This window comes from Rhizobium sp. RSm-3 (assembly GCF_001854685.1).
GTDB lineage: Bacteria > Pseudomonadota > Alphaproteobacteria > Rhizobiales > Rhizobiaceae > Rhizobium > Rhizobium ecuadorense.
Genome location: NZ_MAWZ01000017.1, coordinates 1 through 56,123 on the forward strand (window position 1 = coordinate 1; position 56,123 = coordinate 56,123).

Sequence of the window (56,123 nt, forward strand, 5' to 3'; positions counted from 1 at the left end):
CAACGACCACCCAAACAGCCAGATCGATGATCTGCTGCCGTGGGCCTATGCCGCAAAGCCCGATCTCAAAGCCGTGGCCTGAAAACACCGCTTACTGTTGAGAAGAGTGCCGATGCAGATTTGTTGCGTGAGATGATTGGCTTTGCCGCCGAGCGGCTGATGGAGTTGGAGGTCGGCTCGGCTACGGGTGCTGACTTCGGTGTGAAGAACCCCATGCGGCTCACTCAACGCAATGGCTACCGTGACCGCGATTGGGAGACGCGGGCTGGCACCGTCGAGCTTCGCATTCCGAAGCTGCGCAAAGGCAGCTACTTTCCGAGCTTCCTTGAACCGCGCCGCATGGCAGAGAAAGCTCTGACGGCCGTTATCCAGGAAGCGTATATCCAGGGAATCTCGACTCGTTCTGTCGACGACCTGTGGTGGATGCGACCTATCTCAAGGTCCGGCGTGGCGGCCGCATCGTCTCAGTCGCCGTCATTATCGCGGTCGGCGTCAATAACGACGGTCGGCGCGAGGTCCTGGGTATGGAAGTTGGCACCTCGGAGGCCGAACCGATCTGGACGGAATTCCTGCGCAGGCTAACGCGCCGCGGTCTACGCGGGGTGAAGTTGGTTGTCTCTGATGCACATGAGGGCATCAAGGCTGCCGTTTCCAAGGTTCTCAATGCCACTTGGCAAAGGTGCCGGGTTCACTTCATGAGGAACGTGCTCGCGCATGCTGGAAAGAGCGGCAGGCGGGTCGTATCCGCCTTCATCGCGACGGCCTTTGCCCAGGAGACCCCGGAGGCAGCAAGCCGCACAATGGCGCAGTGTCGCCGATCAAATCAGGCCGAAAGTGCCGAAGCTTGCCACCATCATGGACGACGCTGAAGAGGACGTGCTCGCCTACATGACCTTCCCCAAAGAGCACCGGGCAAAGCTGCACTCGACGAATCCAATTGAGCGTCTCAACGGCGAAATCAAGCGACGCACCGAGGTCGTCGGCATCTTTCCGAACGACGAAGCCATCGTCCGTCTCGTCGGCGCACTGCTGCTCGAACAGAATGACGAATGGGCCGTTCAACGCGCCAAGTATATGACGCTTGAGACCATGGCCCAAATGAGATGAGCCCCAAATCAGCCTGCCCCGCTGTGGCACGCTGATATCCCCTTCCGACCCATGTCGGGAAAGCACGGCCATCAGCCGCGACCTACACCACCTCCCGGGACACGATCGTATCACCTTGTATTCCGGACTAAACTTATGCCGACAGCGTTGCGATAGAGGGCATTCGGAACCAGCATGCGGCTATTCCGGAAGGTCGGCACTCGCATGACGTCATCTGACCGACATCGTGGGGTTATTCGACAAAAATTGCGAAATGTCCTTGATCCAGTTTCCGCTGTTAGATCTAGTTGTCGCCGGCAGTCCTTCTCCTTCTCTATCATATTTGCTGGAGCGTGCCGCAAGTCCGACAAGAGCTGCGCCTAGGCCAACAGCTCTGTGCTGTCATTGACGGGTTAGGAACACGTCAATGATCAACGAGGCTGGAGCCTTATACCCGGTGTTCCTGCCTCAAATGTAAGGGCATGACGAGTGCCGCCCTTTCCTTCACTTGACCAGGTGGTTTCCGATCGAGGAGCCGCCATCGACCGTCAGAATGCTACCGGTCGCGAACCTCGAACGATCGGACGCAAGAAAAAGCATTGCTTCAGCAATCTCTTCAGCTGTCCCCATCCGATCCATGACGGCACGGGCGTTGAAATCGCTGCGAAGCTTCGCGGGGTCCTTCGCTTCGGCGAAGATTTTCGTGAAGTAAGGAGAGTCGATTGTCCCTGGAGCGACCGCGTTGACACGAATTCCCTCTTTCGCATGATCCATGGCCATCGCGCGCGTCAGCGAAGATATTGCTCCTTTCGATGCTACGTAGGCAGTCCTGTCCGCGATTGCTGAGGTTGCGGTGTAGGAAGTCGTATTGATGATCGAACCTCCGCCGTTCCGTCGCATAACAGGAATGACGTACTTTGAGCAAAGGAAGATCCCTTTGACGTTTACGGACATAATCCGGTCCCAAGTTTCTTCAGGAATGGTCACCACATTCCCCGTCGTTCCGAACCCGGCATTATTGACGAGCACGTCGACCCGGCCCCACTTTGCGGTCGTCTTCTCAACCATGCTTTCCGCGTCCTTGGCGGACGAGACGTCGACGCGAACACCGAAAGCCTTCGAGCCGATCTCGTTCGCCACACGAACCGCGGCGTCTTCATTGACATCAGCAACAACCACATAGGCGCCGTTCTTTGCGAAAAGCTCGGCTGTCGCACGACCAATGCCGCTGCCGCCCCCTGTGACGATACAAACTCTTTGATTCAAATCCATCGACCATCTCCTCATTTTTGGGTGCCTTAGAAGACATTTTAGCAGACAATCTGTCAATTGTGAAAATCCAGTTGACAGATTGTCTGCTGATCTGTTTATCTAGGCTCGATCGAATTTGGCCGTGGGAGGACAATATGGCCGATACCAGCACTGAGGCGCAGTTGGCTTTTAAGGCAGCTATGCGTCGGTTCACATCAACCATCTGCTTGATCACGACCGAACTCAACGGGGTCCGTCATGGCATGGCCGCCACCGCGGTCCAGTCGGTTACCGCGGACCCACCAACTGTTCTTGTCTGCATCAACCAATCGGCTTCGGTGAATCAGCCTTTGAAGATCTCCGGGAAGTTCGCCGTGAACATGCTGCATCTTTCACATGCCGATCTTGTGCCGCTGTTCAGTGGGCAATTGAAGGGTGAAGAGCGCTTTCATTACGGCGAGTGGCTGTCTCTCGACGGCATGCCGGTCCTGTCCGATGCGCAGGCGGCGTTTGTCTGCAAGCTAAAAGATGTCGTTCACGTTGGAACGCATGATGTTGTGCTCGGAGAAGTGCTCGAAGCACGGTTCATCGAGTCAATCGCGCCGCTTCTCTACGAAAACGGTCAACTCGTCAGGTCGTCGTCCATCAGTGGATCGGCCGCATAGTAGGTGGCTTTAACCACCAATCACATCACTCATCGAAAGCCCAAGGGCGGCAAGGAGAAAAGCGTGAGCAATATGGCACCCGCAAGAGAAATTCATGGACGTGAAGTCACAGAGCGCTTTGAGCGCGGACTAAAGACCCGGCGCGAAGTCTTGGGGGGGGGCTATGTTGATGCGTCGGTCAGCAAAGCCACCGACTTCAATTGGCCGATGCAAACCCTCGTCACAGAATACTGCTGGGACGCGATTTGGAATCGGCCGGGCCTGGAGCGCAAGCAGCGCAGCATCCTCAATCTCGGGATGATTTCGGCCCTCAATCGTCCGCATGAGCTGAAACTGCATGTTCGCGGAGCAATCAACAACGGTCTTACCAAAGAGGAAATTCGGGAGGTTTTCCTCCAGGTTTCGATTTACTGCGGTGTTCCTGCGGCCATCGACAGCTTCCGCGTGGCAGCGGAAGTTTTCGACGAGATGGGCATCTAGTTATTCAACGCATTTGAGTGGGCTGAGCATCATCCGTTGCCAGCCCGAGGAGGGACTACAGTGACCGCACAAGACGATTTCCGCGCTGCCGGAAACCCAATGTTCAATGATAACAAGCTCAAGCTCGGCGTATTTGGCACGAATTGCTCGAATGCATGCGCGATTACGCTCGCTGAGACAACGTTCGAACCTACCTTCGACCACAACGTCGAGATTGCAAAGAAGCTTGAGGCAGCCGGTTGGGAATGCATGGTGCCGATTGCACGCTGGCGTGGTTTTGGCGGTCCTTCAAACTTCAATGGCGTGAACATGGATACGTTCACCTGGGCGGCCGCTCTCGCGGCGGTCACCACGAAGCTCCAGTTCTTCTCAACGACTCACATTCCGACGCTAAACCCGATTGTTGCAACCAAGATGGCGACAACAATCGATCACATCTCGAAGGGTCGATACGGCCTCAATCTCGTTACCGGCTGGTTCACTCCCGAAATGGAAATGTTCGGAGTTCCTATGATGGAGCACGACACCCGCTATGAATACGCCACTGAATGGATGGATATCGTCGAGACGCTCTGGAAACGCAATGGCGTTACCTTCGAAGGCGAGTTCCTCAAAGTCAAAGACGCCTTCAGTGAACCCAAACCCTACAACAAGGCGGGTCGCCCGCTCCTGATCTGCGCCGGCGCCTCGGGCAAGGGACTGCATTTCACCGCCAAGTTCTGCGACTTCAACTTCGGCTTCATGCAAGACATGGAATCCGGCGCTGCCTGGGTCAAAAAGGTGAAGGACCTGGCGCGTACTGAATATAACCGTGATCTTGGCACATTCACAGCTTGCCCCGTTATCGTTCGCGAAACGGAGAAGGAAGCAAAGGAATACTACGACTACTACGTCAACCAGAAGGGTGACTGGGAGGCATGCGAGAACATCTGTGAAGTTCTGCAGGTGCAATCTCAAAACCATTCTGCCGAAATGTATCAAAAATTCAAGGAACGCTTCGTCGCTGGCTGGGGTGGATACCCGATCGTCGGCAATCCAGAACAAGTCGCCGACAAGCTCGTGGATCTCAGCAATACAGGCGTCAACGGCGCCTTGCTGACAATGGTCGATTACAACGAGGAACTTCCCTTCTTTAACGACCGTGTCATGCCGCTGCTCAAGCAAGCCGGTCTGCGCAACTGAACCAGTCCTCGGGACGGCGATTGCCGTCCCGACACGAACTCTGCCAGATTCTGGCAGGATTTTCGCGGCTGGCGGCCAAAGGGGCCGGCGGTTGAGCGGAACCACAAGGGGAGGAGGCCCTGAATGCTGAAGAAAATCGTTGCAGCGCTTTTTACGCTGTCGAGCCTTTATCACATGAACGGCGTGGCGAAGGCTGACGGCCTCGATTCGTTGCCGCCGGACCAAAAGGCGCTTTACGAGAATATCGATCCCGCCATTCCGCTCGGGGGGACGGTGTACAAAGATTTTGTTCCAAAACGTCCACCGCCGTGGAAAATTGGTTATGCATCCACATATGCCGGTAATACCTGGCGCGCGAACATCCTGGACGAATTCACCAACGTATTGCTTCCGAGATATAAGGAAGCAGGCCTAGTCTCCGATCTAATCGTCACGCAGTCTGACCTCAAAGACGCTGTCCAAATCCAGCAGATGCGGCAGATGGTTGACGACGGTGTTGATGCGATCGTCATTTGCTGCTCGAACATTACCGCACTTAACAAGACCATAGAGTATGCTCATTCGAAAGGCGTGCCAGTCTTCTCAGTCTCGGGCTATGTCACATCACCCTACGCAATCAATGCCACAGAGAATAACACCGACGGTGGCTACAAGGCTGCTGAATGGCTTGCCAAGGAAATCGGTGAAAAAGGCAACGTCCTGATGGTATCGGGCATCCCCGGTTTCGCATCATCGGACAGCTTCGACATCGGCGCGAAGAACGCGTTCGATAAATTCCCCGGTATCAAAATTGTAGGCACGATAGCTGGCAAATGGACCGACCAGGTCGCCCAGGTTGAGGTTCAGAAGTTTCTTGCCACCAATCTTGCTGAGGTTAATGGCATTCTCGTTCAGTCCGCTTCAGAAAACGGTGTCGTGAACGCAGTACAGCAATCCGGCCGCGACATGATGCCTATCGTGCTCGGGGGTGAGGCTTCGGCAGCCTGCTACTGGCGTAAGAACCCTGATTTCATAAGCAAGAGCTTCCATTTCTGGCCGCCGCGGTCTGATGCCCGCCTTGTGTGGGACGTCATGATGCGAACGCTCGAAGGCCAGGGACCAAAGATCCAGTCGATTCTTCGTCCTGCGCTTCCTTACACCATTGATGACGTGAAGGAAGTGCTGAAGGAAGATTGCGATCCCAATTCCACGGATTGGATCGAGCCGAAGAACAACGGCTGGTGGCCTGCAGACGTCGCTGCAAACTACTTCGAACGTCCTGAAGATCCGTTAGCTTGGCGGCCGAAGAAGTAATGAATGTTCTCCGGAAGGAGACCTCCCAGCCTCCCGCGTCGGTTTCTATAATCGGCGCGGGAGGTATCTGCGATTTGATTGGAAATAGTGTGCTGGACTTTCACAGAATTCAACGTTTGCCGCCTTATGTTTTCGAACAGGTCAACCGTTTGAAAGCAAGCGCGCGAGCGGGCGGCGCCGATATCATTGATCTCGGCATGGGAAACCCCGACCTTCCCACTCCTCAGTCGATCGTCGACAAGCTGTGCGAGGTCGTGCAGGATCCGCGCACCCACCGCTATTCCTCCTCCAAGGGCATTCCGGGGCTGCGCCGTGCCCAGGCCGCCTATTATGCCCGCCGTTTCGGTGTCAAGCTCAACCCGGATACCCAGGTGGTCGCCACCTTGGGCTCCAAGGAAGGCTTCGCCAACATGGCGCAGGCGATCACCGCGCCCGGCGACGTGATCCTCTGCCCGAACCCGACCTATCCGATCCACGCCTTCGGTTTCCTGATGGCGGGCGGCGTGATCCGCTCGATGTCGGTTGAGCCGGATGAGAGCTTTTTCCCGCCGCTGGAGCGGGCGGTCCGGCATTCGATCCCGAAGCCGTTGGCGCTGATCCTCAACTATCCGTCGAACCCGACGGCCCTCGTCGCGACGCTCGATTTCTATAAGGACGTCGTCGCCTTCGCCAAGAAGCATGACATCATCGTGCTTTCCGACCTTGCCTATTCCGAGATCTACTTCGACGGCGCTCCGCCGCCATCGGTTCTCGAAGTGCCGGGTGCAATGGATGTGACCGTCGAATTCACCTCGATGTCGAAGACCTTTTCCATGCCCGGCTGGCGCATGGGCTTTGCCGTCGGCAACGAGCGGCTGATCGCGGCGCTCACCCGCGTCAAGTCCTATCTCGACTACGGCGCCTTCACGCCGATCCAGGTGGCCGCGACCCATGCGCTGAACGGCGACGGTTCCGACATTGCGGAGGTTCGCAACGTCTACAAGCGTCGCCGCGACGTCATGGTCGAAAGCTTCGGGAAGGCCGGCTTCGACGTGCCGCCGCCGGCTGCCACCATGTTCGCCTGGGCAAAGATCCCGGAAAAGTTCCGTCATCTCGGTTCGCTGGAGTTTTCCAAGCTGCTGGTCGAGAAGGCCGACGTCGCCGTTGCACCGGGTATCGGCTTCGGCGAAATGGGCGACGACTACGTCCGTCTGGCGCTCGTCGAGAACGAACACCGCATCCGCCAGGCTGCGCGCAACATCAAACGCTGGCTTAGCGGCGACGAGAAATTTGAAATCAACGTAATGAATCAGTGAAAGGATACCCGATGCCAATCTTCGGATCATGCCAATGCAAAGCGGTAACGTACCAGGTTCAGGAAATTGATGGACCCATGTGGAATTGCTTCTGTCAAACATGCCGGAAGTCACACGCCGCTGATCACAATACCGCTGCGAAGGTGAAAAGCGAGCACTTCAAGATCCTTACAGGCCAAGATACGCTTCATAGCTTCGAATCGACGCCTGGAAAGCTGCGGTGGTTTTGTTCGGTATGTGGCTCGCACGTTTATGCGGAGCGGCCGGCCAGCCCGGAGCTCAAAGTCGTTAGAGCCGGCACGTTCGATACCGATCCTGGAAGTGTGCCGATGTCAAACGTATGGGTATCGCATGCGGAACCTTGGCTCGCCCATGATCCATCGAAGGCAAGCTCACCAGAGTTCCCGTAAGTGACCGGGATACTACCTGTCGTAACTGAGGTGGAGCCACGGCGACCGTATATCAAGCGGCAACGCCTCATTCCGTGTCCAGGAGGTTCTAACGCAAACGTGCTGGGTCGGTAAAAGCGGCAGGGATTGCAGACAGTAGGTGCGCTTGCACGGCGAGCCCACCCATTGAGAGAATAAAGTCGTACGAGACAGAAGACTTCTGCGAAGCAATCCAGCCTTCGAGGTTGGGAAATTACGGGTTGTGAGGGCTCAGGACACCGCAGGACTATTTTTGCCCCCACGGGTCCTCAACGACCTCCATTGCGGTGTGAGTGAAAATTGTAAGATTGTCTTATGCGAGAATGTTGGGAGTCCTGTGACATGAAAGTTGTTGTAATAACGGGGAATTTATCGCGCCCCTCGAAAACCCGGGCCGTAGCAGACTTCATGGTGGGTCGGGTGCGCGCGTCCGGCAACGAAGCAAGCTGCTGGGACCTTGTCGACCTTCATCCGCACCTTGGGGCAACAGTGTTGCCCTCCAGCGCCGCTGAGATTGTTAAAGCGGCACTCAACGATATTTTGGCTAGTGACGTGCTAGTTGTTGGTAGTCCGGTCTACAAAGCATCTTACACTGGGTTGCTGAAGCATTTATTCGACCTTGTCGACATGAAAGCGCTTAAGGGCCGCTATGTGATCCCTTTTGCAACCGGTAAAGCATCGAGTCACAAGCCGCTCGTCGAAGCCTCGATGGAAGCCTTATTCGACTTTTTCGAAGCGCAAATACATAGCCGTTTCATTTTCGCTCTCGATGAAGATTTTCAGAACGATGCTCTTTCTGAGAACCTGCGCGCGCTTGTCGACAGAGAGCTCGATGCCGCGCGTCGCGCCGTCAGCCCATAATAAGGAGGAGGATTCCATGTCTTTTTCGAGCATAGATGAGGCGATCGAGGCGATCGAAGCGGGCGAGATGGTTATCGTGGTCGACGACGAAAACCGGGAGAATGAAGGCGACCTAGTCGTTGCTGCCGAAAAAATAACAGCTGAGCACATCGCTTTCATGATGAAATATGCGAGAGGCCTTATCTGCGTGCCACTTCCAGCCGAACGTCTCGACAAACTCGAGATCCCCCTGATGGTCACACGTAATTCGGACTCACTGCAGACGGCATTTACCGTTTCCGTCGATTGCAAACACGGCACAACGACAGGGATTTCAGCCGAAGATCGAGCAGCAACCGTCAAGTCGCTCATCGATCCGCAGACGCGGCCGGAAGACCTATCGCGACCGGGTCACATTTTTCCTTTGCGTGCAAATCGTCTCGGTGTCCTGGGCCGTCCTGGCCACACCGAAGCTGCCGTGGATCTTGCACGACTTGCCGGCCTGGCGCCGGCTGGCGTAATCTGCGAGATCGCCAATGACGACGGAACCATGTCTCGACTGCCAGATCTCGAGAAGTTCGCAATCGAACATGGCCTGCACATAGTAACGATCGACGCTTTGATTGAGTACTGCAGGAGTCGTGATACGAGGGTAAAGCGTTACGCGCAGTCCTTTATGCCAACGCGGTTTGGGGATTTCAAGGCAATTGCTTATCGCGATAGTTTGACGGGAACTGAACACTTAGCTTTGACACTTGGCGAGTTGTGCGAGAAGGAAGACGTTCTGGTACGGGTGCATTCTGAATGTCTGACAGGTGAGGCGTTCCGGTCCATGCGATGCGACTGCGGTCAACAGCTCGAAATGGCTCTTCGGGCGGTCCAGTTAGCGGGCGCTGGTTGCGTGATCTACATGCGTGGGCAAGAGGGGCGTGGCATTGGCTTAGGAAACAAAATTGCGGCTTACAGCCTGCAGGATCATGGTCGTGATACTCTTGAGGCAAATCGGGAACTCGGCTTCGCATCTGATTCCCGCGAATATAACGCAGCGGCGGATATCATCCGCGACCTCGGTATCGGCAGCGTTCGGCTTCTGACCAACAATCCTACAAAAATAGAGGCGCTGCGAACGTCAGGCGTCATCGTGTCGTCTCGCCAGAGTCTGATCGCCGCATCTAGCGCGTCCAACATCACTTATTTTAAGACAAAGCGCGATCGGTTTGGCCACCTGTTGGACCAGGACACGTCAGCTGAACACGTCGGCCGGAGCAACGTCTTTTCAGTGTTTGGCGCGCAGGTGTTCTCTGGACCCCTTGGATAACGGAGCCGCCCTCGCCACTTACCTGCCGGTGATTGTAGGGGGCCGCCTTTGACCGGCAGAGTCCTAGAGCTTTTGCGTGGGCCCTGCCAGCACATCATTCGTGCAGGCCTATCGGAGTGATGTGGCCCGCGATTGCATCGAAAGCAGCGTTCGACCATATCTCGTCTTGAGCACGGCTGTTCCGACGGATCGCATTTAATCGCGGTCCGTCTTGTCTTTCGAAAAGTCTCGCAAAACTAATGCTTCATGCGAAGGATCGGCTTAATGACTTTGCCGCTCTCGGAATCAGCCATCGCCTCGTTGATCTGGTCGAGGTCATAGAACTGAACCAGTTTGTCGAACGGGAAAAGTCCCTGCTGCCAATACTCGATCAACTGCGGGACGAACTCGGACGGAACGCTTTGTCCTTCGACAACGCCGATCAATGTGCGGCCGAAAAGGAAGTTCCCGATATCGATCGTGCCTTCAGTGCCGAGAGCGGACGAGCCAACGAGACCGCATGTTCCCGGCGTACCAAGGCAGTCGACTGCCTGACGGAAAACTCGCGGCGAACTCGTGCATTCCAAGCTGAAATCAACGCCTGCGGGGACGATCTTCCTGATCGCGGCAACGCTGTCCAATTTGCGGGCATTTATCGTGTGCGTCGCCCCGAGTTCGCGCGAAAGTTCCAGCCGTTCATCGTTCAAGTCGATCACGATGATGGTCGCGCATCCGGCGATTTTCGCGGCCATCGTAGCCGCCATGCCAACCGCACCAGCACCGAACACTGCTATTGACGAGCCGGGCTTCGGCTTGAGGCAATTCAGTACCGCGCCAGCACCGGTCTGAAGCCCGCACCCGAGCGGTCCGATCAACTCGAGTGGAACATCCTTTGCAACCTTCACGGCGTTTCGTTCGCTGGCGATGGCGTAGGTTGCAAATGACGACTGCTCGAAGAAGCAGCCACTAATCTGTTTCCCGTGAGAATCATGGATCGGGCAGGTGCCATCCGGACGAGTGCCGCGGAAATTGCGACCGAAGAAGTCCTCGCAGTAGAAAGGTGTACCGGAAAGGCACTTTTCGCACTTGCCGCAATAGGCGTAGCTCAAAGCAACGTGATCACCGGGCACAAGATCTTTAACTGCGCTCCCGACGGCCTCGACGACGCCAGAGCCTTCGTGTCCCAACACAACAGGTTGAGGTACGTCATATCCCTGGTCCCTGACCACCAGGTCGGTATGACATACCCCCGATGCGACGATGCGGACCAAAATCTCGTCTGCACGAGGTTCCTCAATCCCTATGCACTCCAAGATCAAGGGCTTCGCCTTTTCGCGCGAGACCGCCGCATATGCCTGCTTCATGTAACTGTTCCTCCAAGGCTCACAACGCAATTCGCGCGAACGTACTCATCGTCAGACAATCAGTCAATAATTACTCTATTAAATTAGATCAGTTCAACCGGAGCAGGGCTGCATTTTTGCAAAGTCACGAGTGAACGCTGATTTGAAGTGATCAAAGGGTTCCGATGCATGTTCGAAAGGGAGCATGCGTCTTGTCCCGCTTTGGGCTGAAAGATCGGCAGACGAAAATTTAGTAGCAACGTGTGAGGCGAGCCGGATGGCGTCGCTTGCCGACGTCGAGCCGGTTCTGAAGGCTATCGACAGCTTCGAGACACCGGTATTGCCAAGTTCAACCGACTACAAACGATGCTACTGCCAGCCAGGCTTAACAGACAGTACCAACCAGGACGTTAGTCTTCTCGATGATCGAGAGGTCCGACGCAATCCGGTATACAGTTGGCGCGGCGGTCGGTGACTCAATAGCGAGCGTATCCTGGATCGTGAGGCGTTCGATGCCCTGCTTTAGTGACCTGATCGTATTCCCGTGGGCCACCACAAGAACCGATTTCCCTCTCAACAAGGGGGGGAACACTTCGCTTATCAAAAAGGGCAGAACCCTCGCGCTTATGTCCCGTATGCTTTCTCCCCCAGGTGGTGGAGTGCTGTACGAGCGGCGCCAAACCTGGACAACATCCTGGCCCCACCGCTCACGTGCCACGTTCTTGTTGATGCCGGTGAGCTGTCCGTAGTCGCGTTCGTTCAACTCGGTTCTCCTGATTGGCTCCAGCAGATCGCCGTTGGTTTCGTTCAAAATCGCTCTGCAAGTGTCGACTGTGCGCAAGAGGGCAGAGCTAAACGCAATATCGAACGAGATGCCGAGGTTCGCGAGCAGTGAGCCGGCTCGCCTGCTCTCAGACCAGCCCTCCTGTGTGAGCGGCACGTCGCTCGTACCCGTGAACTCCCCGCGCGCGTTCCCTTCGCTTTGGCCATGCCGGACAATCACCAGAGTGGACATTCATAACCCTCCCATCGATTTAGCGAACACGAATATTGTCGCACTATCGGACAATCCGTCAAGTGCGACTATGTGCAAGTGAAAACAAAACGATGTCGAAAAAACAAACGTCGAAGTTTATATTTATTGACAGATTGTCTGATAGCTCATACCAATGCACTCCGCCGTATTGAGGAGAGTCCGGCACGGCTTGGGAAGGCAAGGCTCTCGCCTTAACAGACAATGCCGCCCAGAGCGGCCGGAGGAGGAATTTTCATGAAGAGACGTACATTTCTACAAGCGAGCGGGGCAATTGCTGTAGCCGGCACGTTCGGAATGCCGGGGATTCTTCGCGCCGACGACGCGATCAGTCTCCTACCTGACACTTGGCCCTCCGAAGGCGCCAACCCAATTGTCGACGCGGGTAAGTTCAAGAAGTCAGGCCCGTGGAAGATCGGACACAGCCACTACGGCCTCGCTGGTTCAACGCATACCTACCAGACGGCGTTTGAAGCCGAATATGAAATAAAAAAGAACAAGGATCGGATCGCTGATTACCAGTTCCGGAGCGCTGATCTCAATGCCTCCAAACAAGTTGCCGATATCGAGGATCTGATCGCCCAGAAGGTCGATGCGATCATCATCGCACCGCTAACCACCGGTTCCGCCGTCGAGGGCATCAAGAAGGCAAAGGCTGCTGGCATTCCAACCGTAGTCTATCTCGGACGCGTCGACACCGAGGAGTTTACGGTTCAGGTCCAGGGCGACGACTTCTATTTCGGGCGCGTGATGGCTCAGTTCCTCGTCGACAAGCTTGGCAACAAGGGCAAGGTATGGGTTCTGCGTGGCGTCGCCGGGCATCCCATCGATGCAGATCGTTATGCAGGCGCCATGGAAGTCTTCAGCAAGTCTGGACTTCAGATCACGTCGACCCAGCACGGAAGCTGGTCTTATGAGGACTCAAAGAAGATTGCCGAAAGCTTGTATCTCTCCGACCCCGATGTCGCGGGCATCTGGACCGATGGAGCCAACATGTCTCTTGGCGTTTTGGATGCCTTGCAGGAGGCTGGCGCCTCAACGATCCCGCCAATCACGGGCGAAGCACTTAACGGCTGGATGCGTCGTTGGAATGACGAAAAACTTTCCTCGATCGGTCCGATTTGCCCACCCGCTCTGTCTACTGCCGCGCTACGGGCCGCCTTCGCCTTGCTGGATGGGAAGCCGATTCAGCGTAACTGGACGAACCGCCCCAAGCCGATCACCGACGAGACGCTCTCCCAGTTCTATCGCGCAGATCTCACTGATGCGTACTGGGCGCCGACCGAAATGCCGAACGAAAAGCTCCTTGATTATTTCAAGGCTTGATGAACTACGGGCACGATCACTCGTGCCCGTATCCCTGTCGAAGATGGAAATTCCCATGAGCACGCTTGTCGAGATGGTCGGCATCAACAAATCGTTTGGTTTCACGAAAGTCCTTTCGGACGTTCGCTTTTCCCTGGAACGTGGCTCCGTGCACGCTCTGATGGGGGAAAACGGCGCGGGGAAGTCCACCCTGATGCGTATTCTGGCGGGGGTATATCAGCCGGGCGCAGGAAGTGTTCGGCTCCGCGGGGAGGAAGTCAATTTCCGTTCCCCTAAGGAGGCACGGTTGGCGGGAGTGTCGACGGTGTTTCAGGAGTTTACCCTGATCCCCAATCTCACCGTTGCTGAGAACATGTTCCTGGGCCACGAACCTCGTCGCATTGACGGTTCGATCGATAGCGTCGAGGTAGTGAAACGCGCTCGCGCTTTGCTGGCTGACGTATTTCCACAGCTCGACGCAACCGCGATCGTCGAGACACTGACTGTCGCGCAGCAGCAGGCAGTTGAGATCGCGAAGGGACTTACGTCGAACGCGGACGTATTCATCTTCGACGAGCCAACGGCGGCGTTGAACTCGACCGATGTCGCGCATCTTTTCAAGGTTATCCGCGACCTTAAGGCTCAACATAAGGCTGTCGTCTACATCTCTCATCGCATGAATGAAGTCTTCGAACTATGCGACACCATCACCGTCATGAAAGATGGCGCTTGGGTAAGGACTGCAAGAGCGCAGGACTTCAACTTGCAAACGCTGGTAGCGACAATGGTTGGTCGCGAACTTCAGAACTTCTTTCCGCCGCGCTCGCAGGCCACCGGAGCGGCAATGCTGGAGGTTTCGGACTTGCGCCTCGACGACAGCAGCTCGACAGTCACTTTCGTTGTCAGAAAAGGTGAAATCATCGGGCTGGCAGGGCTCGAAGGACAGGGCCAGCGAGAGATAATGCGTGCCATTGTGGGCGTTGAATCGCCAAAGGCCATCGCCGTGTGGCGTGCCGGCCCCGACAACAGCATGCACGTGGTGAATGTAGGGTCAGGGTTCGCTCGCGCGGTCGCATCAGGAATCGGTTTTATCCCTGAGGACAGGAAGCAGGAAGGGCTGTTCCTGCGCCTGCCTATCTACGACAACATCGCGCTGGGAAAACAGCTCAATCGGAATATGGCAAGCGTTGCGTGGCGATCGGTGTCGAAGGTCCGCGAGGTGATCAAGTCGTTACGAGTTGCGGCCGCCGATCCCAATGCGCCCGTAGGTAAACTCTCGGGCGGGAATCAGCAGAAGGTGCTGCTGGGCCGCTGGTTGCTCTCCGGAGTGGACATCCTCGTTATTGAGGAGCCCACGCGCGGCGTCGACGTCGGTGCAAAGGCAGAGATTTACAGATTGCTGCGGGACTTCAGTGATCGTGGCGGTGCGGTCGTGGTTTCGTCGCGCGAGCACGCTGAGCTTATAGGGCTCTGCGACAGCATTTTGGTCGTTCATGACAGGAAGATCGTCGGGCAGATGTCCGCAGAGGGGGCGACCGAGGAAAGAATCCTCGAGACTGCGCTGGGGGCGAGTGCGTCACCGGATCCCCGTGCTGCGGTGCATTGAGGAGGATAACTTATGAATTCATTTGCCAGTCGCCTGAAGCTCCCTTATCGCGCGGGAGCGATCGGGCTTTCCATTGGAACGCTCCTGGTGATGGTTGTCGCCTCGGTAATATTATTGCCGGACTTCATGGATCCGGAGAATTTGTCTAATCTCCTGGCGCAATCGACGGTGCTCGTCATCTCGGCTCTCGGTCAGACGTTCGTCATTCTCACTGGCGGCCTCGACGTGTCGGTTGGGTCCGTCATCAGTCTAACGACGACGATCATGACGCTTGATCTTCCTGAGATAACCCGCGTGCTTATCTGCATCGCGGTGGCGATGGGGTTCGGAGTAGCGAACGGTTACGGTGTCGCGCGCCTCAATGTACATCCAATCATCATGACGCTGACAACAATGGGCATCGGCCAAGGTATCGCGTTGATCATTTTGCCAATCCCAGGTGGGCGCGTTCCGGAGTGGCTTTCCGGCTCGGTAGCCGGATCCATCGGCCCCGTACCTAACTCATTGTTTTGGTTGATCACGGCATCGCTCTTCGCATCCTGGATTCTCTATCGTCGTCCCTTCGGCCTCTACCTCTTCGCTTCCGGCGGCAATGACTTCAACGCACGGATGAACGGTGTTCCCGTCGAGCGCACCATCATCAAAGCGTATGTTCTTTCCGCTCTATTCGCATGCGCTGCGGGGATGTTTCTTGCAGGTCGCCTTGCATCGGGTGATCCTAAGGGCGGCGCTTCATTCGGGATTGAGTCTGTAACGGCTGCAGCATTGGGTGGGGTCCACCTCGCCGGGGGCATCGGAAGCATTGTGGGAACCGTCGTTGGCGCGGCGATCCTCGGGACAGTGAATAATGTGATGAATCTGGCCAACGTCTCTGCATTTCTTCAGTCGGTCGTCAAGGGTGTGTTGCTTCTCGTACTCGTCGTTTCGCAGCGACGCAAAACAATCGGACTTTGAAAGAGATGGACTTCTCGATGACCACATCAGACTCGAAAACTGAAGCACCATCTCGCTCATTGAGGGGTAAGAGCGCCATTTCGTGGATACTCGGGCTACCGCCCGCATACTATGTGCTCGCAATCCTGGTTGCGGTTGCTCCAGCAGTGAGCGCCACGCTCATAAATCCCAACTACTGGTTTGTAATCCTCAAGCAGTCAGCGCCGCTCGGGATCGCGGTGCTCGCCCAGTCGCTTGTCATGCGGGTGCGATCCATCGATCTCTCTGTCAGCGGTATTTTCGCGTTCGCGATTTATTTGGCCAGCTCGGGCCAGCTCAACAACTATCCACCGCTAATGACCGTCCTCATGCCTGTTGTGATTGGGCTAGCTGTGGGGGGTGTAAACGGAATACTCGTAGCATACGTGCGCGCTTCTGCCGTTATCTCCACACTAAGTGTTTCGGCCATTCTGATTGGGATCGTCCAATACATGAGCGCCGGCCGCGCGCCCGGTTCAACGCCAAGCTGGCTTCGAATACTTACGAGCGGCAATATCCACGGCCTTTCCTATTCCGTGGTCCTGTGGATCGTCATCGCCGCCCTGATTTCTATCGCATTTCGCTTTCTCATCGTCGGGCGTTACTTCAGGGCCGTCGGCGACAATCCAAGGGCGGCGGAAACTACAGGAATTCCGTTGGCACGTACGATTTTTGTCTCGCACACGCTCGCGGGCGCCCTGACAGGCATCGCGGCCCTGGTCCAGGTATCCGCGTTGGCGGTCGGCACCATCAAGCCAGGCTTCGACACCTTCATGAATGCGCTCGCCGCCACGATCCTCGGCGGTGTGACGTTCGGCGTCGACCGGGGCGGCGTCGCCGGGCCGTTCGTTGCCGTCGTTGCCTTCAGCTTCCTGTTCGCGATGCTGACCGTCTTCGGCATCCAGGAGCCGGGCAAGCTTATCGTCCAGGGCGTGATCATTGCATTTGCCGCAATCATCTACGGTGCGCGCGCGGGTCGCGTCTAGTCCGTCGGGCCGATCAAGTCATTCCCGTAGCAATTGCGGGAGAACGCAGGAGAATATAATGGTGAAAATCACTGCGGCTGTCGCCGTGAAGCCAAAGAGCCCGCTGGAATTCCGTGAACTCGAACTGGCTGACCCCGAAGGCAACGAGATCCTGGTTCGCACGGTTGCGAGCGGGATCTGCCACACGGACTTGCTGCTTCGCGACGGTATTTTTGGCCCGCCGGCACCGGTGATCCCGGGGCACGAAGGCGTCGGCGTCGTCGAGGCGGTCGGACCAGAAGTTCAGAGCCTCAAAGTGGGTGATCACGTCGCACTGAGCCAGAGCTCATGCGGATTCTGCGCCGACTGCCGCCGTTCTCACCCAATGAACTGCCAAAACTATACCCAGTACAATCTTACGGGGCTTCGTCCGAATGGTAAGAAGGCATTGCTCTGCGATGAAGTTGGCATTGGCAGCAATTTCGTGGGCCAGTCGTCCTTTGCGACGCATATCCTTGCGACTGAAAACAATGCAGCGCTTTTGCCGAAAACAGACCTCGACCTTACCGACGCTGCGCCACTCGGGTGCGGCATGGCAACGGGTGCAGGAACAGTGATAAACGCGATGAAGCCGGAAATAGGGTCGACGATAGCCGTTTTCGGCGCAGGTGCTGTCGGCATGGCCGCCGTGATGGCCGCCAAAGTTCGTCGGTGCAGCAAGATTATCATCATAGATCTGAATCAGCAGAGGCTAGACATGGCCATGGGGCTTGGTGCCACACATGCGATCAACGGCAAAGATCCCGACGTAGTCAACCAGATCCATGCGCTGACGGGCGGCGGTGCCGACTTCGCGATTGACGCAGTTGGCATCATTCCGGTTATTCTGAACTCGATCAAGTGCACCCGTGCCGGCGGGCACGTTGTCTTGCTCGGCCTCGACGCGCTCGGTAACGACATTCCCATCCCCCTCGATCTAATGGTGTTCAATCGCAAGATCCAGGGTGCGATCCTTGGTGATCAGATTCCACAGCTGTTCATTCCGCAGATGATGGATCTTAATCAGGCTGGGCTTTTCCCCTTCCAAAAATTGATCACCAAGTATCCCTTCGAGAAGATCAACGAAGCGATCGCGGACGCCGAAGCCGGGCGAGTGATCAAGCCGGTCGTCGTTTTCAATTAGGAGCCAGCGCAAATGACATCGAAGAAGTCAGAGGAACAGCACCTTGTCGTGGAATTCAAAACCACGTCCCAAAATCGAAATCGCGTAAAAGAACTCCTTCAGGAATTCATTGGACCCGCCCGCGAAGAGTCTGGTTGTCTCTACTACGACCTCTACCAGCGGTCGGACGATCCGAACACTTTCATCATCTTAGACGGCTGGCAGAATGAGGCGGCTGTCGTTGGCCATGGCGAACATCCTAATGTCAAGCGGGTGCTGGAGCCTCTTCTTCCACTGTTGGTGAGTCCACCGTCGATTAATGTAAATACCCGTATCAGCGACTGATCGGGCGCAATGGCCATTTCTACGAGGCGCGCGCCCCGAGCGCGCAGGTTTGAGGGAGACGAAATGGATACGCATCGAGTTGTCGTAGTCGGCGGTGGCTTTGCCGGACTCCAGTTAGCGAAGGACCTCAAGTGTCCCGACACTTCCATAACGATCGTCGACAGGCGCAACCATCACCTCTTTCAACCGCTCCTCTACCAAGTTGCCACGACTGTATTGGCAACCTCGGAGATAGCCTGGCCCATCAGAGCATTGTTCAGAGGACGAAAGGATGTATCGACGCTGCTGGGCGAGGTTGTTGGCGTTGATACCGAGGCACGCGTAGTATCGCTCAAGGATGGGAATGCTATTCCCTATGACACGCTCGTTCTCGCGACAGGTGCAAGGCACGCCTATTTTGGCCGGGACGAGTGGGAGCCGTTTGCGCCCGGGCTAAAGGCACTCGAAGACGCGACGACCATCCGGCGGCGGCTTCTTCTCGCGTTTGAGAAGGCCGAATTGGAGGCTGATCCCGAACGGCGGAAGGCAATGCTCACGTTCAGCATAATCGGAGCAGGCCCGACAGGCGTGGAGATGGCTGGGATTATAGCGCAACTGGCCCAACGAACCCTTGTTGAGGAGTTCCGTAGCATCGACACCAGATCGGCGCGCATCCTTCTCATCGAGGCAGGTCCACGTGTCCTACCCGTGTTCCCGGAGGCACTTTCGAGATATGCCGAGCAGTCGCTAATCAAGATGGGCGTCGAAGTGAGAACAGGCATTCCCGTGACGGCATGCAACGAGAACGGCATCGCGATCGGAGATGAGTTCGTTTCAAGCCGGACCGTCATCTGGGCTGCGGGGGTGCAAGCGTCGAACGCCGCCGCCTGGGTCGGTGCTGAAAAGGACAGGGCGGGTAGGGCGGTCGTGCAGCCAGATCTGACTGTTGGCGGTAAGCCCGAGATTTTTATTATTGGAGATACTGCCTCCGTGAAGGCCGCTGATGGAACACCCGTCCCCGGAGTGGCTCCCGCCGCCAAACAGCAAGGCAAATATGTCGCTTCGGTAATTGAAGCACGACGTCTGGGTATACCCACTCCAAGTGCGTTCAGATATAGGCATCTGGGAAACCTGGCTACCATCGGGCCGAATTCGGCTGTTATCGACTTTGGGAAGATCCGGCTCAAGGGCGGAATTGCATGGTGGATTTGGGGGCTTGCCCATATCTACTTCCTGATAGGTACGAGGAGCAGATTGGCAGTGGGACTAAGCTGGCTATGGATCTTTGTTTCCGGCCATCACTCCGCACGTTTGATCACGCAAAAAGAAACCTTAAAGGATGAGGTTTAGTCGCTAGCGCGAGCACGCCCGAGTCTGCTGGGCCGTGAATGGAGACCATCAAAGGCCAGACATTTGGGAATCGGTTGCGAAGCGATGGTTGGCAGCAGGTAACAATTCTGTCGGAGTTCCATATATAACAATGATTGATCTTCGCACTATCAACTTAGGCGACTTCGACTGCGTCGAATTCACGGCGAGGACTGGCCGCGACAAGTCAATTGCCCTGTCCGCCTGTCGTTAGCGATAGGCGGGCCTCATGCTTGAATACCGTTTCGGGAAGGAAGTGATGATGTGGAGAGTTGAGAGTGTCCCCCTCTAAGATTGACCATTTCTCGCTCAAAGGTACCTGCAGCGAGGAACTCGCGGCAGCGCTTTCGAGGCTTTCCCCGCAATCTGAAGCGCATGTACATGGCGATAAGACGATCGCCTACGATGTACATGCGATTACCAATGGTCCGATTGCAGTTATTGCCGCGCACTACGAGGGCGACCTAACCGTCCAGCACCGGGGACCGGCGGAGGCAAACATCATCATGCTTCCACTACATGGGCGATCGGTCGTTACCGTTGACGGCAGACAAATCCCGTCAGAGGGAACGCGGGGCGTTTTCGTGAACAGTATGTCGGCGAGTACGACCCAATTCATTGGGCCCAGGAAACATTTGGGGCTTAGGATCGCCCATGATGAGCTGACGCGCCGTTTGGGATGTCGGCTCAATACGCCAATAAGAGGCAGCCTCGATTTTTCGCCAGAAATCGACCTATCGGTCGGGTTCGGCTCCCTTTTGGTTCAACTGGTACCAGTGCTGTATGCTGGATTACGAGACGGAACCCTCCTTCAATCACCGATAGCACTTCATCACCTCACTGAAACGACGATGGAGCTTTTGATCGAAGCTGCGCAGCATCGCTACTCATCTGAGTTATGCCGCGTTGCTGAATCACCCTTACCCAAGGCCGTTAAGCGGGCGGTCGACTATATGCGTGCCAATATTACTCGGCCGCTATCTCTTGAGGAAATCGCAACGGCTTGTGGCGTAAGCCGACGCACTCTTCAAAGCGGTTTTCGCAACTTTCGGAATACGACCCCTCTGGCATTCCTGCAGCACCTACGGTTGGAATTAGTGCATCAGGAACTGATGACAGGCGAACCTGGCCTCTCGGTCACGCAGGTCGCTCTGAAATGGGGCTTCGTGCATAGAGGCAGATTTTCTGCGGACTATCGCAAGCGCTATGGGGTACTTCCCTCGGAAACATTGCGTATATCATAAGCAGATTGCGCCGACCGAGCTACGATCAGCCGGCACGCTCGACCGTCCTCAAGGCTTGCAGCAACAGCACTCTCCAGAAAAGCCGACTGCCTCGGCCCAAGATCTGTCTTGCAGATGATCCCCTGAACGCGACGATGTTCCGATCTGCGCAACGCAGTTCAAGACCACTACAGGGGTTAATCTTATAGTAATTATGCCGAGGTCATCTCACACATAGCGGTCAATGTCGCAATGTTCTGGACCGCGTCGCTAATGGAAGCCGGTGTAATTTATAGTCGTCTATGAGGAACATATGTCGAGACTGCCGCTATCTCTACTTTTAATGATTTTGGCAATTATCCCGTTGACGGCGTTCGTAATCATCGGAGTATCAACATCACTGGGATATTACCGAGAATACTCTACCTTCCGCAGCGCACAAACAACGCAGCGACTTGGGCGGGAAGGCGGATTCCTCGCCCAAGCTATAGCGGCGGAAGCGTTTGCAGGCGCCGACGTGCGTCGGGCAAAGCAAGCTGCATCGGACAGGGCTTTTACAGCGGTCTTTTCCGCTTACGACTCTTGGAAAAAGGCATTCGACGATCCGGCCATAGAACGGGCGGTACAGATCATTCGTGAAAGGCGGGACAATATCGATAGCTTCCGCCGGCGCGTCGATGACGGAACGGCTAGCGAGGCGGAGGGAGCTGTTGCTTTGCGCCCAGCTGCCCTTGCGGGCTTGGAGCTCGTCCGTCGCACTGGGGCGACTGTCAATGATTTGGATTTAGCACGCCAAATTACCGGTTTTCACGCGCTCATGCAGATCACGGAAGCTAGTTTGCTGGAGATCAGGCCCGGCCGAGCCTACGTCAAAAATTCAGCCATGTCCGTCGATCTATTTTCGTCCCTCTTACAGTCAAAAAATCTAAAGCAGCTTTATGTGCCTGCGATGCAGGAATTTCTCCCCGCCGATCTCGTCAAATCTTATGACGACTTCGAGGCCAGCGCCGCAGGCAAGTTCATCGCGGGCGTTCGCGATCAGATGTATGCAAACCAGCCGGGCGTTTCCTTCCCCCCCGAGACGTTGGATCGATGGAATGAAATCACCCAACAGCGGGCTGCTTTGTTGACCGCACTCATTATGCGCACCGGCGACGAGTTGGACGAGATGGCATTTCAGCGTTACGCCGATCTTCGCAATGCCTTTATCGGCTACTCCGGCGCCACGCTTCTGATCATGTCTACGGTACTCATTTTGTGCATTTCGGTCGTTCGGAGAATTTCAAGCTCCATTCGGACTCTGACAAGCCGAATGAAGGCACTCGCAGAAGGCGATACGTCGGCGCCGGTGCCCTTGACGATCCGACGCGACGAGATCGGGGACATGGCGCGTTGCCTTGAGTTTTTCCGCGGCGCGGCCATACAGAAAAGTAACCTGGAGACATCCGCGGAAGCTGAGCGCATTCGTTCTGACCAAGAGAAGCTGGATATTCAGGTAAGGGCGGAAAAAGAAGCAGAAGAGCGCCTCATCCGAGCGACGACGGCATTGGCAACCGGGTTGAAGCGGATGGCGGATGGAGACTTGATTTATGAAATTGAGGAGCCGTTAGCGCCACAGTTTGAAAGTTTGCGCAGGGATTTCAACGCTTCCATTCGTCAGCTCCGGGACGTGCTTGTTACCGTCGGCCATTCAGTCGAAACGGTCACGAATGGCAGCTCGGGCGTCTCGGCCGCATCTGAAAATCTTTCAAGACGCACGGAGCAGCAGGCGGCTTCGCTCGAGGAAACTGCAGCGGCGTTGGAGGAGATAACCGTCAACGTTGCATCGACCACGAAGAGGACGGCTGAGGCGCGCGGAGCCGTCCAACAGATGCGAGATCATGCGGAAATGTCCGGTCGGGTTGTACGCGATGCTATCGGCGCCATGAATCGCATTGAAAACTCCTCCAAGCAGATTTCCCAGATCATCAGCGTCATCGACGCGATCGCCTTCCAAACGAACCTCCTGGCGCTGAACGCCGGCGTCGAAGCAGCGCGTGCTGGCGACGCGGGAAAAGGCTTTGCGGTTGTTGCCCAGGAGGTCAGGGAGCTTGCACAGCGCTCAGCGACAGCGGCAAAAGAAATCAAGGATCTCATCGGCAATTCAGCTCTTGCCGTCGACGAAGGCGTAAGGCTCGTGAGTGAAACCGGATCGGGCCTGAGAACGATTGAAGAGCTTGTGCAGGATGTAAATCTTCATATGGACGCAATCGCAACGGCCTCCCAGGAACAATCGTCGGGCCTGCGCGAGATCAACGGCGCGGTTAACCATATGGACCATGCCACTCAAGAAAATGCGAGCATGGTCGCGGAGATGAATACTGCAGGATCGCACCTCGCTCAAGAGAGCCAAAGCCTAGCCGCACTGTTGAAACATTTCCACTTCAAAGACGAGAGCGGGAAGCCACAGAAGGTCACGGGCGAACTTGGGAAGAGCTTCCCGCCCGGTCAGACAATGGTTGACCGCGGAGACTATCCGATGCGCCGTGGTAACCTGGTGCTCGCGCCTTCGAATGATGATTGGCAAGCGTTCTAAATGATATGGGCGGCGTCGCCGACCACATGCAAATACACGTCTCTGATGATTCTGAATGAGAGCGATATCCCGGTGGGGTAGCGGCATGGTACTCCGCCAAATGACTTGTGCGGTCCTAACAAAATGCTGGCTTGACGCATGATTGCTCAGCCACGTGACAAAGCAGGACAGGCACATGAAACACGTACGTCAATCGGAACGCACATCCCGCCCCGAACAGCCTGTGGAAGTGCAGATGGCGACTGATGCTCAAATCGACCAGGGGCGTGGAGCCTTCCGCAACGCGGTCAATGCCAGCCCTCCGCTTGCCACGGGCACGGCCCCGCCATTTTCGGAAGCCTCCGTTGTCCGGCCATCGCACGGTCACGACGCAGATGTCGCAAGTCTGAAGCAACCGTTTGAGAAGGCTTTCCGGGCGAATCCCCGGCATCCTGCGACAAACGTCGACTTGCCATTCAACGCCGAAGAGATGTCCAGTGCCGTCGTACTCGACGCGATCCCGTTACCCGTCTTCTTCAAAAACAGAGATGGGATACACCTTGGTTGCAACAGGGCCTTCGAAAGCTTCTCCGGCCGCTCAAAGGGAGATATTATCGGAAAAACCGTTTTCGATTTGGTGCCCGCACCCATAGCCGAGACGTATGCCGCGTTGGACGAGGCGCTTTTTGCAAATGGCGGTGTTCAGCAATATGAAGCAAAGGCCACCACCGAGAATGGTGGTGTCGTTGATCTTTTACTCAGCAAGACCGCAATCACTGATATCGCTGGTAACAGGATCGGCTTGGTTGGCGCGATGTTGGACATCACAGAGCGAAAACGTGCGGAGCATGATCTCAAAGAGGCTCTTGAATTCGCAGAGGGAATTATTGCCGCCATTCCTGACGTTCTGTTCGAGGTAAATGCCGACGGTCGCTACCTGCAGGTCTGGGCAAGGAATCAGGAGATCCTGGCGCAGCGAAAAGAAGTGCTGCTCGGCAAGCTTGTCCGCGATGTGCTCCCTCCAGATCAGGCCGACATCGCTATGCTGGCTCTTGAAGAAGCCGATGAAACCGGCGCCTCCTACGGTCGTTGTGTCCGTATAGCCCTACCAAACGGCGAATCCCGTTGGTTTGAACTGTCGGTCGCAAGGCGACCAAGCAGCAATCACTCAACCGTCACTTTTCTGGTGTTATCTCGCGATATTACCGAACGAAAGCACGCCGAGGGCACGACCATTGAAGCTCGGGCTCGCCTCCTAAGTGTCCTGCAGACCATTCCGGATATGGTATGGCTGAAAGACGTAACAGGCAAATATCTGTTGTGCAATCATGCCTTCGAAGAATTGGTCGGCAAGGCAGAAGCGGAAATCGTCGGGAAAACGGATTATGACCTGTTTACTCCCGAACTCGCCCAGTTTTTTCGTGACAAGGATGAGGAGGCCATGCAAGCCGGCCGTATTCTCATCAATGAGGAACGGTTTACCGCTCACGAGGACGGTCGATCAACGCTTTTGGAGACTCGTAAGGTTCCGGTATTCACGGGGGGAAAGCTGATGGGGATCCTCGGCGTCGCCCGCGATATCACCGAACTGGACACGTCCCGTAAGAAAATCCATCAGATGGCATTCTACGATTCTCTGACCGGCCTGCCTAACCGGACACTTTTCAATGAACGGCTACGCGAGATGATCGGGGACGCGGCTTCGGCGGGCCAGCGAGCCGGGGTGATGCTGATCGACATGGACCATTTCAAAGCGATCAATGACACTATGGGACATCCCGTCGGTGACGAGTTGCTGCGGCAGGTGGCGACACGCATGAAAAAAGGCGTCCGTGCCAGCGACACCGTGGCGAGACTCGGTGGAGATGAATTTGCAGTCTTGCTGCCCAATGTTCAGGACAATGACGATTTGGCTCAAATTGCCAGCAGAATGCTTGCCGCATTCGGCGAACGCTTCATGCTTTCCGACAGGGAGATCTTTGTATCCTGCAGCATCGGGATATCGGTATTTCCAAATGACGGCGACGCTCCCGACGATTTGGTGAAATATGCGGATTCTGCGATGTATTTGGCGAAGCGCTCGGGGCGTAGCAACTTCCGCTTCTACTCAAAGGATCTCACGATTGGGGCTGAAAAGCGCCTAGCGCTAGAATCAGACCTACGCCTAGCTTTGAAACATGAGCAACTTGAACTCCATTATCAGCCAAAGGTCCTATTGGACAACGGAAAGGTGATCGGTTCAGAAGCACTGCTACGATGGCATCATCCGAAGATGGGAATGATCCCTCCGGGAGAATTCATAGGTGTCGCCGAGGAAACGGGATTGATCATCGATCTTGGACGATGGGTGCTGCATGAGGCGTGTTGCACGGCTGCCGTCATGAATGCAGATGGACTGCCCCCGCACAAGATTGCGATAAATTTGTCTCCTAAGCAGTTTCAATGCCCGCGTTTGTCGCAAACGGTGGCGGACGTATTGCAGGAAACCGGTTGTCGTGCGGAGTGGATCGAGGTTGAAATAACTGAGAGTCTCCTGCTCCATAACTGCGAGGGCGTTTCGACGACACTCTCTCAATTGCATGCGAGCGGAATTTCCATAGCGATCGATGATTTCGGCACCGGCTACTCATCTCTGAGCTATTTGGCTAACTTTCCCATTGATACCCTCAAAATTGACCGGTCATTCATCAATCGATCCGACAAGCGAAGTAGAGAACTGGTCAAGGCAATTCTCTCAATTGCGCGCTGCCTAGGGCAAAATGTAGTCGCTGAGGGCGTGGAGACGGTCGATCAAGAAAAATTCTTGGCTGAAAGCGGCTGCGCTGTGGCACAGGGGTTCTACTATAGCAAGCCCATCCCGAAGTCCGAACTTCTCGCTGCAAACGCAGTGCCCGAGTTCTCTCGCGCTGATTCCCATCTTACGCCGATGCCCGCAGAGGAAGGGGTGGCACTCATGCGCTTGCCTCCCGCATCTGTTGGGACCCGAACCGCGTGAAGCCTACGGCTAACAGCGCGCAGGATCCACGCCACCTGCGGCGCTGTTTATACCGCACTCATCCAACGGAAGCCCAAACTACTCTGGGCGATTGGATAAAACGCGGACCAATAGGAATTACTTAAAACTTCAGGTGCTTTGATGTTCCGAAATATGCAGGCCCTGTACCGAATTGCGCGACGAAACATACGTTGACGTGTTTTCGCTTTCGATTGCCATTGCAAAGACTTGCCCAGTACAATCTACTATTCTGAGTCAATATCGTCAAAAGCATAACCGTGCAAAAGCTCATCCCATTTCCCCATCCGAATAGAAATTCTGCGGATTTGAAAAGTTCAACTGCGAATTCGAATGGCTCCGGACATTTCGACATCATCCAATCGCTGAAATCGGAACTTCACGATTTGGCTAGTGCCGTAAATCAGTTGGAGGCGCTATGTGAGTCATACCGATCCCAAGCTGATACGTGCTCGCAACCTGACTGAACGACTGAGCGTCCGCGCTTGTCATCGTATTCCCTATGACCCTCTCTGGGCGTGGCGGCCAGTGGTTCGTTGAATCTTGCCAAACGTTCCCGGATCCCACCACTTCCCGAACACGGGAGCTTCAATTCGATCAACTCGAAACTTTCGGCCATTTGAACGGGTGGCGGAAAAAAAACGCCAGTGATTGCGCCGTGATTTCGTAATGGTTCTGCCTATTTGCTGAAGGCGGTCGGCCGATTGGAATGCTCCATCAGACCTCAACTTACCGGCAGCAAGGACTGCAGGTTCGATAGCTTCTTTTCGTGGATGAGGATATACGGATCCTCGAACTCTACCCGCATCTTGTCCTGGTTGGCGACGAAGTAGGGGCTGAGGTACGGGTCGAATTGCATGCGCGCGAAGACTACGAGTTTGGTCTCGGCGGTCTTGGCTTCCTCGACGAAATGGCACTCTCGTTGCTAACCTTCTCCATTGCGTCGACGAGGAACGGCCGCGCAAGGTCGATGCCACGCTTCGGGTCCATCGATTCATCCCGGACGCTCCCGCCTTGCGTAATAGACTGGATTTTTCATTTCTGCCTGGGTTTCAAACCTGTCTCGCCGTGGTGTTGCTGCATCCCGTCCTGCCCCGGCTTTTGGTCCTGCCAGGCTCGCGCTGCCCGCAACGGCTTTGCCGTCCTTCACTTCGTTGCGGCCCTGCGGGTGCTGGCCGCACTTGCAGCCTGGCTTTTGGACCGCCGTAGCAGGTCGCGATGGCCGCGACCTCGAACGGAGGTTCAGAGATGAACAGGCAGCAATCCAATCAACGATCCGATATCTACCGCCGCATCACCACCAAGATCATCGCCGATCTCAAACAGGGCGTCCGTCCATGGACCAAGCCATGGACGACGGGAGGCTGGACAGCCGAGGTCAGCCGGCCACTGCGCCACAATGGCCAACCCTACACCGGCATCAATGCTCTGCTCCTCTGGTCTGAAGCCATCGCCCGCGGCTTTGCATCACCAAGGTGGATGACGTTTCGCCAGGCAATCGAGCTCGGCGGCGCCGTCCGCAGGGGCGAAACCGGCACGACCGTCGTCTTCGCCAGCTCTTTCATCCGCGCCGAGACGACGGAGACAGGCGCCGAAATCGAACGCGACATCCCCTTCCTCAAAACCTACACCGTGTTCAACACCGACCAGATCACCGGCCTTGATGGCCTTGCCCATTCCATCGCGCCTGACCAGGATTGGATGAGCCGCATCGGTGCTGCCGGCCGCTTCTTTGCCAATACCGGCGCCCTGATCCGCCATGGAGGATCGGCGGCCTATTATGCTGCTGCCCGTGACTACATCCAGATGCCGTGCTTCGACGCTTTCCGGGACGATGCATCCTATGTCGCCGTTCTCAGTCACGAGATGACGCATTATGCCGTAAGTCGGATTATGCCGCATGGCCGAGGTATGCTTGATCCCGGCCATGCGACTGTTCGGCATAATCAGAGCGCTTCGAGGAAGGCCAGCAGCTCGTCGCTCGGGCGATACCGTCCTGGCTGCGTCTCTGGTCTCGTGATCTGAGAGAGCGCCTTTTCCTTCAGTCGTATGTCGGCGTGGATATAGATCTGGGTGGTTTCCACGGATTCGTGACCGAGCCAAAGTGCGATCACGGATTGGTCGACGCCGTGATGGAGCAACTCCATAGCCGTGCTATGGCGCAGGGTGTGCGGTGTGACGCGTTTTCCTGCGAGACTCGGGCAAGCTCGCGATGCCGCTAGGCAATGCTTGCGCACCAGATGTTCCAAAGCATCACGGCTGAGCCGCTCACCCCGGATCGACGGGAACAATGGCCCGTCGCTGTCGCGGCGCTCGCTCATCCAGCTTTGCATCAATTTGGCCGTATCGCGACGGAGAGGCGTGCTGCGTTCTTTCCGGCCCTTGCCGATGCACCGGATATGAGCCCCGGTGCCAAGGATCACGTCCTTGCAGCGCAGGCTGATCAGTTCGGACGCCCGCAACCCAGTCTGAAGTGCAAGCAACAGCAGAGCGTGATCGCGCCGCCCCACCCATGTTGTTCGATCCGGCGCGGCCAGCAGCGCCGCTATCTCCTCAGCGTCAAGGAACGTCACGCTCCTTTTCACGTAGCGCTTGTTCGGCATCGAGAGAATGCGCTGGCAATGAAGAAGCCAGGTTGGGTCGGTCAATGCGACGTAGCGGAAGAATGAGCGGATGGCGGCAAGGCGCGTATTGCGCGTGCGTGCCGTGTTGCCGCGCGCCGTTTCCACATGAGTCAGGAAGTCGGCGACAAGATCGGCGTCGAGATCGTCGATCGCTAGCTTCGTAGGCGCCTTTCCACATCGTGAGCTTGCGTATCGGAACAGCAGCCGGAATGTATCGCGATAGCCAGCGACGGTGTGAGGGCTTGCCTCGATCTGCGTGCAGAGTCGATCGGTGAAGAAGCGCTGGATGAGCGCAGGGAAGTTAGTCGCCTTCATCGGGTTTCCGCCTCCGCCGTCGCGTCTGTTATTCGAGCGGATGCCAACTCCAGCAGTTCAGGAACCGCTTCCAGATACCAGTAGGTATTGGCCGGGTTCGCATGACCGAGCCATGTCGTGAGCTTGATCATCTCGCGTCCCACATCTTTGCCTGACCGATACCAGCTCAGCATAGTACGCACCGCGAAGGTGTGGCGAAGGTCATGGATGCGCGGTCCGCGGCCGTGCCGAAGATAAAGCTGCGGCTTTCGCAGCCCGATCTGCTGGCACACATGCGCGAAGTTGTAGCGCGCACCGCAGTCGCCGAGACGGTGTCCTTCGCAGGTCACGAAGAATCCTTCCGGCCTGTGTCCGAGAAGCCGGTCTCGCTCGCGAACGTAGCCTTCCAGCTGCTCCACCACGCTTGGGTCCAGCGGCAGCAGCCGCTCCTTGCCAAGCTTGCCCTGCCGAACATGAAGCACGCCGGCCTCGGCATCGAGATCGGCAAGGTCGAGACCGAGAGCTTCGCTGATCCGAAGTCCGGTCACGGCGATTAGGCCGAAGAGCGTCGAGCAGGTCAGGCCACGCATGCCGTAGACCGATGGCAGCGTCCGTGCATGTTCGATGATCGCAACGATTTCGGCTTCACTGTAGATATATGGATGCACACGTTGAACGCGACCCGGCACCAATCCCCGGGGCGGAGCCTCGTGTCTAGGATCCATGCCGTGTAACCACTCGGCGAACTGGCGGGCTACCCTGAAGCGTGTTGCCCGGGTTCCAGGGCTGGCAGAGGGCAAGCTCCCAAGCCAGCGCATGATCAGGCCAGTGTTGATGCATTGCACGTCATCGCGGTCGGCGAAGGTGGCAAAGCGACGTAGTATCCGTTCGTCGGTACTCAGGTTGGCACCGAGCTGTCTTCTGACGGTCAGGTAGCGGTCAATTTCGGCAAGGAAGATCATCGTGCCACCTCCGCGACGGGCCAGGGCTGGGCGATGGAGCGCAGGCCATCCGTGTCGAGCTTCGCATAGATCATCGTCGTCGCCCGCGATCGATGCCGTAGCAGATCGCCAATCTCTTCCAGTGAGGCTCCGGCGCGGACCATGTTCGTCGCCAGACTATGGCGCAGAACATGCGATCCCACATAGGGCGTCGGCGGCTTGACGCCCGTCGCCGCGAACGCCTCCTTCAATATGGCGTTGATGACCTGGCTGTCCTTGAACGGGCGGTTGGGCGCCCGATGCGTCACGAACAGCGTGCGCGTGGTCGTTGAGGCTCGATCCTCCCGCAGATATCTGCTTATTGCTTCGCCAACGTCTGGTGGGACTGGCAGCCGGTCATGACGTTGCCCTTTTCCGCGTACCAGCAGCTCGCCGGTGCGCCAGTCGACGTCATCCAGCTGGATCGCGATGATTTCTGGCGCGCGCAGGCCAAGCCGGGCCATCAACAGCAGCATGGCGTAGTCGCGAGCGCCCCGCCGCGGATTGGTGCGTACTGATGCCAGAACAGTCTCCACCTCATCGGGTGACAGATACCGCGGAAGCCTTGCGCCCCAAGGCTTGTGCACCCTTGGCACGCAGAGCGAGAGGTTCGTGGTGGTGAGGCTTTGGGCGAACAGATACTGGAAGAGGCTACGCAGATGCGTGGAAAGCGTTTTGTCGCGGTACGGGCTCTTGCGTGCGATGACATGCTCTATAAACGCCACGACATCTCGCGCATTCAGCACTGTGAGATCGAGCATCTGGTCTCCGAAGCGGTGCGCGAGAAAGCGGGCTGCGAACCCCAGGACGTGCTGGGTGGAACGCGGACTGAGGCCGCGCTGCCGCAGAAGATAAGTTTCGAAGTTGCCCAGCAGTTCGTGACGTTCGGCCTGCGCAGGCGTAAGCTGTGGTCGTGTCGCCACTCCGATCTCAATGAGATGTGCGACGAACAGCCTTGCAAGATTGGGAACCTTGATCTGGCTTTTCGGCGTGGTCGATAGTCGCTGCCCGAGCGTTATAGCAAGGTCTGACGTCAATGCCGACGGTGCGATGCCCTCAGCCTCGAGTAATCTCCCAAGGCGTCGAAGCAGGTAGCGGTAGTTCTCCAGCGTGGCCGGCTTGTAATTCCGGGATGCGAGACTTTCCTCGAATGAGGCGAAGTACGGGTCGAGGCAGGTGATCTGGTTGGATATTTCCATTTCTTGTGCTCCATGTTGTTGGAGCGACAAATGTCCCGTCAAAACCTCGATATGTAATTATCTGTTGGCCGATGCTGGCGTTGAGAATACAACCCCAGCGGCAGCGCCTTCCCGGTTATCGAGCGCTCGAACTATCGCAAAGGTCGGCCGCATACTCGGAAGTGTAGGTCCTAGCAGGAGCAGGCTGTGCGGGTCCTCAGCATCTCTCTATTTGCTGGATTCACTTTCCTGGTCCGCGCTCATCCGTATTGCCCGAGTTCCGAGCTTTGCGCCCGTGACTGCGTCTATCCCGATCGGCTCAATCTCTACACCTGACTCAACATCGACATAGCGGGCGAGTTCGCCGTCGCAATGACGGTGCGCCCATGCTCCGATCATCATGAGAACCGGAAGAAAGTCCCTGCCTGCAGCCGTAAGGACATACTCCTCCCGGGGAGGCCGCTCGGAATAGAGGCGCTTTTCCAACAAGCCATCGTCCGTCAGCGCCTTAAGGCGTTTCGTGAGCATGGTCGGAACGATGCCAAGGCTCTTCCTGAACTGGTCGAATCGAGTGAGGCCAGCATGCGCATCTCGCAAGACCAGAATGCTCCATGCGTCGCCCACAGAATCAAGGCCCCGAGCGACCGGGCAGTGGGGAATCGAATTATTTTTCATTTAGTATCTTTTCGATAGTGACATGATATCGAAAAGATAGTAACACAGCTTCAGACGAAGATCCACACCTCATGAAAGCTGACAACATGATCGACAAATACAAAAAGGTTGCCCTGGTCACCGGCGCCTCCTCCGGTATTGGCCTTGTCACGGCCCAATCCCTGGTGAACGCTGGCTATCGCGTGTTTGGGACAAGTCGCAAACAGGTTGCCAGTAAGCCGGGCATCGCCATGCTGATCTGCGACGTGACGGATGAAGCCTCGGTGCAGGCCCTTATCGCCGAGGTCCTGCAGCAGGCTGGCCGGATCGACCTCGTGGTAAACAATGCCGGCATCGGCCTTCTCGGCGGCGCGGAAGAGTCTTCCATCGCCCAGGCCCAGCGCCTGTTCGACGTCAACGTCTTCGGCGTGGCGCGCGTCGTCAATGCCGTGCTGCCGGTCATGCGTAAGCAGAGGAGCGGCCGCATCGTCAACATGAGCTCGATCCTCGGACTTATCCCGTCTCCGTACAACGCCTTCTATGCCTCGACCAAACATGCGATCGAGGGCTATTCGGAATCGCTCGATCATGAAGTGCGCAACTTCGGCGTCCGCGTCATTCTCGTCCAACCCGGCGTAACTCGAACATCCTTCGAGGAGAACCTGACACGGGCCGATCAACCTCTTCCGGTCTACGACTCGGAGCGCGCCCGGAGCGAAGCTCTCATGCGCAAGTGGGTAGAAGCCGGCGATGCACCGCAAGTCGTGGCTGACATGGTCGTGACGGCGGCAACCGCGAAGAAGCCGAAGCTGCGCTATTCGGCAGGCAAGCAGTCGCGCCAGGTTCGTTCGCTTCGGCGCTACCTACCGGAGCGGCTGGTCGACAGAATCCTACGCAAGGTCAACGAGCTACCTGCCTAAGCACCATCAAGCACGTCGCCGTTCTCATAAACGCTGTCACGCAATCCGGTGCCAGCGCGGCTGTGCACGCCATCAGTCTGGATTTGGAGTTACCCATGAACGTTACAGCCGCCATCGAGGCCCGCCGGTCCTTCCGCCATTTCGATCCCGATTATAAAATAAGCGAGGAGGAGATCGAGCGTCTCATCTCGCTCGCCATGCTGTCACCGACGCCCGGCAACACCCAACCCTGGCGGTTCGTCGTGGTGCGCGACGCCGTGCTTCGCCAGCAGATCCGCATGGCATCGTTTGATCAGGCACAGGTCACTGACGCGTCGCTTCTCGTGATTATGACAGCGGACCTTTCCGCCTGGAAAACAAATCCGACGCGCTATTCGAGGACGGCGGGTCCCGAGCTCAGCCAGCAGCTGGCAGACTCAATGATGCAGTTTTATATCGGCCGCGAGTGGCTCCAGCGCGACGACGCGATGAAGTCCACCGGTCTTGCCGCCATGACGCTGATGCTGGCCGCGCAGGAACTGGGCTATCAGTCCTGCCCAATGGGCGGTATCGACATCGACGCTGTCGGCAAGCTCATCGACTTGCCGGATGACCATGTCGTCTCCATGTTGGTGACCATAGGGAAAGCGGTAGCCCACGCGTGGCCCCGGGGAGGACAGTTGTCCATCGGCGAGGTACTTGTTCGGGATCGTTTCATGCCCGAAGCGATTTCCGCAGGGGCCAACTTCAAAGTCCACAAGCAACAGCCTTGATCAACCAGACGTTCGCATAATCCGACAGATTATGCCGAACTGTCGCATGGCCGGGACCAGACATACCCCCCGCAAAACTCGGCCATGCGGCATAATCCGGCTTACGGCATAATGGCAATTATGCCGATATCGGCATAATGTCCACTGGACCGCTGCACCGCGAAGGCTCGATCGGGATCTCAGCCGCTATGCGAAAGACAGGAGCGAACGCGCCCGCGAAGAGCTCATTGCCGAACTCGGCAGCTGCTTTCTCTGCGCCGATCTTGGTATCGTCCCCGAGCTCGAACCACGCCCCGACCATGCAAGCTATCTCGATGACTGGCTCAAGGTTCTCGGCAGCGACAAGCGTGCCATCTTTTCAGCGGCAGCTCATGCCCAGCGCGCGGTCGACTATCTGCATGACTTGCAGCCGGACCTCAACGAGGAGGAGGCGGCGTGAGCCGTCTCCTTCTTCGCCACCCGGACGCCGCCCACTGCCGCGACCCGACGGCCGGAAGCTCCTATCCCGCGAACCGGCGTCTAAAATCGTCAGGCATTGACCTCGCGCAGCTAGTGGGGCGTGTTCACCGGCATATTGAAGTGACGCGCGAAGTATTCCGACGGCGTCGTCATGCGGCCCGTGGTGAGAACCAGCGCATCCCCTCGACCGTCGATGCTGAAAATCACGCGACTGTGCAGGCTTACAACCTCCTCCGGCAGATCCTCCCTTAGCATCGCGATGGCGGAAGCCATCGTCCGCCGAGGGCGAACGAGAACGATGTCCCGCGCGAACGAGTCGTCGTGCGTAGCATCGAGAGAAGCGTTGATGACAGCGGGTCGTCGGATGATCTATTTGGAACTAGCAAAAAATATTGCTTTGATAAATTTGCGCTGACAGCTTTGGCCGCGGCCTCAACACGAGCGGGTGCCTGCAGCCGCTGGCGCGCATTGGAAAGATGGAGGCGGACGGTTTGAATGGATAAGTTTCAGTCTCCTATGGATAGCACCGTCACTATCGCCGTCGGATAAAAGCTGCAAACAACGTCTTTCCTGTTTCGTCAGATCCTGCCTGGGATTAGCGATCTCTCCGTCCAAACGCGTTGGACCCGTTCATGAAATCTGTTTTCGCTTGGCGCGTAATGCCGGATAGACACTGGAGAGCCAACCATCGGCGCCCTCACCGGTAGGTCATGTTCCAGCCGAGTTCGCCGGTGCGCAACGCGCTCCATATGCTGAGCGGCGACGGAGATAGGGAACGCACGGGCGGGGGCAGTCGGTCCCGCCTCCCTGACGGCCGCTATGCTGAGGCTCCTGCGGCTGCCCTTGTTCCGCCCTTAGCGTGTCGAGAATTCCCGAAATCCGCCTGACGGCGCCGCTATGCTGATTTCTCCGATACTCTTCATTGTTTGAGTGGAACCCGCCTGCGGGCGGGTTGCCCCCGGATCGCTGCCGGCAACCATACGATCGGGACTGCCAGATGATTCGCATCTCACTCCATTAAAGCCGAAAATCAGTCAGTTTAACCCCGCCTCCTGGCTGGTGCGGAAAGAGCTCAGCTTGCTCAGGAGGTCCTCAGAGATCTCGAATTGCCGCGCCGTCCCGCGGCCCATGGAGTTCTTCCCCATCGTCTCCACCAGCATTCCCCGCTTTACCAAAAGGTCGACCGTCTCCTTCACACCGCTGCGTGTTAGCTCGGTAATCTCAATGATATTAGAGAGTGTTAGCTTCTGGTGGGCCTGAGTCATGGTGTAGAGGATCGTCATCATGCCGATCTGCTTCAGCCTCGCCTGCGGGGTCTCGTCCTCCAGCGGATGGTCGAGGATCTCATGGAGAATAAGTCCCGAGAAGGCAAGGTTGTGCCATTGCGTTTTAATCGCGCTTGTCATGTCATTTAACTATGTTATATACGGCAGTATGAATGCGGGCAGGCGGATTGGGTCTCCCGAAACGCGATACGGCGCCATCGTCTCGAAGGATCCTGTTCATGAAAAGCCTTCTCCTGAATTCACTGCTTACGGTCTGCTTCGTTGCGCCACCCTATCTTATTTTCGGCAGTAAAGCGCGGGCCGAGGATTGGGGATGCCAGGTTATCCTATGCCTTTCCAATCCCGGCGGGCCGACGCAATATGCAGAATGCCGGCCGCCGATCCAGAAGCTGTGGCGGGAGCTTGCCGAGGGCCACTCATTCCCGACCTGTAGCGGCGTCGGTTTTCAGAGTTCGCGGCCGGTCTATGAACCCTATTATTGCGATGCGGGGTACAAGCTCACGACTGATAGCGGTCGCGGCGGTCGGCAAGCAAGCTGCGTGTCGACATCGCCGCAGCCGGTCAGCAACAGCCTCTGCTGGGATGGGAACGACTATGCTTCCCGGGACAATTCGGTCCTGTCGCCACATTGGCAGCGCGTGGACGGGCACCGCCAGTGCATGGGCTATCCGATAACGCGCCCGAATGTGCGATCGCAGCCGCACTATGTCGATGTCACCATCGACGGCGCCGGTAAACAGCGCGTTTGGTACTGACCGATGGGTGCTGCATTCGTCGAAATCGCGCAAACCTGTGCGCCGATGGTTCAGGTCGAGACGCTGGCCGGCATTGTCAGCCTTGAGAGCCGGTTTCAGCCCTTCGCCATCCGCATCAACAGCGCCCCGCCACTCGCCGCTCAACCCGCATCGAAGGCCGAAGCGATCGAGGTTGCCACGTCTCTGATTGCCGATCGCCAGGATATTCAGATCGGCCTTGGCGGTATTGGCATCGAGGCGCTCCAAAAACTGAAGCTATCCGTCGTCGACGCCTTCGATCCCTGCATGAACCTCAAGGCCACGGCTACGCTTCTCGACGGATACTACCGCGCCGCATTACGCGCGGGGGATCCGGCTCAGGCCGAAAGGGTGATGCTCCAGTCCTATTATGGCCGCGATGATCGATCCCTCGGCGCCATGGTCAAATATGACGAGCAGGTACGCCAGGAAGCAAAGCAGTTATTGCCGACGCTTGCCTCGCTCACGATTGGCGAACGAGGTGACCAGGCCGGGTCTGGCGTGCCGACGCAAGATGAGGCGCCGCCGGCGCTTGCGAAACAATCCTCCCAAACCGCTGAGGCCGCATCCTGGGATGTTTTCAGCTCAGGGCGGCGATCCACGGTTCTCGTTTTCCAGAATGATTGATCGGAGCAAAGTGAATGATCTCCAAAGCCAGTCTTCGCCCCCTTGCCGCATCCACGCTCATGGCGGCCGCCATTGTCATCTGCTTGGTCGAGCCAGCTTTCGCCCAGGCCGCCGGCATCGAAACCGTGCTGCAGAACATCGTCGACATGCTGACAGGCAATATCGCCCGTCTGCTGGCGGTCATCGCCGTCATCATCATCTGCATCGCCTGGATGTTCGGCTACATGGATTTGAGGCGGGCCGGCTTCTGGATTATCGGGATCGGCGGCATCTTTGGCGCCACCGAACTGGTCAACACCATCGTCGGGAATTGAGCGCCATGGCGAGCATTCCGATCCTCGAAGACGACACGCTGTTTCTCGCCTGCACGCGCCCGGCAATGATCGCCGGCGTGACGATGGAGGCGATGGGCGTCAACATCATGCTGACGACCATCCTTTACATCACCGCGGGATCAATCGCCTACGCGCTGGTCGGGATCGTCTTCCATGTCCTGTTTCGCGCGCTCGTCAAACACGACCACAACATGTTTCGGATCCTGATTGCGTGGATTGAAACCCGCGGCCGCTCCCGCAATGCCGCCTATTGGGGCGGGGCCACGCTCTCGCCCCTGGCGCTCATCCGACGTTATGACGAAAGGGATCTCAGCTTTGTCTAACATTGCAACGCTCCGGTCGCGCGAGCTCGGGCCGGAAACCTTCATCCCCTATGTCAGGCATGTCGACGAGACGACCATTGCGCTCGAATCCCGAGCGTTGATGACGATGATCGCTCTCGACGGCGTTTCCTTCGAGACATCAGACGTCAGGGACCTCAACGGCCTGCACCGCAGCCTGAACACGCTCTATCGCAATATCGCTGACGAGCGGCTGGCGCTCTGGACGCATGTGGTGCGCCGCCGCGACAATGCTTATCCCGAGGGACGCTTCGCCAATCCCTTCTCCGACGGTCTGAACGCGCGATACCGCGAGCGCATGGTGAGGGAAGACCTGTTTCGCAACGATCTTTACCTCACCCTTGTCTGGCATCCCGGCCGGGATCCTGCCGAAAAGGCGGCCAGGCTTCTCTCCCGGCTGCGCAAGGCCCGCCGATCCGATACCGAGCTCGACGGGCAGGCTCTGAAGCATCTGCGTGACCGCGTGGCGGATGTCGTCGCCGGCCTGCAGCGCTTCGAGCCGCGGCTGCTCACCCTCCACGAACAGGACGGGATCCTTTTCTCCGAGCCGAGCGAAGTGCTCCACCAGATCGTCGGCGGCCGGCGGGAGCCGATCCCATTGACGGAGGGACGAATTTCCTCGGCAATCTATTCCGACCGGGTCATTTTCGGGCGTGAGACCGTCGAGATCCGTCACGAGGCCGACAGCCGCTATGCCGGCATGTTCGGCTTCAAGGAATATCCGGCGACGACGCGCAGCGGCATGCTCGACGCTATCCTGACCGCACCTTTCGAGCTCATCCTGACGCAGTCCTTCGCCTTCACCTCAAAGGCAGATGCCCGAACGATCATGGGCCGCAAGCAGAACCAGATGGTCAGCGCCGGCGACAAGGCGGCTTCGCAGATCGAGGAACTCGGCGAGGCGATGGACGATCTCGAATCCAATCGCTTCGTTTTCGGGGAACATCACCTTGCGCTTGCCGTCTTCGCGCCTTCGGTCAAGGAGCTGACCGATCACATGGCGAAGGCGCGCGCCTATCTCACCAGCGGCGGCGCGGTCGTCGCCCGCGAGGATCTCGGGCTCGAGGCCGCCTGGTGGGCGCAATTGCCGGGCAATTTCCGCTATCGCGCGCGCTCGGGAGCGATCACGTCGCGCAACTTCGCAGCCCTGGCGCCCTATCATTCCTATCCGGCGGGCAAGAAGGACGGCAACGAGTGGGGACCGGCCGTCGCCATGCTCAAGACCGCGTCCGGCTCACCCTTCTATTTCAATTTCCACCACGGCGACCTCGGCAACACTTTCGTCTGCGGCCCGTCGGGTGCGGGCAAGACGGTGCTGTCGAACTTCATGCTGTCGCAGCTCGAAAAGCACGATCCTCATATGGTCTTCTTCGACAAGGACCGCGGCGCCGATCTCTTCGTACGCGCAGCCGGCGGTACTTATCTGCCGCTGAGGAATGGTGTCGCCACCGGCTGCGCGCCGTTGAAAGCACTGGAATTCACTGCGGAAAACAAAGTATTCCTAACCGGTTGGATCACCAAGCTGGTCCGATCCGGATCTGGCGAATTGTCGATCACCGAGTTGCGCGACATCACCTCGGCGATCGACGGGGTGGCGGACCTGCCGGTGGAGCGTCGCTCCATCGGCGCCCTGCGCACCTTCCTCAACAATACCGATCCCGAGGGCATTGCCGCACGTCTGCGACGGTGGGAGAGGGGCGGGCCGCTTGGTTGGGTCTTCGACAACGAGGCTGACGATATCGGTATCGGCGCCAGGTTCATCGGCTACGACATGACCGATTTCCTCGACAATGAGGAGATCCGCACCCCGTTGATGGCCTACCTGTTCTATCGCATCGAGCAGCTGATCGACGGGCGTCGCATCATCATTGTCATCGACGAGTTCTGGAAGGCGCTGCAGGATGAAGGCTTTCGTGATCTCGCCCAGAACAAGCTCAAGACGATCCGCAAGCAGAACGGTCTCATGTTGTTTGCGACCCAGAGCCCGCGCGATGCCATCGTCTCGCCGATCGCCCACACGATCATCGAGCAGTGCCCGACCCAGATCTTTCTTCCGAACCCGCGCGGCGACCGCGCCGACTATGTCGACGGCTTCAAGCTGACCGAGCGCGAATTCGAGCTCGTCTCGCGCGAGCTCTCCGTCGAGAGCCGCCGCTTCATCGTCAAGCAGGGGCACAACAGCGTCGTCGCCGAGCTGAACCTCAACGGCTTCGACGACGAACTCGCCATCCTCTCCGGCCGGACGGCCAATGTCGAGCTTGCCGATGCCATCCGATTGGAGATCGGCGAGGGACGGGAGGACTGGCTTGCCGTGTTTCACCAGAGGAGGAAGACAGCATGATCCGAACAGGAACGATGCGGCCGTTGTTTGTATCGGCCGCTCTTTTGGCGTCGGCGATGCTGGCATCGGCCCAAGGCATCCCCGTCATCGATCAGACATCGATCGCTAAGCAGATCGAGAGCATCACGCAGCTGAAGTCCCAGCTCGACACCTTGAACCAGCAGCTCCAGCAGGCCCAGCAGCTCTACGGCTCGCTGAACAAGATCACCAACATGGCCGACGTCGCCAATCTGCTGAACGATCCGTCGATCCGCAAGGCGCTTCCACAGGAGTTTAACGCGATCGAGGGGCTGCTCAAAGGTTCCGGCAGCGGCGTCTTCGGCAGTTCCGCTTCGAAATTCCGCCAGGACAACTCCAGCTATCGCACCGATGCCGACGATTTCTATGCGCAGGAGTTGTCGCGCATCCAGAACCAGAACGCCGGGCAGATGAGCCTCGGCCAGCAGATCTACGATGCAGCGACCAAGCGCATCGACGGCATCGATGAGCTTCGCCAGAAAATCTCCAGTGCTGCCGACGCCAAGGACATCGCCGATCTGCAGGCCCGCCTCCAGGCCGAGACCGCCTTCCTGCAAACCGACGTCCTGCGCATGCAGGGCCTGCAGATGGTCCAGCAGGCCCAGGTGCAGGTCGACGACCAACGCAAGGCCGAGGACTGGCGCAAGCGCATGGACACGATGGGAGCGGCGCTCAAATGAGGTGGTTTCTTTCCGGCACGGCCATGCTTTTACTGGCGGCCTGCTCCCCACAGGCGGATAAGATTTACACCGTCGATGAGCTCATGGCGGACGATGCTCTGCTCGCTAGGATTATCGGCGAATGCCGTAACAATCCCGGAGAACTCCGCGATACGCCCAATTGCCGCAACGCCGAGGCAGCCGACGGCAAGCTGCGGCTGGAGCGGATGGGCAAATCGTTGGGAGGCTGACGATGTATCAGGTCTTCAGCTTCGTCGACGGACAGTTCAAGACACCGCTCGAAAATTTCATTTCCTCCGGCACCTCAAATATCGCCAGCTGGGTCAGCGGCCCGCTGACGGCGGCACTCACCCTCTATGTCGTGCTCTACGGTTATCTCGTTCTGCGCGGCTCCGTGCAGGAACCGATCCTCGAATTCGCCTTCCGGGCGATGAAGCTCGCCATCATCGTCATGCTGGTGAGGAACGCCGGCGACTATCAGACCTACGTCACCAATATCTTTTTCGATGCGCTGCCGCGCGAAATCTCGCAGGCGCTGAATTCGGGCACGGCGCCGAGCGCGTCGACCTTCGACAGCCTGCTCGATAAGGGCCAGAAATGCGCCAAAGAGATATGGTCGCGGGGCTCCTGGCCTATCGATATCGTCACCGGCGTGGGCGGCCTACTGGTTATCGGCGCAAGCTTTCTTGTCGCGGCGATCGGTTATATAGTTTCGCTCTATGCCCGGCTGGCGCTTGCCATCGTGCTGGCAATAGGTCCGATCTTCATCGCGCTCGCCATGTTCCAGTCGACCCGCCGATTCACGGAATCCTGGATCGGCCAGCTCGTCAATTTCGTCATCCTTCAGGTCTTGGTCGTTGCCATCGGCTCGCTGCTGATCACCTGCATCGATACGACGTTTACGGCGATCGAAAGCTATAGCGACGTGCTGATGCGGCCGATCGCGCTCTGCGCCATTTGCGTTGCCGCCCTCTACGTCTTCTACCAACTGCCCGGCATTGCTTCGGCTCTTGCGGCGGGCGGGGCGTCGCTCACCTACGGCTACGGCGCCGCCCGCGATGCGCATGAAAGCACGCTCGCCTGGGCGACATCCCGCACAGTGAGAGCGGCCGGCCGCGGCGCGCGTTCCGTCGGCCGCCGCCTGACTCCAGGCCGGACCGAATGACGGTCACCAACGCTTCAGACAATTGAACAGGTTTTTTGGATGCTCCGAATCGTTTTGTCGTTTTTGCTGACCGCCGGTCTCGTAGGCTGCGGTTCGATGTCCCACCCGCTACCCAAATGTGATGGTTATTCCCGCCGGCCGTTGAACCGCGCCATGTGGCAATGGCAGGACAGTGGAGGCGAGCAGCCGGCGACCCGGGCCGTTCCCGCTGAGCCGACCAGTCACGCCGCTGCCTATGTGCAGGAGCCGTCCTCAGTTACGCCGGCCGCTTTCGCGCATTTCGATGTCGCGGGCTCCTACCGTCCATGCGAGGGCGAGTGACATGGTGACCACGGATAACCTCAAAAGTTACTTCGACAAGGCCCGCCGGTTCGATCAGGACCGGATGATCCAGGTCGAGCGTTCCGCCCGCATTGCCTGGTTCGTCGCTGTTTGCGCGAGCATCCTTGCTGCCGTTTCAGTCTTTGCTGTTGCCGGCCTCACGCCTTTGAAAACCGTCGAGCCCTTCGTCGTGCGGGTCGACAATTCCACCGGCATCGTCGATGTGGTCTCGGCGCTGACATCCACCGCCGGCACCTACGACGAGGCCGTCACCAAATATTTCGCGGCCAAATATGTCCGCGCCCGCGAAGGCTATGTCTGGAGTGAAGGCGAGGAGAACTTTCGCACTGTCGCGTTGCTATCGACGCAGCCGGAGCAGACTCGATTTGCCACAGTCTACCGCGGCAGCAATCCCGATTCCCCGCAGAACATTTATGGCCGCAGCGCCACGTCGCGGATCAACATTGTTTCCATCTCGCTGATCAACGCCAATGTGGCATCCGTCCGCTATATGAGGACCGTGACCCGCGGTGACGAGGTGCGCACCACGCACTGGGTTGCGACCCTGACCTTCTCCTATGCCAACGCTCCGATGTCCTCGACCGACCGGCTGACCAATCCGCTCGGCTTCGTCGTCAGCGAATATCGCGCCGATCCGGAGGCCATCAATTGAGACCGCACTTTCTCCTTCCGCTCATCCTGGCCACCGGGTTTTCGTCTGCAGCGCTCGCCCTCGAGACGCCGCGCGGCGCCGCGCAGGACAGCCGCATCCGTTTCGTCGACTACCAGCCCTATAACATCACCAAAGTCGTCGGCACGCTGCGGTCTTCGGTGCAAATCGAATTCGCCGCCGACGAGGAAATCGCTCATGTGGCGCTTGGCAACAGCGTTGCTTGGGAAGTGGCGCCGGCCGGCAACATCCTGTTCCTGAAGCCCAGGGAAAATCAGCCGGTGACGAATATCTCGGTCGTGACGACACGACGGGACGGCTCGACCCGCAGCTATCAGATGGAACTCACCGTCCGCGACGGCAGCGTCGAAGCCGGTCAGAACACCTATTTCTATGTAAAATACCGCTATCCCGCTGATGAGGCGGAGCGGCGCCGGCAGGAAGCAGCTGCGCGCGCGCAGGCGGCACAGGCCGGCGAGGCAGATCGCGTGCTTGCCCTTCACGAAGCTTATGGACCGCGCAACTGGCGTTATTCGGCGCAAGGGTCCCAGGCGCTCGAACCGCAAGCGGTCTATGACAACGGCAAGGTCACCACCTTCGCCTTTGCCGGCAACCAGGAAATGCCGGCGATCTATATGGAAAACTCCGACGGCAGCGAAAGCCTGGTTCCGAAGTCAGTCGACGGCAATCTCGTCCTCGTTCACGCGATCAGCCGCAAGTTCATACTGCGCCGTGGCGGCGACGTGCTTTGCGTCTTCAACGAAGCCTACGATCGCGTCGGCACCAATCCCGAGACCAACACGACGTCACCATCGGTCGAGCGCGTCGTCAAAGTGCCGCCCGGCGCGGCGCAATAGGAGGTAACATGGCCGAGGAAGAGATTACCCAGATTCCGGGCGAGCGCGCCGAGACGTCGGCCGGCGGCCGGCTCGACAATAACCCGATCCTCAAACGCGGCGCTGTCGCCTTGGCGATCGTCGTCTTTGTCGCGTTCGCTCTCTGGTCGATGCGAGGGCAGGACAAGCCGTCAGACGGTGCCGAGCAGCAGCGCGTTGTCATCCGGCAGACATCGGATTTCGAACCGGCGAAGGAGCCACAGCCGGTGGCGACACCGCCGCAGGTCCAGCTCCCGACGCCTGTCGCCGCCGAGCAGGCGCCGACCGACGGCGACAAGCTGCTCGATGCGGCCCGCCGTGCGCCGGTCATCGCCTATGGCGGCGAGAAATCGCCGGCAACGCGGCGGCAGGATCAGGGCGAGGCGTCGGATCAGGCCTCGAATTATGTGCCGCTCGGCAACAATCAAGCAGACCTCGGCTCGCAGGGCGAAAACGAGGACCAGCACTTCAACCGCTTGCTGACGCCGACGCAACTGCAGGGATCGCGTGCCGGCACGTTGGGCAATCGTGATTTCATCGTCGCCATGGGGACATCCATTCCCTGCGTTCTCGAGACCGCGCTCTCCTCCGATCAGCCGGGGTTCACGAGCTGCGTCATCAACCGGGACGTTCTTTCAGATAACGGCCGCGTTGTGCTGATGGAAAAAGGCACGCAGATTGTCGGTGAATATCGCGGCGGAATTCGGCGTGGACAAAAGCGTCTGTTCGTCCTCTGGAGCCGGGCGAAGACACCGAAAGGCGTGATCATCACTTTGGCGTCGCCTGCAACCGATGCGCTCGGCCGCGCCGGCATCGACGGCTATGTCGACACCCATTGGTGGGAGCGGTTTGGCAGCGCAATGCTCCTGTCGATTGTCGGCGATGCCAGCTCCTACGCAAGCAGCCGGCTGCAGGACGGTGATGTCAACGCGCAAAACACCGCCAGCGCCGGTCAGCAGGCAGCGGCGATCGCCGTCGAGCAGTCGATCAACATTCCGCCGACGCTCATGAAACATCAGGGCGAGCTCGTTTCGATCTTCGTGGCGCGCGATCTCGATTTCTCCAGCGTCTATCGGCTTCGCGTGACGGAGCCCCGCAATCGCGTCTATGACCGCGCCGTGCTTGGGGATTTCGGCCCCTCCTCGAAGCTCGTGACAAAATAGGTTCGGCAATGACTGAAGCTGCCGACTCCGGCGTCGTGCGAGAACTGCTTTCGCCGCTATCACGCTTCCTGCGCGACAAGACGCTCTATGAGGTCATCGTCAACCGGCCGGGGCAGGTCGTCACGGAGGGTAGGGAGGGATGGCAGACTTATGAGATGCCCGAACTCTCTTTCGACAGGTTGATGCGTCTCGCCCGCTCGGTCGCGAGCTTCTCCAATCAGTCGATCGACGAGACGCGACCGATCCTGTCGGCGACCTTGCCGGATGATGAGCGAATTCAGATCGTCATCCCGCCGGCAACGACGAAGGGAACCGTCAGCATCACCATCCGTAAGCCATCCTCCGTGTCGTTGACCCTGGAGGATCTCGATCATGGGGGATTGTTCGCCGATGTTGTGCCGGCCCAAGACGACGGGCGACGATCAGACCATAGGCTGTTGGAATACTATCGCATCGGTGCCTACAAGGCGTTTCTCCGGGAGGCGGTGTTTGCAAGAAAGAACATCATCATCTCCGGCGCCACCGGGTCGGGAAAAACAACTCTATCGAAAGCGCTGATCCGCCACATTCCGCAAAGCGAGCGGATTATTTCGATCGAAGACACTCCCGAGCTGGTGGTCCCGCAGCCCAACCATGTTCGGCTCCTTTACTCCAAAGGCGGGCAGGGGCTCGCCAAGGTCGGCGCGAAGGACCTGCTCGAATCCTGCCTGCGCATGCGGCCCGACCGCATTTTGCTGCAGGAGCTGCGGGACGGGACGGCATTCTACTACATCCGCAATGTCAACTCCGGCCATCCTGGCTCCATCACCACGGTCCATGCCGACTCGGCCCGCCTCGCTTTTGAGCAGCTGACTTTGCTGGTCAAGGAGTCGGAGGGTGGTGGGGACCTCGAACGGCACGACATCCGCGAGATGCTGACGATCGCGGTCGACATCATCATCCAATGCAAGCGGATCGACGGCCGGTTTCGGGTGAGCGAGATCTACTATCGAGACGTCGCGACTGACCTCGGCCGCTCTTCGTCGGATCGAGCTTAACGGGTTGCGTCCGGGCCTCTAACAATTCTGTCGGTCTCGACCGTCAGTCCAATTGTGCGGCCTTGTCATGCAGGACCACTGAAAACGCGCGGAGCCCCTGATGGTCCAGTGCATCAATGAATTCGTGAACCGCCGGCACCGTCTTGCGTAAATTCAAACGGGCGCGCCTGATGCTGTCGATCAATGCGCTCGAAAAGGTGGAATGGAGGCCCACGAGGAAATTGTCTGGCGATACGCAGGTCACCCCATGAGGCCGAAGGTCCGCGGCTGGGAAATCCTTGAGATTCCCCGTGACAATCACAGAAGCCTTTCCGGCGATGGCTACAGCCAAACCATGACGATCATCCGGACCCGGTAGCGAGAGGTCGGGGATGAGAATTCGATGGTTGCCGACATCGGCATCGGGCAAAACGTCCTTGATCCGATCACGGGTCGCTTCCAGAAGGGTATCTCGGGTGAGCCGAATGGCCAGATTGCGAATCCACTCGGCGTGGATGTCGTCGGTCCGGCGTGCGTCGACGAGACCGTCGAAAGCACACTGGACCAAGACATTACGCAAATGGAAAGGGTAGAGGACGCAGGCATCATAGACCGCAACAGGCGGCTTAGAGGCCATGATTGACGATCAGATCCTCTGTGTCCTCGGCCAGCGCGTCGAGGCTTTCCTGGCGAGCATCGAGCTTGGCCTTGAGCGCGAGAACATCCTTCAACTTGGCTCGGCGGTGCTTGCCGACATAGCGGAAGGGCAGATCGCCGCGATCCATGCGCAGCACCACGAGAGGACGTGAGATGCCGAGGATGGTGGAGGCGTCGGTCGGACTCAATTCCTGATCTTCCGTGAGCACGGCAACGCGCTTACCGCGCAACAGATGATCGAGGAGTGCCTCGACAGGCGCGAGAGCCGAGGCAGGGAGAAAAAGGGTTTGAAGTTGTCCACCTTCACGGCGAATCCGTAGTTCCAGTTGGTCGCCCTCCGCCAGATTTGGCATAGGCGCGACGGCCTTGCGGTCGCGATCAGACAACTTGGTAAATTGAAGAACATGGCTGGTCATGGCGAACACCTCTGACCATGAATATAGGGCAAGTCGCTCATAACTGCAATAACTGAAATGTCTTCCCCTTTCCATCTCCGATTTCCGGGTGCCATAGGAGCGCGCGGCGAACGAGCTCGACCCGCCAACTTGAAGCGTGGGTTACCGCCAACGGCAAGCGCTCCGCTTCCGATGTGATCGTGCAATGCAAAGGGGCCGCCTCACCAACTATGCAGAAAAATAGGGCCGCTGGAAAACCAGGGCCCTTTAAGGTGTGAAGGTCAATAACCTCCAGAGGGGAACAGCTGATACGATGGCACTGGGAGGAAAACCATCGACTGCATCAACTGGAGACAATATGCTCATATTTTGACCGCTTGGTAAAACATTTTTTGTGCAGTGCAGCTATGCAGAAATGGCAGAGAGTTCTCTGGGCCGATTTGACCGGGATATAGCTTCACGCATTCGAAATCGCCCGGGCGATGGCTTCCTTTTAGGGCGCCTACGTCGCTGACCAAGGAGGCTGGTGTGGATCATGGCAGCCGCGGCATTTCGCCGTCGGCCACACGCCAGATCCACGGCGTCATCTCGGCTCTCGCGGCGATCATCTCATTCAGTGCAACGTCATAGTCTTCGTCGGCCTTCGTCGGAACGATGAACATGGCGATCGGCGCTGGCTTTGCCTCCGGTAAGGTCACGGAGGCAATCGGCTGGTCGCGCGAAAGATCGAACCGGAGTCCTTTCACGCTTCTTCGCTTCAGGCTTGAGAGCCGCTCCAGGAGACGCTGTTCATGGATGGTTTCGAACGGGATCCAGTTCTCGTTGACCACCATCAGCGCCACTTCCTCGACCGAAGCTATCCCCGCTCCCGAAATGCCGAACGTGGCGATGACGATGAGATGAAACCCCTCGTTGGATCGCCACAGTTCCAGTTCGGTTTCATATCGGGCATTCAACCGTTTCCACGCACCCTCATCGAGCATGAAGGGGAAAGGCAGGTGGCGCACCAGCATCTTCTGGCCATCGCGCGCTGAGGAAAATTCCTTTACCTCTCCGACGGTCATCATCAGTTTCCGCGGACCGGGACCGGTTAACTGGGCACCGGCCAACATAGCCGCACGCCGCGCTGAAATCCCCTCTTTGTCGTCCTGATGAAACACTTCCGGGACAAACAAGATATCGCTGAGAGGGCCGCCGCGGACGATCATCTGCTTTGCCGCGTTCACCAGACTGCTGCGCACGCGCCCCCAGCCGCGTTTCCCGGCCCATAGCGAGGTCCATTCCGTCAGCTCCCCCATGTCCCAGAGATAATGGAGCATCGCCCTGAGCGAGAGCTTCTTGGGCTCGCTTCGCACAGTCTCCGACGGCTCCGAAGGCGATGTCGACGTCGATCGGCCCCCTCGTTTCGACAGCGAAAAATCGAGTTTCAGCGTTGCCGCACCGGTCGCCGCGTCGATTTGGATGGCGTTGCCGATCAACGGCCCGAGGCCGGATAGCTCATACGGCGGGTCGTAAGACGAGCAGCCGGGATCATGCTGCCGGCCTGAGAGCGGCATGCGTTTGATCAGGAATTGGCCATCCATCCGGGCAATGTACATCGGCACCGGCGGTTGCCGACACGGGCAAAATGGCCTGAGCTTCTGTTCGTAAGCGCGTTCGAGCTGCGGCAGAAACTCTGGAGAACTGTCGTCGAACGCCTGGTTGCCGATCAAAAACTGTCGCACGTCGTTCCTCCCTTGCCTGACCAAAGGCTGATCGAGCCGTAAAAGGAAGGCGTAGCATGAGCTTCGCGGACTTTACTAGCGCAAATTAGTTAGTATGTAAATGTTACGGCCGCTGGGGCCGATTTCAACGCCATAGGCAGGAAAGAAGATACGTGCATTCCAGCCTCCAAAAATTAAAATTAACGATCATGATAATTAGAAGTCAACGGTGCGTTGATTAGACGTCAGCCCGTCAAAATGTAGAGGCTGCGCCAGCATAAAGTGAGTTCTAATCGCGGGCTACCCAGCCCTTCGAGCCGGCCGGCGCTGAACCGCCAATCACCTTGCCGCCTTCCGACTGCCCGATGGCTGCCGGCGTCTCTACATCGCAGCTGACGTCGATGCGGCCGGCCGGCACGTATCGAGGGATTGAGCTGCCGCGCCCAGGCGCTGGGGATCCTGCCGCTAGTGCTTGCCCCGGAGCTCGGCGACTTCAACGAGGATCTGCGCCGGCTCAGCCCGGAACGGCTCATCGCTAATCTCAGGGCGCAGCTCGTTCTGGAAAACGCTCTGGCCTTTCTGCCCGCATGATCGAGCCGGACGGGGAAGGTGAGGGCGTGAGGGCCTACAGGATGGCCGGTCTCTGCCGGTCGCCGCACGGGTAGGCGCCCGCCCCGCGGGCCTGCCGAGAGGCGACCCTTACCATGCGGCGGGCGGGCCTTCAGCGGGTCGCTCAGGTTTCTTCCCCTGGCTTCCCGCCGCAATGACGACATGCTCTCGGTCATGCCGGCTGGCGTCGTCATCTTCCCCGGCTCCGGCATTACCGGCAATCTGGCCGACAAGGCTCGCCGACTTGGCATCTCCGTTTGGCAAGCGGCGGGAGATGGCGCGTAAGCGCCATCTGTCCATACGGCTGAAGGAGATGCTTGCATTTCGTAAAAATTGTGTACACATTTGCCGTTGAAACGGAGCTTCGCCATGACCCAATCTCGGCAGCAGATACCATCTCCCCGCCGTGTCGGCGTGCGGGAATTTCGCGGCAACCTGACGTCTTTCCTCAAGCAGGTCGAAGACGGCCAGCGGTTCGTCCTGACGTCCCATCACAAGGTTGTCGCCGAAATCGGCCCGCCGTCAGCCGGCGTCGTCATGCGGAAACCAGGCGCGTTGCGCGGAAAGATCAAAGTTGCCGATGACTTCGATGGTCTGCCGGCGGATGTTCTGAAGTCCATGGAAGACGGGACGTGAGGCTGCTGCTCGATACACATGCCTTGCTGTGGTGGCTGAACGACGACGAGAAGCTAGGGAACCATGCGCGTCGCCTTATCGGCGATCCCGAGAATGATGTCCTCGTCAGTGCTGTCTCCCTTTGGGAAATCACTGTGAAGCTGCGCATCGGCAAACTTGATGCCGATATCGAAGAGATTGTTGCGATTTTGCCGGATCAAGGTTTCGACCGGCTGGATATCTCGGACGCGCATCTTATCGCTCTCGCTGCTCTTCCACTTCATCACCGCGATCCTTTCGATCATCTGCTCATGGCGCAAGCCGTGGCGGAGGGAGCGTATTTGGTTTCGGACGATCAAAATGTCGCGCTTTATGGCATTCCGTTTGTGACTTGCTCCGATCCTGTTGCCTTGTGATCTCACCGAGCTTGGCTCCGCGGATGAAGCCGGCTCAGATTGTTCCGGGTGCGTGTTTGCCAATGGCGATGTACCTGGCGACCCATCGGCGGCTCAGGTGCTTGGGAGCGGGCACGTTTGGGGAAGATCACTCATTCGACACCCGCGTGAACAGCTTCACCCGGGATTGGAGCACGGTCTGCAGACGGCAATGCGGTGCCGCGGCGACCTCGCCGATCAGCAGAAATGCTATCGAGGTGCTCACAGCCTGCCGCAGCCGGGAGTGGGCGAGGGATTATGTTGATCGACATGCGGGCGAAGCGTCCGTGGAGTGCGCGGCAATATCCCCCAGTGCTTGGACCAGGGGGCCATGATGGTTTGTCGCAGCCTTCGATTGCCCCGAACCATTCCCGTTTTATGTCGCTCATATAGACGACCGCCTGCTTTTGCGGCCAACCCCTGAAGGGGTAAGACTCGCCCGAAATTTTTGCAAAATTCGATTTCGGTTCGCTTGTCCTGGTGGAAAATAGAATTTTGCAAAATTTTCAGGCGAGCTGACCGCAGCAGGTCGGCCGTCTCTTCGTGCGCCATCGGGAATGGTCCCGAGCAACCGGAGACAACAACCATGGCCACCACGATCGCAACGCTCACGCAGAAGACCGACGGCATCCTCGAAGGCGTCTTCGCCACGATCCGGGTCAACGCCCCGATCGCCATCGTCCCAAATGCCAGCAAGGCAAGCGAAGAAGCGCCCGACTACCGCGTCATTCACCGCAAGACGGGCTTCGAGATCGGCGCCGCCTGGAACCGCATCGCGCGGCAGACCGGCGAGGAATACCTCTCAGTGAAGCTTGAGGCCCCCGAGATCGGTGTGATCTTCGGCAATCTCGCACCGGCACCCGGCGGCGATCCGAGCAAGAAGGTGATCCTCTGGAACAGCCCGAACTGAAGAACAAAGCGAGCGGCCCCGAGCAATCGGGGCCGGCTTCGTCGTATCTCAAGTTTTGCGCGCAATAGCGGGATTGAAAGCGGGCATCGAGCCCGCTTTCAATCCTCCTGTCGTGCCACACGAGACCAAGGACCCTGTCTGCCCAGATACTTGAAGTCTGCCGTGAGGCTCGTGCCGCCTCAAGGACTTCGCGGCCCCTCCAATTTTCAGCCGGCGCCCTGAAGGGCACCGTCAGAAAATCGGTTCCTCCGCTCGCCGGCTCCGCCGGTCGCTGACGCGATCCTTGACCCGGCCCGATCCTCACGACCCCGGGCGTCATCTTTCACATTTCAGGAGATGACGACGATGACGATTGCACTCGAAATTCAGGTTGAGGAACTGCGGGCCGAGCTCAGGAACGCCGATCCGGCTGAGCGCCGCCAGATCGAAGCGGAGCTGGAGATCGCTCGGGCCGAACTGAGGGTGGCTATCGCCGAGCAGGAGGGCGCCATCGACGCCGCGCCACCCTTCTGAGGCGCGGCGTTTGCCTCCTCGCCTGGGCCGGCGCGCCGGATCGACCGGCGCGTCGACCCGAAGCTGCGCTTCACGCCGATAATCACCGGCAAGGACCAGGAAGACTTCCGCGGACAGCCCGGACCATGGGTTCCCGTCCGGCATTTGTGTTCGGCCTATAGCCGCGCGCCCGTTTTGATCGGAGAAGTTCGAGGAACATACGGACTGCATCCTCCTCTCTGTCGAAGTGATGCACCATGGCTTGTCCGATCGTTCCGATGCGTCCCCATCGCCGCGTCAGGCAAGGTGTGCCGAACAACGTCGGTTCGATTGCGAGCGCGTAGAAGCGCGCCATGTTTTTCGTCGCGTCCGTGCGTTCGATGTAGAGCTGATAGGGTTGAGTGAGCATGACGGAGAGTCGCCTCTTCCAGCTTTTGCGTCTAACGACACTTATGAATCGATCGGCCCACACCGATTCATTTTTGTGATGATCGTCGAAGCCGAAGATCATGGATTTGGGCGAGCCGGCCAATCGCCTGCCGGGTGCTATTCGCTCCGCTCACGGAGCCCGAACACCGTCTGCGCCTCCGGTCACGCCCCCTCTCGCGGAATGACGTGAGCGAATTGCCTAGCCGCAGGGCGGGGTTCTATCCTCGACACCTGCTGCCGGCTCACGCCGGAAACGGTCGCGTCCCCTTCGGGTCCGCGGGTCTCTTCTCTCTCTGACGTCCAATTTTACTCCAGCAAATCCGGCGTCAAGGACGGCGCGTCTCCCCCAATTTTTCCGCTGCTGCGTTTCACTGCGCTCTGGAAAAATCGGTTCCCCCGCTTGCGAGCCGCGTTCCGCGGTCCTTGACCCCTCTTTGCAACAGAGTGGCCGATCTCCGTCATCAAGATGAAGGAAATCACATTGTGACAACCGATCAGAACCTCATGCTCTACACCAAGCTTGCCGGCTTCCGGCTCGTCGTCCTGGCAAACCGCTTCGGCTGCGACAGCGATTTTTCACGAGAGCTTCACGATCGCCTGGTTGAGGGGCTCGACGCGGCAATCGATCGGATCCGCGTCATCATGGAATTGGAAAGAAGTGTTCTCATCGGGGAGGATGAATTCGCCGAATATCAGCTGGAGGGCGAGATCGAGATTTTCGGGCGCTTCACTATCAATCTGCTGGACGAACTCGAATTTGATTACGACACGCGTGAATTCCGCGTCAACGGCGGCGATTGGATGAGCGCTTGGGCTGCCGACGACACTGGCGTCGATATCAACTATCCTGAGCTCGTTGCGCTGATTGCGGACGAACTCGGCTCGCTGGCGCCGATCATCAAGGATATCACGTTGGCAACTCGCATCCCGGTCTATGCGGGGCGCGCCGTTTGGTCATGGTGGTAGCAGCACCATCTCACATATTGAGAGGCGACAGACGAGGTTGCCTCTCAGTTGCCGATGGCCCTCAAGTGAGCCGAGGAAGGACGGCTGCGAAGTTTCACAACAATCACAGTAATGTTGTAAATGCTGTAAATCCCAGCGATAGCAACAAGGAAGCCCATATGCCGAAGCCAAGCGGGACGTATTCAACCAGTGACCTCTCACGTAAATCCGGCGACATCATCGTCGAGGCGCTGCGCCATCCGGTGACGATCACCCAGCGGAACAAACCCCGGCTGGTTCTCCTCAATATCGAAGATTATCAGCAACTGATCAGGCAGGCAGACCGACGCACCGTCGGCACTATCGAAACGATGCCCGACGAGCTTTTTGCCGAACTCGAAAACGCCGTCGACGCCTATGCCGGCGAGGACGAGGTGGGCCGCTCATAAAACCACGATCATAGCACCGGTTTGACGAAACGATTGACCTTAGCTGCCTGATCCATCTCCTTTCGCCGGAAGTAGATCGCCCGGCCGCAGCGGATCGGACTATGCCCCTGGACGATGATGATCTGCTCGTCCTTCCTCATCGACTGGGTGATCTCGTGCGGCATGATCAGCGGCCGGCGCTGGAAGTTGACGTTCTCGGATCTCCTGGATGCATTGTTCTTCGTGTCCCAGCCGATGTTGCGGGAACTGCCCTTCACTTCCACCGTCATCTCGCCACATTGCGCAGAGACGTTGCGCGCCGTGTCGAGCGCCTTGATCGCTGCGTAAGAGGCGAAAGCGCAGCCATCGATCCATGACGTCGCGCCATCCTTCCCGAAATGCCGCTCCAACTGCCCGACCGACTGGTACATCAACATCATCGAGATGCCGTACTTGCGGCCGCGGTCGCGCGCCTCCTCGAGCACCCTCATGTAGCCGAGCAGATCGACCTCATCGAGCATGAACAGCGCCCGGCGCTGGAAGGCGCCGTCGGCCTGCACCATGGCGTTGATGAGCGAGCCGATGATCACACGAGCGATGCCCGGATAGGAGCGCAGGATCGATGCGGAGATGTTGAGGAAGACGTCCTTCTTGCCCGAAACGATATCACTCGATTTGAAGGCATTGCCGCAGACGAGCGCGGCATAGCTGTCGAGCGACAGCCACTGGGTATCCTTCGATGCTGTGGAATAGACGCCCGAAAACGTCTGCTCGGTCATGTTGGTGAAGACGCCGAGCGTTTCGCGGATGAAGGCCGAACCGGAATGCTCCTGAATGTCGCGCAGCATAGCGAGCACCGAGGGCTCCGGTTCGGAAACGATCTGGCGGAGACTGCGCAAGCTTCGCCGGCCCTCATATTCGGGCGAGAGCATCACATGGGCGAGCAGACCGGTCAGGAGGTTGTGCGCCTGGTTCTGGAAGTAGGATCCCGTCGAGCTTTCGAAGCGAAGGCTTTCCGACAGCAGCATATGGGCAATGCCGACGATGTCCTCTTCCTTTTGCTTGGATGCTTCGATCCCGTCGAGCACGTTGAAGCCCATGATCGGGTTCGTCGGATCGAGCACCATGACCTCGCGCTTGAGGGCGCGGGCTCGGTGTCCGGCCACCATTGGTGCGACCTCGGTGGAGGGATCGAGGCAGATCAACGGCCCGCTATAGCGCAGCGCCGTCGGGACGACGTTGCTGGTGGTCTTGTATCCGCCCGATCCCGCGAAAAACAGCATATGGGTGGAATCGAAGTCCTGTCTGTAGGTGAGCAATGGCGCCTTCCCGCCCTGTCCCCAGGTGCTACGATCGTTTGCATCGAAGGGAAGCGCATGGACGATTTCCTTGTCGACCCGATAGCGCTCACCGACGACGATTTCCCCTTCCGGCGGAAACAGTTTTCCTGCTGCCGTCATGGGCAGCCAATCGGCATCTCCAAATATTCCACGCCGGGCACGTTTTATTTCATCTGGGACGACGACGGAGATGCGGGCCGACATCGCCACTGCCATGAAGCCGGCGACGGCGGCGATGACTGCGACCATATCAAGATAGGACAGCGCTCGATCCCATGTGATCACTTCGGCCTGCACAGCAGGTGCAAGCCGGCCGAATTCGCGCAGCGCATAGAACGCGGCAACACCGAGAAAATACAAAAGGCTTGCCATGGCGACCGGCCTTCGCCGATGCAGCGGCAAGGCCCAAACTGTCAGAAGTCCGGCAAGAGGTCCGAACAGTAGAGGCGGCACAGGTGCTGCGCGCAGGAACCAGTGTTCTATCTTCCCGGACATGCCGGCGGCGAGTCCCGGCCATCGCCAGCCAACAATGTAGATTGTGATCGTGGTGACGGCGATCGGTACCAAAACGAGTAACAGGCTCGGATGCGGTTTCCCTCTTAGGCCCATCTTACTTTCTCCTCGAGATGCGATGAACCGTTCCTCAGAGAGGAGACCTTGAAAGCCTCTTCGCCGATATCGCGCAGCCGCCGATGCTCGATGGAGCCTGGGACGAGCCTTGCCATTTCTATGAGGCCGCCGAGCAGGAACGCCCGATCCGCCTTCGATAGCCCGGCTTTGACGACGATCCCGCCGAGCAGGATCTTTTCGCGCGTGTCGCGCTTGCGGTCAGCCGTCATTTGGAACCTGCCCCTGCGCTCCAGCGCCGCTATCTGCTGGTCGACGCGTTTGAGGAGTGGGGCCAGCGGCGCCTTTCCTTTCCCCCTTCCGAAATCGCGCGGCGATTTCCTCGATGATCCGATCGATCTCCTCGTCGGCGATCTCCATCTCCGCCAGCCCGGTTCTGGTC

General features: G+C 58.0%; 55 protein-coding genes and 5 pseudogenes (1 of these 60 running past the window's edge). 43 read left to right on the top strand and 17 right to left on the bottom strand.

Annotated elements, in window-relative coordinates:
- Window positions 1-78: 78 nt before the first annotated feature.
- Window positions 79-1,101: pseudogene (locus tag BBJ66_RS16945) on the top strand (IS256 family transposase); the annotation flags it as partial.
- 489 nt (window positions 1,102-1,590) lie between these two features.
- Here the strand turns inward: BBJ66_RS16945 and BBJ66_RS16950 are convergent.
- A complete protein-coding gene (locus tag BBJ66_RS16950) occupies window positions 1,591-2,358 on the bottom strand; it encodes an SDR family oxidoreductase (RefSeq protein WP_004671535.1) in 768 nt (255 codons plus the stop codon).
- A gap of 134 nt (window positions 2,359-2,492) precedes the next feature.
- Here BBJ66_RS16950 and BBJ66_RS16955 point away from each other — a divergent pair, with 134 nt between their 5' ends.
- The 8 genes from BBJ66_RS16955 (at window position 2,493) to BBJ66_RS16985 (ending at window position 9,838) form a co-directional block, all read left to right on the top strand.
- Window positions 2,493-3,002: a flavin reductase family protein gene (locus tag BBJ66_RS16955; protein WP_008534378.1), complete on the top strand. Its 510-nt coding sequence runs from the start codon at window positions 2,493-2,495 to the stop codon at window positions 3,000-3,002.
- 72 nt (window positions 3,003-3,074) lie between these two features.
- Complete coding sequence (locus tag BBJ66_RS16960; RefSeq protein WP_004671531.1) at window positions 3,075-3,482, top strand: carboxymuconolactone decarboxylase family protein; 408 nt, start codon at window positions 3,075-3,077, stop codon at window positions 3,480-3,482.
- Window positions 3,483-3,542: 60 nt separating this feature from the next.
- Window positions 3,543-4,664 carry an LLM class flavin-dependent oxidoreductase gene (locus BBJ66_RS16965; protein ID WP_011053356.1) on the top strand — a complete coding sequence of 374 codons (1,122 nt, stop codon included), beginning with the start codon at window positions 3,543-3,545 and terminating at the stop codon, window positions 4,662-4,664.
- Window positions 4,665-4,787: 123 nt separating this feature from the next.
- Window positions 4,788-5,957 (top strand): ABC transporter substrate-binding protein, encoded by a 1,170-nt coding sequence (locus BBJ66_RS16970; protein WP_004671529.1) that lies wholly within the window; start codon window positions 4,788-4,790, stop codon window positions 5,955-5,957.
- Entirely contained in the window at window positions 5,957-7,252 is a 1,296-nt protein-coding gene (locus tag BBJ66_RS16975; RefSeq protein WP_011053357.1) for an LL-diaminopimelate aminotransferase, read from the top strand. Before BBJ66_RS16970 ends, BBJ66_RS16975 begins: the two co-directional genes overlap by 1 nt.
- An 11-nt stretch (window positions 7,253-7,263) precedes the next feature.
- Window positions 7,264-7,662 (top strand): GFA family protein, encoded by a 399-nt coding sequence (locus BBJ66_RS33170; protein ID WP_010029274.1) that lies wholly within the window; start codon window positions 7,264-7,266, stop codon window positions 7,660-7,662.
- A 360-nt stretch (window positions 7,663-8,022) separates the two neighbouring features.
- On the top strand, window positions 8,023-8,541 hold the full coding sequence (locus tag BBJ66_RS16980) for an NAD(P)H-dependent oxidoreductase (RefSeq protein WP_012489472.1): 519 nt from the start codon (window positions 8,023-8,025) through the stop codon (window positions 8,539-8,541).
- 16 nt (window positions 8,542-8,557) lie between these two features.
- Window positions 8,558-9,838 (top strand): bifunctional 3,4-dihydroxy-2-butanone-4-phosphate synthase/GTP cyclohydrolase II, encoded by a 1,281-nt coding sequence (locus BBJ66_RS16985; RefSeq protein ID WP_004671523.1) that lies wholly within the window; start codon window positions 8,558-8,560, stop codon window positions 9,836-9,838.
- Window positions 9,839-10,074: 236 nt separating this feature from the next.
- Here BBJ66_RS16985 and BBJ66_RS16990 read toward each other — a convergent pair whose 3' ends face one another.
- Together BBJ66_RS16990 and BBJ66_RS16995 are read right to left on the bottom strand one after the other, a co-directional pair.
- Entirely contained in the window at window positions 10,075-11,181 is a 1,107-nt protein-coding gene (locus tag BBJ66_RS16990) for an NAD(P)-dependent alcohol dehydrogenase (protein ID WP_004671520.1), read from the bottom strand.
- A gap of 364 nt (window positions 11,182-11,545) precedes the next feature.
- Window positions 11,546-12,175, bottom strand: coding sequence for a 2,3-bisphosphoglycerate-dependent phosphoglycerate mutase (locus BBJ66_RS16995; RefSeq protein WP_008534389.1), 630 nt, complete (start codon window positions 12,173-12,175; stop codon window positions 11,546-11,548).
- A gap of 255 nt (window positions 12,176-12,430) precedes the next feature.
- Here BBJ66_RS16995 and BBJ66_RS17000 point away from each other — a divergent pair, with 255 nt between their 5' ends.
- From BBJ66_RS17000 to BBJ66_RS17045, 10 genes are all read left to right on the top strand, one after another.
- The gene (locus tag BBJ66_RS17000) at window positions 12,431-13,519 is read left to right on the top strand and encodes a substrate-binding domain-containing protein (protein WP_004671515.1); all 1,089 of its coding nucleotides are present in this window, start codon (window positions 12,431-12,433) and stop codon (window positions 13,517-13,519) included.
- A gap of 55 nt (window positions 13,520-13,574) precedes the next feature.
- On the top strand, window positions 13,575-15,104 hold the full coding sequence (locus BBJ66_RS17005) for a sugar ABC transporter ATP-binding protein (RefSeq protein ID WP_012489476.1): 1,530 nt from the start codon (window positions 13,575-13,577) through the stop codon (window positions 15,102-15,104).
- A 12-nt stretch (window positions 15,105-15,116) separates the two neighbouring features.
- On the top strand, window positions 15,117-16,058 hold the full coding sequence (locus BBJ66_RS17010) for an ABC transporter permease (protein WP_004671512.1): 942 nt from the start codon (window positions 15,117-15,119) through the stop codon (window positions 16,056-16,058).
- 5 nt (window positions 16,059-16,063) lie between these two features.
- On the top strand, window positions 16,064-17,062 hold the full coding sequence (locus tag BBJ66_RS17015) for an ABC transporter permease (protein WP_026188838.1): 999 nt from the start codon (window positions 16,064-16,066) through the stop codon (window positions 17,060-17,062).
- A 58-nt stretch (window positions 17,063-17,120) separates the two neighbouring features.
- Window positions 17,121-18,224: an NAD(P)-dependent alcohol dehydrogenase gene (locus BBJ66_RS17020; protein WP_004671507.1), complete on the top strand. Its 1,104-nt coding sequence runs from the start codon at window positions 17,121-17,123 to the stop codon at window positions 18,222-18,224.
- A gap of 12 nt (window positions 18,225-18,236) precedes the next feature.
- A complete protein-coding gene (locus BBJ66_RS17025) occupies window positions 18,237-18,548 on the top strand; it encodes a putative quinol monooxygenase (protein WP_004671505.1) in 312 nt (103 codons plus the stop codon).
- A gap of 63 nt (window positions 18,549-18,611) precedes the next feature.
- Window positions 18,612-19,877: an NAD(P)/FAD-dependent oxidoreductase gene (locus BBJ66_RS17030; protein WP_012489478.1), complete on the top strand. Its 1,266-nt coding sequence runs from the start codon at window positions 18,612-18,614 to the stop codon at window positions 19,875-19,877.
- A gap of 296 nt (window positions 19,878-20,173) precedes the next feature.
- A complete protein-coding gene (locus BBJ66_RS17035; protein WP_008534397.1) occupies window positions 20,174-21,139 on the top strand; it encodes a helix-turn-helix transcriptional regulator in 966 nt (321 codons plus the stop codon).
- A gap of 292 nt (window positions 21,140-21,431) precedes the next feature.
- A complete protein-coding gene (locus BBJ66_RS17040; protein WP_008534399.1) occupies window positions 21,432-23,693 on the top strand; it encodes a methyl-accepting chemotaxis protein in 2,262 nt (753 codons plus the stop codon).
- A gap of 175 nt (window positions 23,694-23,868) precedes the next feature.
- Window positions 23,869-26,667 (top strand): sensor domain-containing protein, encoded by a 2,799-nt coding sequence (locus BBJ66_RS17045; protein ID WP_012489479.1) that lies wholly within the window; start codon window positions 23,869-23,871, stop codon window positions 26,665-26,667.
- A 748-nt stretch (window positions 26,668-27,415) separates the two neighbouring features.
- On the opposite strand, the pseudogene groEL reads toward BBJ66_RS17045, so the two are convergent.
- Window positions 27,416-27,639 (bottom strand): annotated as a pseudogene (gene groEL, locus BBJ66_RS35310) (chaperonin GroEL); the annotation flags it as partial.
- A 294-nt stretch (window positions 27,640-27,933) separates the two neighbouring features.
- Between groEL and BBJ66_RS17055 the strand changes: the two are divergent.
- Window positions 27,934-28,572: pseudogene (locus tag BBJ66_RS17055) on the top strand (ArdC family protein); the annotation flags it as partial.
- Window positions 28,573-28,631: 59 nt separating this feature from the next.
- Here the strand turns inward: BBJ66_RS17055 and BBJ66_RS17060 are convergent.
- The 4 genes from BBJ66_RS17060 to BBJ66_RS17075 form a co-directional block, all read right to left on the bottom strand.
- Window positions 28,632-29,624, bottom strand: coding sequence for a tyrosine-type recombinase/integrase (locus tag BBJ66_RS17060; protein WP_071088529.1), 993 nt, complete (start codon window positions 29,622-29,624; stop codon window positions 28,632-28,634).
- Window positions 29,621-30,565: a tyrosine-type recombinase/integrase gene (locus tag BBJ66_RS17065; protein WP_071088530.1), complete on the bottom strand. Its 945-nt coding sequence runs from the start codon at window positions 30,563-30,565 to the stop codon at window positions 29,621-29,623. The genes BBJ66_RS17060 and BBJ66_RS17065 overlap by 4 nt, the downstream gene beginning before the upstream one ends.
- Window positions 30,562-31,782, bottom strand: coding sequence for a site-specific integrase (locus BBJ66_RS17070; protein WP_071088533.1), 1,221 nt, complete (start codon window positions 31,780-31,782; stop codon window positions 30,562-30,564). The genes BBJ66_RS17065 and BBJ66_RS17070 overlap by 4 nt, the downstream gene beginning before the upstream one ends.
- 207 nt (window positions 31,783-31,989) lie before the next feature.
- Window positions 31,990-32,436, bottom strand: a complete 447-nt coding sequence (locus tag BBJ66_RS17075) for a winged helix-turn-helix transcriptional regulator (protein ID WP_071088535.1) — start codon at window positions 32,434-32,436, stop codon at window positions 31,990-31,992.
- Between the two features lie 86 nt (window positions 32,437-32,522).
- On the opposite strand from BBJ66_RS17075, the gene BBJ66_RS17080 reads away from it, so the two are divergent.
- From BBJ66_RS17080 to BBJ66_RS33175, 3 genes and pseudogenes are all read left to right on the top strand, one after another.
- Window positions 32,523-33,335 (top strand): oxidoreductase, encoded by an 813-nt coding sequence (locus tag BBJ66_RS17080; protein ID WP_071088543.1) that lies wholly within the window; start codon window positions 32,523-32,525, stop codon window positions 33,333-33,335.
- A 95-nt stretch (window positions 33,336-33,430) separates the two neighbouring features.
- Window positions 33,431-34,087, top strand: a complete 657-nt coding sequence (locus BBJ66_RS17085) for a nitroreductase family protein (RefSeq protein ID WP_071088537.1) — start codon at window positions 33,431-33,433, stop codon at window positions 34,085-34,087.
- A gap of 142 nt (window positions 34,088-34,229) precedes the next feature.
- Window positions 34,230-34,526: pseudogene (locus BBJ66_RS33175) on the top strand (zincin-like metallopeptidase domain-containing protein); the annotation flags it as partial.
- Window positions 34,527-34,636: 110 nt separating this feature from the next.
- Here the strand turns inward: BBJ66_RS33175 and BBJ66_RS17095 are convergent.
- Window positions 34,637-34,819, bottom strand: a complete 183-nt coding sequence (locus tag BBJ66_RS17095) for a hypothetical protein (protein ID WP_009993909.1) — start codon at window positions 34,817-34,819, stop codon at window positions 34,637-34,639.
- Between the two features lie 761 nt (window positions 34,820-35,580).
- Window positions 35,581-35,952: a hypothetical protein gene (locus BBJ66_RS17100; protein WP_012489483.1), complete on the bottom strand. Its 372-nt coding sequence runs from the start codon at window positions 35,950-35,952 to the stop codon at window positions 35,581-35,583.
- A gap of 98 nt (window positions 35,953-36,050) precedes the next feature.
- Here BBJ66_RS17100 and BBJ66_RS17105 point away from each other — a divergent pair, with 98 nt between their 5' ends.
- From BBJ66_RS17105 to virB11, 13 genes are read left to right on the top strand one after another with little or no spacing between them, the layout of a single operon-like run.
- Complete coding sequence (locus tag BBJ66_RS17105) at window positions 36,051-36,587, top strand: hypothetical protein (RefSeq protein ID WP_012489484.1); 537 nt, start codon at window positions 36,051-36,053, stop codon at window positions 36,585-36,587.
- Window positions 36,588-36,590: 3 nt separating this feature from the next.
- On the top strand, window positions 36,591-37,232 hold the full coding sequence (locus BBJ66_RS17110; RefSeq protein WP_012489485.1) for a transglycosylase SLT domain-containing protein: 642 nt from the start codon (window positions 36,591-36,593) through the stop codon (window positions 37,230-37,232).
- A gap of 14 nt (window positions 37,233-37,246) precedes the next feature.
- On the top strand, window positions 37,247-37,546 hold the full coding sequence (locus BBJ66_RS17115; RefSeq protein ID WP_009991942.1) for a TrbC/VirB2 family protein: 300 nt from the start codon (window positions 37,247-37,249) through the stop codon (window positions 37,544-37,546).
- Between the two features lie 5 nt (window positions 37,547-37,551).
- Window positions 37,552-37,890, top strand: coding sequence for a type IV secretion system protein VirB3 (locus BBJ66_RS17120; RefSeq protein ID WP_010068249.1), 339 nt, complete (start codon window positions 37,552-37,554; stop codon window positions 37,888-37,890).
- Window positions 37,883-40,249: a VirB4 family type IV secretion/conjugal transfer ATPase gene (locus tag BBJ66_RS17125; RefSeq protein ID WP_029875460.1), complete on the top strand. Its 2,367-nt coding sequence runs from the start codon at window positions 37,883-37,885 to the stop codon at window positions 40,247-40,249. Before BBJ66_RS17120 ends, BBJ66_RS17125 begins: the two co-directional genes overlap by 8 nt.
- Window positions 40,246-40,947, top strand: coding sequence for a P-type DNA transfer protein VirB5 (gene virB5, locus BBJ66_RS17130; protein ID WP_012489487.1), 702 nt, complete (start codon window positions 40,246-40,248; stop codon window positions 40,945-40,947). Before BBJ66_RS17125 ends, virB5 begins: the two co-directional genes overlap by 4 nt.
- Window positions 40,944-41,177 (top strand): EexN family lipoprotein, encoded by a 234-nt coding sequence (locus BBJ66_RS17135; RefSeq protein WP_009996882.1) that lies wholly within the window; start codon window positions 40,944-40,946, stop codon window positions 41,175-41,177. The genes virB5 and BBJ66_RS17135 overlap by 4 nt, the downstream gene beginning before the upstream one ends.
- A 2-nt stretch (window positions 41,178-41,179) precedes the next feature.
- The gene (locus BBJ66_RS17140; protein ID WP_009996881.1) at window positions 41,180-42,112 is read left to right on the top strand and encodes a type IV secretion system protein; all 933 of its coding nucleotides are present in this window, start codon (window positions 41,180-41,182) and stop codon (window positions 42,110-42,112) included.
- 39 nt (window positions 42,113-42,151) lie between these two features.
- On the top strand, window positions 42,152-42,433 hold the full coding sequence (locus BBJ66_RS35315) for a hypothetical protein (protein ID WP_012489488.1): 282 nt from the start codon (window positions 42,152-42,154) through the stop codon (window positions 42,431-42,433).
- A gap of 1 nt (window position 42,434) precedes the next feature.
- Entirely contained in the window at window positions 42,435-43,106 is a 672-nt protein-coding gene (locus tag BBJ66_RS17150) for a virB8 family protein (RefSeq protein WP_029875461.1), read from the top strand.
- Entirely contained in the window at window positions 43,103-43,960 is an 858-nt protein-coding gene (gene virB9, locus BBJ66_RS17155; RefSeq protein WP_009996879.1) for a P-type conjugative transfer protein VirB9, read from the top strand. The genes BBJ66_RS17150 and virB9 overlap by 4 nt, the downstream gene beginning before the upstream one ends.
- An 8-nt stretch (window positions 43,961-43,968) precedes the next feature.
- Complete coding sequence (virB10, locus tag BBJ66_RS17160) at window positions 43,969-45,141, top strand: type IV secretion system protein VirB10 (protein WP_012489490.1); 1,173 nt, start codon at window positions 43,969-43,971, stop codon at window positions 45,139-45,141.
- 8 nt (window positions 45,142-45,149) lie between these two features.
- Window positions 45,150-46,178: a P-type DNA transfer ATPase VirB11 gene (gene virB11 / locus BBJ66_RS17165; protein ID WP_012489491.1), complete on the top strand. Its 1,029-nt coding sequence runs from the start codon at window positions 45,150-45,152 to the stop codon at window positions 46,176-46,178.
- Between the two features lie 43 nt (window positions 46,179-46,221).
- Here the strand turns inward: virB11 and BBJ66_RS17170 are convergent, their stop codons facing one another.
- The 3 genes from BBJ66_RS17170 to BBJ66_RS17180 all read right to left on the bottom strand — a co-directional run bounded on the left by BBJ66_RS17170 (window position 46,222) and on the right by BBJ66_RS17180 (window position 48,933).
- Window positions 46,222-46,794 (bottom strand): PIN domain-containing protein, encoded by a 573-nt coding sequence (locus BBJ66_RS17170; RefSeq protein ID WP_010067915.1) that lies wholly within the window; start codon window positions 46,792-46,794, stop codon window positions 46,222-46,224.
- On the bottom strand, window positions 46,784-47,305 hold the full coding sequence (locus tag BBJ66_RS17175; protein WP_032984850.1) for an excisionase: 522 nt from the start codon (window positions 47,303-47,305) through the stop codon (window positions 46,784-46,786). Before BBJ66_RS17175 ends, BBJ66_RS17170 begins: the two co-directional genes overlap by 11 nt.
- Window positions 47,306-47,742: 437 nt before the next feature.
- Window positions 47,743-48,933, bottom strand: coding sequence for a DUF1173 domain-containing protein (locus tag BBJ66_RS17180; protein WP_012489493.1), 1,191 nt, complete (start codon window positions 48,931-48,933; stop codon window positions 47,743-47,745).
- Between the two features lie 310 nt (window positions 48,934-49,243).
- On the opposite strand from BBJ66_RS17180, the pseudogene BBJ66_RS35320 reads away from it, so the two are divergent.
- The 5 genes and pseudogenes from BBJ66_RS35320 to BBJ66_RS34985 all read left to right on the top strand — a co-directional run.
- Window positions 49,244-49,503: pseudogene (locus BBJ66_RS35320) on the top strand (toprim domain-containing protein); the annotation flags it as partial.
- A 387-nt stretch (window positions 49,504-49,890) separates the two neighbouring features.
- On the top strand, window positions 49,891-50,157 hold the full coding sequence (locus tag BBJ66_RS17185) for a type II toxin-antitoxin system Phd/YefM family antitoxin (protein ID WP_004676093.1): 267 nt from the start codon (window positions 49,891-49,893) through the stop codon (window positions 50,155-50,157).
- A complete protein-coding gene (locus tag BBJ66_RS17190; protein WP_008536014.1) occupies window positions 50,154-50,552 on the top strand; it encodes a type II toxin-antitoxin system VapC family toxin in 399 nt (132 codons plus the stop codon). The genes BBJ66_RS17185 and BBJ66_RS17190 overlap by 4 nt, the downstream gene beginning before the upstream one ends.
- Window positions 50,553-51,156: 604 nt before the next feature.
- Window positions 51,157-51,480 (top strand): DUF736 domain-containing protein, encoded by a 324-nt coding sequence (locus tag BBJ66_RS17200; protein WP_004676095.1) that lies wholly within the window; start codon window positions 51,157-51,159, stop codon window positions 51,478-51,480.
- 345 nt (window positions 51,481-51,825) lie between these two features.
- Window positions 51,826-51,993 carry a hypothetical protein gene (locus tag BBJ66_RS34985; RefSeq protein WP_004676096.1) on the top strand — a complete coding sequence of 56 codons (168 nt, stop codon included), beginning with the start codon at window positions 51,826-51,828 and terminating at the stop codon, window positions 51,991-51,993.
- An 82-nt stretch (window positions 51,994-52,075) separates the two neighbouring features.
- Here BBJ66_RS34985 and BBJ66_RS17205 read toward each other — a convergent pair whose 3' ends face one another.
- Window positions 52,076-52,381 (bottom strand): WGR domain-containing protein, encoded by a 306-nt coding sequence (locus tag BBJ66_RS17205; RefSeq protein WP_012489498.1) that lies wholly within the window; start codon window positions 52,379-52,381, stop codon window positions 52,076-52,078.
- A gap of 503 nt (window positions 52,382-52,884) precedes the next feature.
- On the opposite strand from BBJ66_RS17205, the gene BBJ66_RS17210 reads away from it, so the two are divergent.
- Window positions 52,885-53,367, top strand: coding sequence for a hypothetical protein (locus BBJ66_RS17210; RefSeq protein ID WP_010066437.1), 483 nt, complete (start codon window positions 52,885-52,887; stop codon window positions 53,365-53,367).
- Window positions 53,368-53,525: 158 nt separating this feature from the next.
- Window positions 53,526-53,795 carry a type II toxin-antitoxin system prevent-host-death family antitoxin gene (locus BBJ66_RS17215; protein ID WP_009990963.1) on the top strand — a complete coding sequence of 90 codons (270 nt, stop codon included), beginning with the start codon at window positions 53,526-53,528 and terminating at the stop codon, window positions 53,793-53,795.
- Between the two features lie 8 nt (window positions 53,796-53,803).
- Here BBJ66_RS17215 and traG read toward each other — a convergent pair whose 3' ends face one another.
- The 3 genes in view from traG to BBJ66_RS17230 are tightly spaced (each overlapping or abutting the next) and all read right to left on the bottom strand, a layout consistent with a single transcriptional unit that may run on beyond the window.
- Window positions 53,804-55,723 carry a Ti-type conjugative transfer system protein TraG gene (gene traG / locus BBJ66_RS17220; RefSeq protein WP_012489500.1) on the bottom strand — a complete coding sequence of 640 codons (1,920 nt, stop codon included), beginning with the start codon at window positions 55,721-55,723 and terminating at the stop codon, window positions 53,804-53,806.
- Window positions 55,714-55,953 (bottom strand): conjugal transfer protein TraD, encoded by a 240-nt coding sequence (locus BBJ66_RS17225; protein WP_009983795.1) that lies wholly within the window; start codon window positions 55,951-55,953, stop codon window positions 55,714-55,716. The genes traG and BBJ66_RS17225 overlap by 10 nt, the downstream gene beginning before the upstream one ends.
- Window positions 55,943-56,123 carry the 3' portion of a TraC family protein gene (locus tag BBJ66_RS17230; RefSeq protein WP_012489501.1) on the bottom strand. It continues 107 nt past the right edge of the window, so only the last 181 of its 288 coding nucleotides appear in the window; the start codon falls outside the window, past its right edge — the gene reads right to left on this strand; it ends in the stop codon at window positions 55,943-55,945. Before BBJ66_RS17230 ends, BBJ66_RS17225 begins: the two co-directional genes overlap by 11 nt.

Bases quoted from the DNA above. Each gene is read 5' to 3' on its own strand.
- BBJ66_RS17100 (WP_012489483.1), bottom strand. From the start codon at position 35,952: ATGACAAGCGCGATTAAAACGCAATGGCACAACCTTGCCTTCTCGGGA.
- BBJ66_RS17150 (WP_029875461.1), top strand. From the start codon at position 42,435: ATGGTGACCACGGATAACCTCAAAAGTTACTTCGACAAGGCCCGCCGG.
- BBJ66_RS17015 (WP_026188838.1), top strand. From the start codon at position 16,064: ATGGACTTCTCGATGACCACATCAGACTCGAAAACTGAAGCACCATCT.
- BBJ66_RS17175 (WP_032984850.1), bottom strand. From the start codon at position 47,305: ATGGAAAGGGGAAGACATTTCAGTTATTGCAGTTATGAGCGACTTGCC.
- BBJ66_RS17045 (WP_012489479.1), top strand. From the start codon at position 23,869: ATGAAACACGTACGTCAATCGGAACGCACATCCCGCCCCGAACAGCCT.
- BBJ66_RS17225 (WP_009983795.1), bottom strand. From the start codon at position 55,953: ATGACGGCTGACCGCAAGCGCGACACGCGCGAAAAGATCCTGCTCGGC.
- BBJ66_RS17070 (WP_071088533.1), bottom strand. From the start codon at position 31,782: ATGGAAATATCCAACCAGATCACCTGCCTCGACCCGTACTTCGCCTCA.
- BBJ66_RS34985 (WP_004676096.1), top strand. From the start codon at position 51,826: ATGACGATTGCACTCGAAATTCAGGTTGAGGAACTGCGGGCCGAGCTC.
- virB11 (WP_012489491.1), top strand. From the start codon at position 45,150: ATGACTGAAGCTGCCGACTCCGGCGTCGTGCGAGAACTGCTTTCGCCG.
- BBJ66_RS17110 (WP_012489485.1), top strand. From the start codon at position 36,591: ATGGGTGCTGCATTCGTCGAAATCGCGCAAACCTGTGCGCCGATGGTT.
- BBJ66_RS16960 (WP_004671531.1), top strand. From the start codon at position 3,075: ATGGCACCCGCAAGAGAAATTCATGGACGTGAAGTCACAGAGCGCTTT.
- BBJ66_RS17040 (WP_008534399.1), top strand. From the start codon at position 21,432: ATGTCGAGACTGCCGCTATCTCTACTTTTAATGATTTTGGCAATTATC.
- BBJ66_RS16955 (WP_008534378.1), top strand. From the start codon at position 2,493: ATGGCCGATACCAGCACTGAGGCGCAGTTGGCTTTTAAGGCAGCTATG.
- BBJ66_RS17200 (WP_004676095.1), top strand. From the start codon at position 51,157: ATGGCCACCACGATCGCAACGCTCACGCAGAAGACCGACGGCATCCTC.
- traG (WP_012489500.1), bottom strand. From the start codon at position 55,723: ATGGGCCTAAGAGGGAAACCGCATCCGAGCCTGTTACTCGTTTTGGTA.
- BBJ66_RS17060 (WP_071088529.1), bottom strand. From the start codon at position 29,624: ATGAAGGCGACTAACTTCCCTGCGCTCATCCAGCGCTTCTTCACCGAT.
- BBJ66_RS17215 (WP_009990963.1), top strand. From the start codon at position 53,526: ATGCCGAAGCCAAGCGGGACGTATTCAACCAGTGACCTCTCACGTAAA.
- BBJ66_RS17135 (WP_009996882.1), top strand. From the start codon at position 40,944: ATGAGGTGGTTTCTTTCCGGCACGGCCATGCTTTTACTGGCGGCCTGC.
- BBJ66_RS17065 (WP_071088530.1), bottom strand. From the start codon at position 30,565: ATGATCTTCCTTGCCGAAATTGACCGCTACCTGACCGTCAGAAGACAG.
- BBJ66_RS16995 (WP_008534389.1), bottom strand. From the start codon at position 12,175: ATGTCCACTCTGGTGATTGTCCGGCATGGCCAAAGCGAAGGGAACGCG.
- BBJ66_RS17105 (WP_012489484.1), top strand. From the start codon at position 36,051: ATGAAAAGCCTTCTCCTGAATTCACTGCTTACGGTCTGCTTCGTTGCG.
- virB5 (WP_012489487.1), top strand. From the start codon at position 40,246: ATGATCCGAACAGGAACGATGCGGCCGTTGTTTGTATCGGCCGCTCTT.
- BBJ66_RS17120 (WP_010068249.1), top strand. From the start codon at position 37,552: ATGGCGAGCATTCCGATCCTCGAAGACGACACGCTGTTTCTCGCCTGC.
- BBJ66_RS35315 (WP_012489488.1), top strand. From the start codon at position 42,152: ATGCTCCGAATCGTTTTGTCGTTTTTGCTGACCGCCGGTCTCGTAGGC.
- BBJ66_RS16975 (WP_011053357.1), top strand. From the start codon at position 5,957: ATGAATGTTCTCCGGAAGGAGACCTCCCAGCCTCCCGCGTCGGTTTCT.
- BBJ66_RS16985 (WP_004671523.1), top strand. From the start codon at position 8,558: ATGTCTTTTTCGAGCATAGATGAGGCGATCGAGGCGATCGAAGCGGGC.
- BBJ66_RS17020 (WP_004671507.1), top strand. From the start codon at position 17,121: ATGGTGAAAATCACTGCGGCTGTCGCCGTGAAGCCAAAGAGCCCGCTG.
- BBJ66_RS16980 (WP_012489472.1), top strand. From the start codon at position 8,023: ATGAAAGTTGTTGTAATAACGGGGAATTTATCGCGCCCCTCGAAAACC.
- BBJ66_RS17115 (WP_009991942.1), top strand. From the start codon at position 37,247: ATGATCTCCAAAGCCAGTCTTCGCCCCCTTGCCGCATCCACGCTCATG.
- BBJ66_RS17080 (WP_071088543.1), top strand. From the start codon at position 32,523: ATGATCGACAAATACAAAAAGGTTGCCCTGGTCACCGGCGCCTCCTCC.
- BBJ66_RS17085 (WP_071088537.1), top strand. From the start codon at position 33,431: ATGAACGTTACAGCCGCCATCGAGGCCCGCCGGTCCTTCCGCCATTTC.
- BBJ66_RS33170 (WP_010029274.1), top strand. From the start codon at position 7,264: ATGCCAATCTTCGGATCATGCCAATGCAAAGCGGTAACGTACCAGGTT.
- BBJ66_RS17075 (WP_071088535.1), bottom strand. From the start codon at position 32,436: ATGAAAAATAATTCGATTCCCCACTGCCCGGTCGCTCGGGGCCTTGAT.
- BBJ66_RS17005 (WP_012489476.1), top strand. From the start codon at position 13,575: ATGAGCACGCTTGTCGAGATGGTCGGCATCAACAAATCGTTTGGTTTC.
- BBJ66_RS17095 (WP_009993909.1), bottom strand. From the start codon at position 34,819: ATGGCTTCCGCCATCGCGATGCTAAGGGAGGATCTGCCGGAGGAGGTT.
- BBJ66_RS16970 (WP_004671529.1), top strand. From the start codon at position 4,788: ATGCTGAAGAAAATCGTTGCAGCGCTTTTTACGCTGTCGAGCCTTTAT.
- BBJ66_RS16990 (WP_004671520.1), bottom strand. From the start codon at position 11,181: ATGAAGCAGGCATATGCGGCGGTCTCGCGCGAAAAGGCGAAGCCCTTG.
- BBJ66_RS17205 (WP_012489498.1), bottom strand. From the start codon at position 52,381: ATGCTCACTCAACCCTATCAGCTCTACATCGAACGCACGGACGCGACG.
- virB10 (WP_012489490.1), top strand. From the start codon at position 43,969: ATGGCCGAGGAAGAGATTACCCAGATTCCGGGCGAGCGCGCCGAGACG.
- BBJ66_RS17170 (WP_010067915.1), bottom strand. From the start codon at position 46,794: ATGGCCTCTAAGCCGCCTGTTGCGGTCTATGATGCCTGCGTCCTCTAC.
- BBJ66_RS17000 (WP_004671515.1), top strand. From the start codon at position 12,431: ATGAAGAGACGTACATTTCTACAAGCGAGCGGGGCAATTGCTGTAGCC.
- BBJ66_RS17025 (WP_004671505.1), top strand. From the start codon at position 18,237: ATGACATCGAAGAAGTCAGAGGAACAGCACCTTGTCGTGGAATTCAAA.
- BBJ66_RS17030 (WP_012489478.1), top strand. From the start codon at position 18,612: ATGGATACGCATCGAGTTGTCGTAGTCGGCGGTGGCTTTGCCGGACTC.
- BBJ66_RS17140 (WP_009996881.1), top strand. From the start codon at position 41,180: ATGTATCAGGTCTTCAGCTTCGTCGACGGACAGTTCAAGACACCGCTC.
- BBJ66_RS17185 (WP_004676093.1), top strand. From the start codon at position 49,891: ATGACCCAATCTCGGCAGCAGATACCATCTCCCCGCCGTGTCGGCGTG.
- BBJ66_RS16950 (WP_004671535.1), bottom strand. From the start codon at position 2,358: ATGGATTTGAATCAAAGAGTTTGTATCGTCACAGGGGGCGGCAGCGGC.
- BBJ66_RS17010 (WP_004671512.1), top strand. From the start codon at position 15,117: ATGAATTCATTTGCCAGTCGCCTGAAGCTCCCTTATCGCGCGGGAGCG.